This window comes from Streptomyces sp. AA1529 (assembly GCF_000280905.1).
Taxonomy (GTDB): Bacteria; Actinomycetota; Actinomycetes; order Streptomycetales; family Streptomycetaceae; genus Streptomyces.
In genome coordinates this window covers 1-49,169 of the sequence record NZ_ALAP01000067.1, presented here as the reverse complement: position 1 = coordinate 49,169, position 49,169 = coordinate 1, and the positions used below count along the sequence as shown (strand labels likewise).

The window sequence follows — 49,169 nt, the reverse complement described above, 5'->3', positions numbered from 1 at the left end:
CCAGCCACCGACCGACAACGGTGCACGCCGACCTCGGCATCTGCCGCCAGCGGCTCGCAGGGCAGAGCATCACTCCACAAAGTCACCCGCCACGGACAGCCGCAGACCTCGGAACGACATGCGCGACACACTTCCTCCAGGTCACTCACCTGATGCTGCCCTCGCCGGGAGACTCCAAGTCTTCGACGCTTCTCAGGGGCGCCGCGAGCGTGCGGTTCGAGTTCACACAGCTCAGAAGCGGTCGAGACGACCATAGCGGGTGCAACACCTGTGGTGCACGGAGACGCTCGGCGATTCACCTCGACGAGCAGAGTCACCGAATACCGCTTGCCGCTCTTCCTTCCCTCAGTTCGGCTTCGGACCTTAGGGTCGGGCAAGGCTCCATATGCCGGAACCAAGCGGTTTGCATCACCGGGGGAAGTCGTGGATGTGCCAATGCTGATTCTGCTGGGTGCGGCGGGGGGCGCACTGCGCGGGCTTCTCGACGCCTACACCCGGTTCCTGGACTGGCAATCGGCCCGCCGTGCTGGTCGGCGGTTATCCGCCGGACAGGTGAGCGAACCGCCGCGGTTCCAGGACTACTTCGACCCCGTGGCCGACCCGGTCGCCGCCGTCGTACACAGTGCGATGGGCGCCGGGGCCGCAGTGCTCCTGGGCACCACAGGCCAGGTCAGCGGCGCCTACGCAGCTGTCGTGGTCGGCATATCGGCCCCCGTGATCCTGACTCAGCTCGGACGCACTCAGTCGGTGAGCGACGCGGTCATCGGCGCGTCACGGACCGGGCTGGATCCGGTAGGGGGTGCTGCTGTTGCGGAACCTGTGCTGCCCGCTGAGTGGTCGCCACCGGCAAGCGCTGAGTCTCAGTCCCACGTTGCACCGCCCGGCACGGCCAGCCCGACGCAGCCGTCACCGATGGTGCCCTCGGTACCCGCGACCGACGACCAACCCCGCACCGACGTACTGACCACCAACCTCCATCCGGAGACCGGAACTTGCGAGCCGCAGTCGAACGGCCGGCCCGTGGACCCGGCGCGCGAGCGACGCGGCGGACTCAGCGGCTACGAGGCACCGCAACGTCCGCACGGACCCACGATCGGCGAGGAGGGGACGGCACGATGATGCAACCCTCCGCGAGTCGGCGTATCGCTGCAGCGGTCTTGGGCATCGACCGCAGAATCGACTCCTTCGGCCGGCCTTTGGCTGTCGCACGCCAGCGTCGGCTTCCTCTTGGACGTCGCCTGTTGACGTCCGTCCTGGGTGTCCGGGCAGACCCGGTGATATCCGTGCACAGCATGGCAGACGGGAGAGCGACGAAACGGCACACCGACCGCACGAGTCGCACGAGCCGCTCTGCCCCCCGGTTCACGAGCCCAGACTTCGGAGGGCCGGACTATGGAGGGCCAGAAGCCCTCGCCAACCCCGGTACGGCGGTCTTGCGGCCTACTCCACCACCGGCGCCGACCCACCTCGGCTACGAGCGCCCAGGCTTCAGTAGCCCCGAAGCAGCTCGGTCCGGCGGCCAGAAGGTCGCAACGGGCGGGACGAGAGTGCGCGACGTGGTCCGTGATGTGGTGGCCGAGGTCGCCGTGGAGGAACTGCCGCTTGTAGCAGGGCTGGCCGGATTCGACTACGCCTCGGCCGTACGCCGGTTGGGCGGCCGAAGTCGGCGACGTGAGCCGCTGGGCTTCGGCCTCGGCGAGGTCGCCGCGCTGGTGACTCCCGTGGTGTGGCTGGCGTTGGATCAGGCGGCGCAGAAGATCGCGGGTGCCGCGGTGGATGGCGCTGCCAAGGGGACGAAAGGCGCGCTGCGCAAGGTCTTCCGCAGCAGGGCGGAAGCCGTGACGGCGGTCCCGCCGCTGACTCGTGAACAGCTTGTCGAGGTGCGGCAGTTGGTGCTGGAGACGGCCGCGCAGCGTGGCCTGGGAGAGCAACGGGCGTCGGCGATCGCCGACGCGGTGGTGGCCAGGCTGGCGCTGGCCGCGCCGGGGGATGCCGTGCAGGATCCGGCCGGCTCGGACAGCGCGGCCAGCGGCGAAGCATGATGGCCGGCTTTCCAGCCCATGCCGTTCTGGCGAGTCCGCCCGGTTGAGCAGCGCGGCGTCATGGCGGGTCGGCTGGTCGGTCGGTGACGTGGCCGGGGACAGCGGAACATCACCAGTACTGCGCCGTTGGCTTCCTGACACCCGTACTCCTTGATCACCAGCAGACCCACCGGTCACCAAGAGTTATGGCATGACACCGCCACACGCAACCTACGAAGCGCAGTCAGGGACCGTCATCGCATCGAACTCCCCCAAGCGCACGCCCTGGAGGAGAGCCCCGATCTCAGCCGGGGTGAAGACCAGCGCTGGCCCGTCAGGGAACCGGGAGTTCCGCACCGCGACCTCACCGCTCGGCAGTGATGCAAATTCGACGCAATTACCCCCGACGGCATTGCTGGCACTGCTCTTCACCCACTGGGCAGTAGCGATGGAACTCGCCATGACACCATTTCGATATTCGGCCACTCTTCCCCCTCTGCGTCTCTGAACAGGCATCTTCCCCCTCGACAGGACACCAACACATGCGCCGGGACACACAGCAGCGGAAACTTCCCACCGCGCCCAGAAACGAGTGCAATTTCATGCGACCGTGAAAATGGGAAGTGTCGTCGGCACTGAGCCGCCCCCGCACGCGGCGACGTCGCAGGCATTGCAATCACCGAGGTAAAAAGAGCTTCGCAGGATTGACAGCCGCCCCCATGCTCCCAGCGCCCGCTGGAGGCATATGCCAACCTTCCGGGAGGAGTGAAAACACTGTGCCGAAGTGGATCTGCCACAAAATGCACAGCCGAGGGCCCATGCCCCGGACCACCGGGCGTTCTCCCCCGACTCCGAGGAGCACTCACACCAGGCGCGAAGTCCGCTGTGACGTGTCCGCCGTGCTCCTGAACCGCAACAGCAAGGTGCGCAACGACGACGACCTCGTCTTCTACAACCGCCCCAGCCACGACAGCGTCGTCGGCGGAGACACCATCACCGCCGACATGGGCTCCCTCGCTGAGGACGTCGCAGCGATCGCCGTCATCGTCAGCATCGGCCTCGAGGTATAGCCCATAGCAGTGTTCGACCTTCATAGGTCGTCGCGCCATGAGTGGTCCTGTTGCAGGAGTGTCGTGCCGGTGGCTTCTTGGGCTAGCCGGTTCCCGGCGGTGAGGATGTTGGACGCTTGGTGGCGCAGGGATTCGGGCAGCCATGCGGCACGTCGTTCGGCGGCCAGGAGGTCGGCTCGTGCAGGGGCCGGGCCTCGGATGCCTTGTTGGAACAGGAGCCGGTAGAGCCCCAGGGCGGGGCGGATGGGTGGGAGCCCCGCTGCTGTTCCTGATGCGTTGGCTCGCTGCGGGATGGTGAGTCCGTCGTCGTCGAGGTCGCCGTAGTAGGCGATGTCTGTGACGCCGTTGAGTTTTGCGATGCGGGTGACGGACGCTTCGAAGGCGTGGCCTCCGCCGAATACCACATAGCCGACGTGTCCCGGGTTCTCGGCGAGGAGTGTGCTGATGGTTGCGAAGGTGTCGCTGTTCTCGATCACGAGGGCGATTCCGCCGTCACCGGTGCGTTCGTAGGCCAGGGGCGGTGGGACCCTCGCGGCGAACAGGGTGGTCAGGGTGAGGCGTTCCGGGGCGAAGAGCGTGGTGGTGATCAGTGCGTCGAGGCGCTTTTCGTCGCCGAAGATTTCCAGGGAGCGTTCGCGCATGGGGATGGTGGCCCGCCGGGCGTTCGCGTCGGTGTCGCGGAGCCAGCGGTTGATCGTCTTGAGGGTGTCGATCTGGGCGGTGGTGAGTTTGGCGGTGTTTGCCCAGGCCAGTTCCCGTCGCCACATGGGGGGCGCCGCGCGGCTGGGCCGGGGTTCTGTGGTTTTGGGGGGTGCGGGCAGGCGGAGCCAGCGTGGCAGGGGTGGCTGGGCGTGGTCCCATCCGTCGCGGGTGCGTGGGAGTTCGATCAGGTGGTGGTCTGCGAGTTCGTCGAGCAGGGCGGACAGGGCGGGCCGGCCTTGGGTGGTGCCGGCTGTCTCGGGGCAGGCCTGGGTGAAGGTCTCGAGGATCGTGGCCTGCTCGATGCGGTGTTCCGTTCTCGAGGTCAGGGTTGTTGCCAGGCAGGCTGCTGACGGGGACAGCGGATGTCCGTTGGCGTCCGTGTCCGTCTGGTGGTCGCTCACTGGTCGCCGGCCATCTGGTCGTGATGGTTTTCCTGCTGCGTCGTGCGGCTGTCTGTGGGCGGGGTGTGCGGGGTGCGGGGTTTCACCAGCAGGCGGGCGGCGAGGATCTGGCCAGTGGCACTGTTGTCGTCGGGCGGTGGTGTGTCGCGGGCGATGTGGTCGGTAACGTGCAGGTGGCGTGTTCCGGTGCGTTGGTCGGTGTCGTTGCGCAGCCGGATGCACAGGGGGAAGGTGGCCAGGACGCGGTCTTCCATGTTGCCGGTGGTGTAGATCAGTTGGACGCCGAGGGCGGTGGCCATGTTCATTTGCAGGCTCAGCAGGTAGCTGGCGTTCGCCTTGCCGATCGGGTTGTCCAGGACCAGCATTCCGCCCAGGCGGCTGGTGCTGCGGGCTCCGGTCCGGGTGCTGCCACGCAGTGCGGCGAGCGTGCAGTACAGCATGATCGCGCCGGTGAGTTCCTGGCCTCCAGAGAACACTTTGCTCATGTCGCTGATGGAGGCGTAGTCGGCGCGGCCGGTGGCGTCGGGCTTGAGGATCTCTACTTTGAAGTCGCGTGGGACCGCTGCTGTCACACAGCGAAGGACCAGGTCGCGGCCGGGTAGGTGGGGCTGGGTGCGGGCATTCTCGTCGAGGCTCTCGGCGATCCGTACGGCCAGGACTTGTGGCTCGGGTGTGCTGAAGCCGATCTTCAATATCCTCTGTTTGGCCCATGCTCCCGCGCCTTCGGGTAGGCGCGAGAGCCGCTCGGCTTTTTCCAGCAGGGCCAGCGCCTGGCCGGTGTGGTGTTTGAGCTGGTCGATCAGCAGGTTGCGGTGGCGTTCGGAGTCTTCCAGGTCGGTGGTCAAGCTGGCGATCCGGCCGTCGAGTTCGGTCGTCCACCGGTCGGCGCGTTCGATCAGCGATGTGGTGTCGATATCCGTGAGCTGCTGGTAGATCGGCGCCTTGAGATTGCTGAATCGGCTCTGGTTGGCCGTTTCGCGGAATTTCACGACGGCCTCGTTGACGCCCTGATTCGCCTCCTGCAGGAGGTCGGTTGCGGTGTTGTGGGCGTGAATGGCGTCGTCGGCGGCCTGCTGTGCTGCGTCGGCGGTTCCGGTGAACGGGCTGGCGAGGGCGGGCAGTTTCAGCCTGCGGGCCGCGGTGGCAAGGCTACGGTTGATGACGCCCATCTCACGTGCGGCAGCTTCCCCGGCACGGACGTTGCGCTCGGTGGACCGCTGTGTCCCCATCGCTTTGGTGAGCAGGGCTTCTGCTTCTCTCAGCGCGGAGGCGGCCCGTTCGGTCAGACGCGTGCCTTCGGCCGGGGTTGGAGGCGTCCAGTCCTTGTTGAGGCTGGTCCACGGTTTTCCGCTGGGCTGGCTGGCAGCTGTTGCTTCCGCTTCCAGCTGGCCGCTGCGCTTGTCCAGGCGGCGGAACTGGGTCTCCAGGTCTTTTACGGTGCGGCCGAGGCGCCGCTTGGTGGCCTCGATGATTTCGGTGCTGCCCGCCGGTGCTGAGGCGGCCAGTGCTTCGGCTCGGGTCACGGTCTGGGCCGAAGCGTCGCGCAGTTCGGCGTCGCAGTCCGTGGCTTCCTTCTGTGCCCCCTCGACGCGGCGGCGCAGGTCCTCGCCGACTTCCACGGCGCGGAAGCCCTCGGCGGCTTCCTGGTAGGAGATCTCCAGCGTGGCCAGGTCGTACTCGCCGGGACTGGAGATGAGGGGTTGGTCTCCATGGACGACCTTGGCCAGCCGGGCTTCGTAAGCTGCGGCATCGCGGCGCAGCGACTCTGCCCGCACGGCGTATTCCGTGGCGTGGTCGCGGAGTCGGTCGGCTTGCTCGCGCAGCTCCGCAGCTGCCGTGCGGTGTTGTTCGGCCTCGGCATTCAGGGTGCGGATCTGTGCGCGGTGTGTGTCGGCCTCGGCGGCGTCGCCGGCGAGCTGATGGATGGATTCGGCGTCGCGGGCGGTGTCCCGGGCGGTCTGTTCGGTGTCCGCGAGGGTGGGGGCGAGATCCGCCAGGGTGTTGGCGGTCTGTCGGTAGGTTTCGCGGGCGGTGTCGAGTGCGGACGCGGCATTGGTGGCATCGGCCTGCCGGGCGTTTGCGACGGAGCGCAGTTGCCCGATGTGTCCTGTCGGGTGGTCGCGCAGCCAGTTAGTGAGGCGGCCTTCGAGTTGGAAGGCGGCGGTTTGCCGTTCGGTGTAGGTGTGCTGGGCGCGGCGGCGGTCTTGGATGCGGGCTTCGACTTGTTCGCGCAGCTCGGCGGCTGCTTGGACGTCATGGAGGGCGGGGGTCGGTTCGACGACGAAGCCGCTGCCGGACGGGGGAAGTTCTGTCTCCAGTGGCTCGGGGGTGGAGACGAGCACGGCCGCGTCCGGTAGCTGCGGCATCTGCGCGAGAAGGATCCGTGCCTTGTCGAGTGCCTCGTGGTCGGGCACCACAATGCCGTCGACAACTGCAGGGTGGGCTTGGATCGTTGCCGCGTGCCGGTGAGGATTCACCAGCTGCTGCAGTGCGTTCCAGCCCGAGGTGGCGGTGATCTGGTGCTGGTCCAGCAGTTTGAGGAGGTCCTCGACCTGTGTGCGCGGCGGCATCAGCGCCTCGCCCTCGACTCTGAGAGCCGCGAGGAGTCGCTGGTCTGCCTGTTCTTCGGCCCGCAGCAGATCCAGGTGATGTGTGGCCGCTGCTTGGGCTGCGGCGGCCAGGTTTCGCAGGGTGGGAGCGTTCTCTTCCAGCCACTGTGCGGGGTCGCCGCCGGGTACATCCTCGTCACCGTCGAGTTCGGCGAGTTCACGCAGCAGGAGGCGGGCGGCGAGTTCCGCTGCGCCCTTGTGGGTGTCATCGACGGCTTGTTGCGCGGTCTGCGCTGCTTGGCGGGCCTGGACTTCGGGCTCGATCAGCTTGTTCGCGGCCGCGTCGAGCTGGCGGGTCTCCTGCTCGAGGTGCTCGTAGTGCTCGCGTTGCCGCGTTGCCTCATTCTTGCTGTCGGTGGCCTTGGTCTGCAGGCGGGCATCGGCTTCGGCCACGGTTTCGTCCTCGGCCACAAGGCCGGCCTGACAGGCTTCTTCAAGGCGCGCGTCCAACTGCTCAATGTGTTGGCCGAGCAGTTCGGCTCGGACGGTGCACTCGGTGGCCTGCCCCTGCCGTTTGGTCCCATCATGTTGTGCCTCGGCTGCCTCGTTCTTGCTGATCGAGACCGCGTTGTCCAGGTGGTCGGCCTGTTCCACGCACTGCTGCCTGCTGCTCTGCAGGGCTCCGGCGAACCGGGCGCCGGCCTGATCGCGGTGGAGCCGGGCAGTTCCGGCCGCTTGTTCGGCATCGTCCAGGAGATCGCTGGCGACCCGGTACTTCTCGCGTGCGGCGGCTGCTTTCAGGACCTTGGGAACGACTGCCCAGGCAGCCAGCTCGTCGCGTTCGGCGGCCAGCTGATCCTGTGTCCGGGACAACTCGGAGCCGGCCGCGTCGAGGCGCAGCACCAGGGTCTGGCGGCGCACTTCCTTGTGGAGCAGGTCGGCCTCGTTGCGGGCCTGCTGCTGTTGCTCGGCGTCCGCCTTCGCCGCTGCGTGTTCCTTGCGGAGTGTGGACAGTTCCGTGTCCGCGTGCTGGACGCAGGCACCCACTTGTGCTGCGAGCTGGCCCAGTGTCGTCGCCGCGTGTTGGGCGGCCGTCACCTGTGTTTTCTGCTCGGTGCGCCGGCGGGCAAGGTGGCCGGCGGCCGTGGCCATGGCGGTGGAGAAGTCGCGGTCCAGCAGGAGTTGCTCGCGGCGGCCGATGTTTTTGGCGTAGGCGCCGAAGGCTTCGCCCAGCTCGGTGAAGTTCTCGGCGTCCGTGGCCTTGCTCAGCAGCCAGTGCACGAACTGCCGGCCGGTGGTGGTCTTGAATGCCTCGGCCGCGTCCCCCTCGTCGACGTTCATGGCCTGCTGGACCGCGAACAGGTCCGGTTCCAGGCCGAGCCGCCGCAGGTGCTTCTCCCACTCTCCCTGCCGTTTTTCAACCTCCAGGCGGAGCGTCTTGTCATCGGTGTCCAGCCGCCTGAGCGCGTCCTGGTAGGCGTTCATCCGCAGTCGGCGCCCGGCATCGGCGAACGGCAGCGTGGCCAGGGTCGTCTCGGCGTTGGGGGTCAGTGAGTAGAACGTCCGCTCCACCGTGCCGTCCGTGGCCGGGGTCAATACCTGTCCGGTCACCAGCGTTTCGCCGGTGCGGACATGGACCCATTCCAGGGCCACATGCGAGGGGGCTGCTGCGGACACCACATAGGCGCGCAGCGCCTCGCGGCCTTTGCGGGACTGCCGCTCGGGCAGCACCGTGGCCAGCAGCATCCGGATCAGCACGGACTTCCCGCCGCCGTTCTCCAGCACGAGCAGAGTTGCCGGTGCGGGACGCTGGAGCAGCTGGCCGGCGGTGGGGATCAGGGTGGTGGCGGGGATCGGCGAGCCGCCCTCGGACAGGTCCAGCAGGACGTCGCCGTATCGGGCCGCGCTCGGGCCGATATTGTACAGGCGGATGCGGTTCAGCTCGTACATGTCTGCTCACTCTCCTCGCTCGGCTGAGGGCGCCGGCGCTGCGGGGACAGCGGCGGTGGTTTCGGTGCTGTTGAAGGCGGGTGACCCGTCGGGGCCCACGGTGATGCCGAGTTCGGCGAGGTGGCCGAGCATCTGCTGTCCGGCCAGCTCCCGTACTTGGATCTGGTAGCGGGCCGTGGTGGTGTAGGTTCCGCCGTTCTCCTTGCCGGCGCGGCGCAGCATCCCGTTGTCCGCGAGGTATTCGGCAACCCGCTTGATGAGGGCGTGCCTGCTCTTGGAGTGGGCGCGGTCGTCCCCGGTGGAGGAGACGGGGTTGCGCCGCTGGTAGTAGCGCCACAGCTGCATCAGGTCCGGGTGGTCGGCCGGGACTCCGTCGTCGGTGTCGGCTTCGGCAGCTTGGCGTTCCAGTTCCTTGGTGGCCCGCTCGACCATCTCGTCGACGTGGCGGACCGTGATGCGGCCGATATGGGAGGGGTCGTCCAGGTCTTCGGGGCGGTAGTAGGCGAGTGCGGCGATGGCCAGGTGGGCCAGTGCCGCGATCGGCCGGTCGGCGGGCCTGGTGATGTGGTCGGTGACGCTGACCGCGAACTGGGTTTCGGCGGTCGCCCCGAGCACCAGTCCGGCCCGGGGGTCGACGGCGATCACCGTGAGGTCGAAGCCGCGTGCGGCGGCGTGCAGCAGCCGCGCAAAGTCCGGGTCGGTGCGGCAGCGGTCGACGAGCGTGGCGTACTCGGCGTTGCGTCGGGGTGTCAGCCCCGGTTGGAAGCCGCAGGCGAGCAGCCGGTTGACGGCGGCGGTGTCGTCGGGGTTGTTCATGCCGTGCCCTCCTCGAGGCTGTTGTCGGTAGGCGGGATGGCGGCGGCTGGGCCGTGGACCACGAGCAGGTCGTGGCCGGCGAACCGGGCGTCGTCCAGTTCGTGGTCGTCGGCGAGGGCTGCCAGGACGGTGCCGCGGGCGGGGTCGTGGCGCGGGGCGCCGAACAGGCCCAGTACGTGCAGGGCCAGCAGGTGGTCGAGGTTGCCCTGCCCGGCGGGCATGCCGTGCCGGCGGGCCGCGTCCAGGAGTGCGGACAGGCGGGTGCCGTCGATGTCGGTGTGCTTGAGCAGTGCTGTGACGGCCGTGTACTGCTCGTCGCGGAAGGCGGAGTCGTCTGTGGTGTCGCCGAATTCGGGCTCGATGATCAGGCCGTCGTCGCCGTCGGGTTCGCTCGGCGGTGTCATCAGGCCGGTGATCAGGTCCGGGAGGTAGATGATCGCCGGGCGGTGCGGCGGGGTCGCGGCGGTGGCGAACGTGTCGAGGAGCGGGTTCGCCTGCCGGACCGGCAACTGCAGGACCGGTTCGAGGAGCTGGCGTTCGAGTGCGACATGGGACCGGCTGGGGGGCGGCACGAAGCTCTGACGTTCTTGTTCGGCACGGAACCGTTCGCCGACCTCCTGCAGATTCGCCTGGAGTGAGGCGTGTCTGCGCAGGCACTCCTCGAGGATCGCGATCAGCTCGGCGGCCTGGGCCGGGGTGGTGTCCTCCGTGCTGTTCTCCATGATCCGGACCAGGTTGTCCTTGATGGTGTTTTCGGCGTTGATGCGGTCCTCGATGTGCTCGAGTGCTTCGGTCTGCATGCTCTGCACGTCACGGACCCAGTCCACCGAGCGGATGTCGCGGCGCATGCCTTCCAGCCGGGAACGGATGTGTTCGGTGTATTGCACGGTGCGGCGCAGTGCCATTTCCGCAGCGCGGTGCGCGTCGGACAGCCGCCCTCGGCGCACCAGAGCCTCCAGTTTGGCGTCGGCGGCGACCTGTTCGGAGGCGATGTCGAGGTCGACGGCCCCGACGAGGACGGCGATCGCTTCGTTGGAGGCGCGCAGCCGCGGCCGCCCGTCGGGGCCGGGCACTTCGCGCAGCAGTTTGAAGGGAAAGGTCTGCGTGGTGTAGGCGCCGTGGAGGACGATGCCGTAGTCGTGGCTGAAGTCGCGGTCGACGGTGCCGACGTTCAGCAGGCTGTCGAGGACCCAGCGGGCGACGGCGGTGTGTTCGTCGCGGTCGCGCTGTGGCATCTGGAGTCCCGCGACGCGTGCCATGGCGGCCACGATGTCCTCGTGGCGTGCACCGTCGTCGAAGTCCATCTTCAGGGTGACGGTGTCGATGGCGGTGAGTGCCAGTTCCTCCATCTGGTAGCCGGTCCACTCGCGCGAGGCGAGGAGGGGTTTGCGGCGTTCCAGGTCGAGGACCGGGTCGGCGACCGCGAGCGCCTTCACACGGGTTGCCAGTCCCAGCGTGTCGCGGCCGTGAAGTCCCGCTTCAGACATCCATTTTCCTTTCCCGCCCCATGAACTGCTGTCACGCGATCAAGATGAGGGTGGCCTCTCAGGACACCTGCGGGCCAGAGGGCCTCGCGTCGTCCCCCACGCCGCTGGCACCGCTAGGGCGCCAGGGACTGCAGGCCGCTGGCCAGGTCGGCCTGCACCAGGTCGTCGCGCTCGGTCGGGGTCAGCCAGCGAGCACTGGACCCTGTGGCGGCCCGTTCCACCCACAGCACCTCGTCGACGGCCTCGGCGACGGCGTGCAGATGGCTGATCACCATGACGAGGCGGTCGCTGCCGGCCCGCGCGCGCAGCACCTCCAAGGCCGCATCCAGCGCGGCTGCATCGAGGGCGGCGAAACCTTCGTCGAGGAACAGGGAGCCCAGGCTCGATCCGCTGCGGGAGTGCAGTTCGGCCAGGGCCAGCGCGAGCGCGAGCGAGGCCTGGAACTTCTCCCCGCCGGACAGCCGGTTCGGAGGATGGACGACCCCGGAGGTGCGGCTTATGATCTCGAAACTTTCGGCGAAGCCGAATCGTCCGTCGGACATCTGGCCGAGCAGCTCGCTGGCAACGTCGCGCAGCGCGCGGGTGCGCAGCGTCGTGAGATGGCTCAGGAACTTGGCGTCGACCAGTTCGCGGCGCAGCACGTCCAGCGCCTCGCACCGGGTGCGGCCGGCGGTGATGGCGAAGTCCAGGTCGGCGGCCGATTTGATCGACTCCTGTGCGCTGTGTTGTTGCCGGCGCTGTTGCTTGGCCTCCCACTTCGCCTGTGCGGCGGCCGCAACCAGAGGGTGCAGGGCGTCTGCTGCCGTCAGGTCGGCGGCGGGGTCGAACCCGTCGACGTCGGCGAGCTGAGTCCTGTGGTCCCGCAGACTCGCTGTTGCGGCCGCTGCGCGCTGGGCTGCGGCGTCGGCCCGCGTGGCGAGCCGGCTGTGCAGCGCCGTGGTGGCCGTGGCCAGTTCGGTGGCGAACTGGCGGGTGGCAGAGATTTCTGCTGCGGCGGGGGCCTGGGGCACGGGGTACACGTCGGCTGCGTCGAGGTGCGTGTCAGCGTCGGTGACGGCCTGGGCCCAGGCGTCCAGGTGGCCGCGCAGTTCGCTCAGTGGGCGCTCCACACGGGTGCGGGCTTCTTCGTCGAGGGCGCGCTGCCGGCCGAGCACGGCGGACTGCTTCTGCCGTGCTGATTCCCGCTGGTCGAGCAGGTCTTGGAGTGCGGCCTGCCGGGCGGTCACGGCGGCGAGTGCGGTGGACGCCGCGTCGGCGGTCACCTCGATGACAACGCCGGGCAGCGTGGCCCGGATCTGCGGGGGCAGCGCGGCCACCGCGCGGGTGGTCTTGTCCACGGCGCGGGTGTGTGCGGCAAGAGCGCTCTGCTGGTCGGCGGCGGCGCGTTGGTGGGAGTTCTTGCGTTCTGTGAACGTCGCGCGGTCCGTCTCGACCCGGGCCCTGCGGTGGCGCACGTCGTCCTGCAGCTGCTCGGCATGAGCCTCGGCGGCCTGTTCACATGCAGTGATCGCGTCAGTAACCGGTGCAGCATTCCGCTCGAGGGACTCCTCGCTGTAGTCGGCTCCGTCGGTGGCGGTGGTGATGGCGGTCAGTGTCGCCGACGCCTCCTCGTCGTCGAAGCCATGATCGGCGGGGGCCGTGGTCGCGAGATCACTGAAGGCGCACTTCGCTTTGGCGGTGGCTTCGCGCGCGGCCTGCTGTGCCTCGCGGTGGTCCGTGTCCCGGTCCTGGATGGCCGTTTCGGCCACGGTCAGGCTGGCGCGGGCCTGGGCGAGCTGGGCGGCGGCGGTCTTTTCGGCGCTGTTCGCCTGGGTGAGTTGGGTTCGTGCCTCGGCCAGCTCGGCGGCATCGGCGGCGGTGGCCGGCTCGAAGCCGTCCGGGAGTTGCCGACGGCAGACGGGGCAGTCGTCGCCAGCGTGCAGCTCGGCGGCGAGCGCGACGGCCCGGTCGCGTTGTTGCAGTGTGTCCACGTGCGCCTGGGCGACGTTCTGGGTCTCTGTTGCTGCAGCGTGTGCCTCTTGCATCCCGTCGCAGTCGTCTTGAGCGGCTTGGTGCCGGCTCGTCGCGGCGGTCTGGTCTCGGACGGCGCCGGCGACGCGGCCGACTGCTGCGAGGGCCGCGGTCAGCTCGGTGCGGGCGGTGGTGGCCTTGTGCCGCACATGCTTGGCCGCTTGGGCGGCGGCATGCGCCTGCTGCGCCAACGGGTCCACCTGCGCGGCGCGTTCGGTGAGTTCGGCTTCGGTGCGGGCGATGGTCTCGCCTTCACCGGCGAGTTGTTCGCTCTGCTGGGCGAGCCGGTCGCGTTCGTCTCGGAGCTCTTCGGCGTTTGCTGCGAGGGCTTCAAGGACCACCACGGCTTTGCTGAGGGCGTCTTGGCCTTCGCCTTCTGTGTTCGCCCGCTCGATCGCGGCCTTCAGGCTGCTTTCCTGCTCTGCGGCACGGGTGGCCTCGAGGGTCAGGGCCTCGCCTCGCGCGGTGATGTCGGCCGCGACCGGTTCGAGGGCTTCGAGGGCGGCGCCCGCGTCGGCCACAACGCGTGCGGAGAGCGTGCGCGCGGCGGCCGTAGCCCCCTCGGTCGCGGCCTGGGCCGTGGCTGCTTCCGTCTGCAGCTGGGTGATGCGGTCGATGGCCTCCTTCAGGTGTTCGGCGCGGGCTTCGGCCTGCCCGGCGGCCGCGCCGGCTTCTTCGGCAGCCTGCTCGGGGTTGTCCGGCATGGACGCGCGCTTGGCCTCCGCGCCCGCAAGCAGGCCGTTGAGGGATTCACGCTGGCGGGCCGCCGTCCGCTGGATGGACTCCAGCGACTCCGCCCCGAACAGTTCGCGCAGCAGCTTGCCGCGTTCCTTGGGTGCCGCGACGACGAGCTGGTCGAACTTGCCCTGCGGAAGCAGCCCCACGCGCAGGAACGTCTCGTAGCTCATCTGCAGCACCGCTTTGAGGCGGTCGTCGACGTGACCGGCGTTGTCTATCTCCTCGCCGGTGTCGAGGTTCTTCAGGTGGTGCCGGCCGGCGTTCGGGTTGGTGGCATGCATGGTGCGGTGGACGTGCCAGCGCTGCCCCTCGTGCAGGAACGTGAGGTCGACGCTCATGGCTTTTGCTCCGTCGGCGATGAGCTGCCCCGGACTGCTGGCTTTCCAGGAGCTCTTGCGGAACAAGGCATAGGTGATGCCGTCGAGCAGGCTGCTTTTGCCGGCCCCGGTGTCGCCGAGGGCGCCGATCAGGCCCGTGCCGGTGAAATCGATGGTGACCCGGCCGGGGTAGCTGCGGAATCCATTCAGGGTGAGCGTCAGGGGCTTCATCGCGTCCTCTCCGCTGCGGTGGTGTCGGTGCCGGCCAGCAGGCCGGAGCGGTCGAGGCCGTCGAGGGGGCGGCCCTCGACGGCCGCGGTCAGCAGGGTCTCCTCGCAACATGGCGCCGGGTCGTCCAGGTCGGGCTCGGCCTGCAGATGTGCGAGGGCGGTCATGGCGCGATCCAGGGCCAGGCCGGTGGTTCCGCGTCCGGGCAGGTAGTCGCGCAGCAGCTCTTCGATGCCGGGCAGTTCGGCGGGGGTCTCGCGCTGCTCCGGCAGGGTCTCGGTGGCCGTGGCGCGGCGCTCGTCGACGGCGACGAGGGTCGCCCGCGGCAGCAGCTTGGCGAGGGTGTCCGGCAGGAACGGGTCGGGGACCTCAACGTCCACCACCGCCTTCACCCAGGCGTCGTGGACCCGGCCCGCGCGCTGTGCGATTTCTTCCAGGGTGCCCTCCAGGCGGACCAGGCGGCGTCCGGAGGTCAGGGGCACGAGTTCGATGCGGGGCGTGCCGGTCGGGCCGACCTCGGCCAGGACCACGCTCTTGGTGTCGCTACTCTCTCCGAAGTCCATCTGCAGAGGGCTGCCGGCGTAGTGGGCCGGGTATCCGGCGCGCTGGACACGCTGCGGTTTGTGGATGTGGCCGAGGGCGCCGTAGGCGACGTCGGGCAGGTCGGTGGCGGCCGTCGCGTAGTCGTCGGCGATGGAGAGCTTGCGTTCCGAGTAGGAGGGGATGGCTCCTTCGACGAACAGATGGGCGGCGAAGACCAGGACGTCGCGGGCGCCGCGTCCTGCGGCGAGGCGGCGGTAGACGTCGGCCTGGACGGTGCGCAGTCGCTGGGCGTAGGTGGCGGTCGCCAGGGCGGGGTCGGTGAAGTCGTAGGCGAACCGGTTGGGGTGAAGGTACGGCAGCGCGCCGATGCGCAGCGTCAACTCCCCGTCGCGGGTCGGGTAGTCGGCCACCAGGAGACCGTCGGGGCGGGCGTCGGTGGCGAAGCGGACCCGGGCTTGTTCGCCTGTGTGGATGTCCGTGCCGTTCAGGATGAATTCCAGGAAGGCCAGGACGTTGCGGGTGTCGTGGTTGCCGGCGACGACGACCACGGGGGCGATCTCGCCGAGGCGGCGCAGCGCCTGCGCGGCGCGGCGCAGGTCGTCCAGGCCGGGCCGGGAGGTGTCGAACAGGTCGCCGCTGTGCACGATCAGGTCGGGGGCGAAGTCGTCGGTGATGTCGATGATTTCGTCCAGGACGGCGTCGACTTCGGTGTCGCGTCGGTGGCGGCCGAGCTGGCGGCCCAGGTGCCAGTCGGAGGTGTGGAAGATGCGTCCCGTCACGGGTGCCTCCAGGAGGGCCGGGGGTTTCGGATGGCGCCGACTGTACATGGAATAACGGGAAGAAGTCTGGAAACTCTGGAACTCTGGTACCGTCGGGGTCATGAGTGATCCTCTGGACGCCCTGGAGCACAGCATCAGCACCCTGCGCCGCGCGATCCGCGACGCCTCCGCCGCAGGCGACAGCGAGCGCGCCAGCGAGCTGCGGGCGCAACTGCGGCGCGCCGAGCGCGCCTGGGACACTCTGATCGACACCGGCGAGCCGGCCCCCGCGCCGCCACCTCGCCCCGTGCCGGACACGCCACCGGCCGCCTTCGGCTCGCAGCTCCCGGCACGCGAACACGTCCACCGCGCGCTGATGCTGCTCGGCACCCCGGCCGCCCCCAAGCTGATCGTTGGGGTGCACGAAGCGTTCTTCCCCGGCGAGTTGTCCACGTCCAAGCTGTCCAGCCTGCGCCGCGACGAGGCGCGGTCCTATCAGTCCAGCCCCGGATCCCGGCCCTACTATCTCTGCTCGGCACTGGCCCACGACACGCTGACGCCGGTGCGGGCGCTTCTCACCATCAGCACCTGGCCGCTGGAACAGCGCATTATCGGCCCGCTGTCTCTACGCGTCGACTTCCTCACCGGAGCCATCCGCATCGGCGAGGCCGTCCACGCCGCCGAGACGTCAGCCGGAGGCGATCCCGGCCCAGCGGCCCTGCAGTTGCTGTGGCGCTTCGCCGCGAACATCCCCGACGCCATGCCCGCAAGCACCCCGGGACATCAGAGCGCACTGGATGTGCAACAGGTGATCGACGCCGCCCGGGCCGAGCTGGCCGTGCACCTCGACGCCGACCGCGCGGTCCGCTCCGAAGCCTCACGACAGGCACGCACGTTGGACGAAGCCCAGCAACTGTTCGGCGCACCCCCGCAGAACGTCACGCCTCTGCGGGCCCGGGCCTGACCCCGTCCCCTCCCTCGCAAGGATCTCCACCACCGTGAAACCACCCGTCAACGGCCGCCTGGACGCACTGCGCGGATCTTCACCACGGCTGTCCTACAACGCCCGGTCGCTGGCCGCCCTGGAGAACAACCCGCGCTGCACGCTGCGGGCCCTGCTGGACGCCTCCGGGGCCGACAAGGCCGGGATCGCCGCGCACATCGGCTACCCGTCCCCCTTCGGCCAGTCTGCCTTCGCCTTCGCCCGCGGCAACGCCTTCGAGGCGATGGTGAAGGACAACGGATGCGCCGAACTCCTGCGCGTCCTGCGCGAGACCCTCAAGCTGACGCTGCCCGAGGTGGCCTACCTGGACCTGAACGAGGTCGGCGGCGCCGGCGACAAAGACGCCCGCCGCGATCGCACCGCCGAGGTCCTGCTGGGGGCGGCCCGGGGAAACGGCGAGGGCACCCTGTTCGACCACCCGCTGCTGCACCTCCAGGTCGGCGGCGAGGGCGCGTTCCTGGAACCGGACCTGGTTGCCTTCCGCATCGACGGCCGCTTCTACATCGTCGAGATCAAGAGCTTCCCGATCATCGACGGACAGGCCGACCCGGCCCAGGTGCGGGCGGCGACGACCCAGGCATGCGCCTACATCATCGCGTTGCGCGCCCTCCTCGCGCAGCACGGGATGAACACGGAGGCCGTCTCCGACACCATCGTGCTGGTCGCACCGAAGGACTTCACCAACCGGCCGACCGCGGCGTTCGTGGACGCCCGCAAGCAGGTGGCCGCCCTGACCCGCCAGCTGTCCCGCATCGAGCGCATCAGCGACCTCGTGGACCTATTGCCCGAGGACCTGACCTTCGACCTCGACCTCGACCTCACGCTCCCCAAGAAGAAGCAACAGCCCCGCCGCCCGGCCGAAGAACTGGCCGCGGCCGTGGAGCAGGTGCCCGCGACGTACCGCCCGGACTGCCTCAACCACTGCGAGATGGCCTTCCACTGCCGCGCCCACGCCCGCTCGGAGGCCTCGCTGGACGTGCTCGGCCCCGCGGTGCGCGAGCAGCTCGGCGGCATCGACACCGCCACCATGGCCCTGGGGCTGGCCCGCGGACAGCTGACACCGACGGAGGATCAGAGCGACATGGCCGCCGCGCTGCGGCACGCCGCCCGGCTGCGCGACGAGTTGACCGAAGCCTACGGGGGTGTCGCATGAGCATGCTGTCGGCGCTGGCGCACGCGGAGGCGATGGACACCATGACGGCCGTCCCCCGGACCGCGTTCCGCCACCACCGCCTGTCGGACCGCCCGCTGGTCGTCATTCCGCTGACGATGGCCGGCGAAGCCGGGGCCCCGCTGGCGGCCATGATCGGCACCGCCAAGAGGGACATGACCCTGCTGACCGTGCCGCAGCCCCGCAACCGTGACCAGCGATTCGCCTTCGCCGCCGACCTGGGCCGGCACGTGATGGACTACATCGACTCGCACCGCCAGCACCGCCGCGGTGAGGGCGAACGCTCCCGGTACACCGATGTCCCGCAGATCCTCGTCCCCAACCCGGGCGGCATCAAGGCGCTGGCCGACCTCGGCCGCATGTGCCGCTTCCGCTCGACCTCCGGCCCCTACGCCGTGCCGGACGTCGTCCCCGAGTTCGGCGTGTGGCTGACCTTCCTGGTCGAGACCGCCGAGACGGCCGGCACCTCCATGCTGCGCCCCCTGACCACGCTGCTCACCGAACACTGGGCCACCGGCCAGAGCGCGCTGGAGGACCAGAACCTGGCCTCGCTCATGGCCTGGATCGCTCCCCCGCCCGGGGTGAGCGTCCAGCAGGCGCTGGAGGAAGCGGAGAACCCGGACGTGTGCCCGCCAGCTGGCCCGGCAACGTCGCCGGAGTTCGACAACCGCGACCTGGCACCGGCCATCAAACGGTTCGACGCCGCTCACATACTCGGCGACCCGCACGCGCTGGCCGCCGCCCAAAGGGAGCTGTCCGATCTACTCGCGGAACAACTCAAGCCCACCTGGCGCTTGATGTGGACAGCCATCTCGCTGCTGCGGTCCGTCCCCGAGGCACCACAGACCGCCCGGCGTCACGACCACGACTGCCGGCTCTTCACCGACTACTCCGACTACCAGGACACCGACGGTCTCCCCCAGCGCAAGCGGGACACCGCGATCAGCGCGGCACGGCGTTTGAGTCGACTCGAGCGGTCCCTCGCCGACTTCGAGGCCGCCATGGCCTTCGACGACCCGTTCGTGCTGGCCGACCGGCGCAGCGGCGGAGAGGCGTTCGCCGGAACGGTCGTGGAGGCCGAGCCCGACCGGATCGTCACCACGGACAAGAACAGGCGGGTGCCGCGCCCGCGCGCCAGCGTCCGCGCCCAGGACCCTCTGCGCCTGGCCCCCGGCACCAAGCTGGTCAGCCCGTCCATGCCGGCCGGCCACAAGGCCGTCATCGTCTCCGTTGTCCCCGACGGCGAGGCGACACTTGTCACGGTGGAGGTCACCGCCGGAATGGGCCGAGCCCTCACTCCGAAGGCGGGCACCGTTCCAGTCCTGGACCAGGACATCGCCTATCTTCCCGACCCGGGGTGGCGCCCGACACCGAACTTCCCGGACCCCGCTCGCACCCCGTGGACGCACCGCGTCACCGCCGATGGTCCGGACGACGCAGGCGTGCCCGAGGACGCCGCCGCAGAGGAGTGGGGACATGAAAACTGACAGCACCGCCGCCGGCGCCGCCACAACGGCGATCCTGTCCGACCTGGCCGACGCACGCCACAGGGCGGTCGTCGTCGACTCCCCGCCCGGCGCCGGCAAGAGCACCCTCGTGGTCCGCGCCGCCCAGGAACTCGCCGCAGGCGGCGAGCGGCCCATCATCATCGCTCAGACCAACAATCAGGTCGACGACCTGGTCAAGAAGCTCGCCGACAACCACCCCGGCATCCCCCTCGGTCGCCTGAGCGCCAGCGACTACAGCCCGCCACCAGCACTGGACGGACTGACTAACACCACCATCGGCCGCACCCTGGCCGACCTGTCCGGCTGTCAGATCATCGTCGGCACCTCCGCCAAGTGGGCCACCGTGCACGACGGCACGTTCGGCTGGGCCATCCTGGACGAGGCCTACCAGATGCGCTCGGACATGCTCCTGCAACTCGTCGAACGCTTCGACAGGGGCCTGTTCGTCGGCGACCCCGGCCAACTGGACCCGTTCACCATCGTCGACACCGAACGCTGGATCGGGCTGCCGCACGACCCGACGCAGAACGGCGTCAGCGTGATGCTGGAGCACAACCCGCACATCCCCGTGCACCGGCTGCCGGTGTCCTGGCGCCTGCCGCTTACCGCCGCCCCCACCGTCTCCCAGGCCTTCTACCCGTTCACCGACTTCACCGCCGGAACCCACACCGGCGCCCGCTCCTTGGCGTTCCGCACTCCCGGACTGCGCAACACGAGCCTGGACGAGACCCTCGCGATGGCCTTCACCACCGGCTGGGCCCTGCACGAACTGCCCCGCCGCCACGTCCCGCGCACCGACACCGAAACCATCCGGGCAGCCGCGCACCTCGCCGCCCGGCTCCTGACCCGCGGAGCAGTCTCCCGCTGCGAACGCAACCCCGACGGCCGCGACCTGGACGCCGCCGACATCGCCATCGGCGTCGCCCACCGCGACCAGGCCGACCTGGTCCGCGCCGCCCTCTCCCGGACCGGACACCCGGACGCACCGAAGGTGTCGGTCGACACCGCGAACCGGCTGCAGGGCCGCGAGTTCGAAGTCGTCATCGTCGTGCACCCGCTGTCCGGCCGACGCGACGCCACCGCCTTCCACCTCGAAGCCGGACGGCTGTGCGTCCTGGCCTCACGCCACCGGCAGGCATGCATCGTCGTCGCCCGCGCAGGAATCGCCGACCTCCTCGACAACCACCCCTCCACCGACCCCGTCCACCTGTCCGTGGCGGCCAAATTCCCCGACGGCTGGGAAGCCAACCACGTCATGCTGGCCAAACTCGCCCAGCACCGTATCCCCGCCTGATCCGGCACATCCGCGCCGGTGCCGTGCTGCCCACGCAGGCCGCCACGCGGACACACAAGTACGCCCGGATTGTGTTAGCCATTCAAAGCCGTCCTCCCCCTCCGCGCACTCTTCAGCAACGGCGACTTCCCGCGGTGCTGGACCTTCAGGCCCGAAGGGAACGCGAACCCCTCTCCCCTGACCAGCACAACTACCCGTTCATGACCTGACCAACGATCGTGCTCCTGAGATCCGCGCCCCGCTTGATTTTCCGCGTTAAGCATTCATCAGGCCGGTACGTTCGGCATAACTCTCCAGAGTCTCGGATGACGCCCACCAGGAAGCGTAGTAGTCCCGAAATAAATCGACTGCTTCGACTTCTTTCAACATTTGCGTGCTCACGGAATTTCCGTCTGCGCTCAGCAGCAGCACGCCGGTGTCGTCGACGATCGCCATATCGACGGGGTCGGCACTCACGCTGGTGGTCACCACGCGGTGTCGACAGTTGGCAACCCCCTTGCATCCCTTGGAAGTGCTCGCGGAGCCACTGACGCATCTCAGATCGTCCCGGCCCCTCGGCCGGGACACCGATGATGCGCCGGAAGGACACGTTAGGACTGTTCCGAGCGAGGCCGCCAGGTCCGTACCTCAAGGTGGACGATGCGGGCGTCCGTGTGGATGCGTCCGGTCTCGATGAGCCACTGCTGGACGGCCGCGGTGACGTCTCCCCCGGCGGCGTCGACACGCTGGGCGAAGTCGGCGGCGTCGAAGCCACCAGTGGCGGCGGAGCCGTAGGAGCGTTCCTCGGTGTGGTCGGTGCGCTGGACGACGTCGCGGCGGATACCGGGCGAGTCCGTGCGGCTGCCCGACGGCATCACGTAGCCGGCTCTGTGCAGGCGGACGGTGAAGGCGAGTTTGAGGCCGCGGCTCGCGGCTTCGGCGATCAGGGGGCGCAGGCGGGCGGAGCCGGAGGCGATGGCCTGGGCGGCGACGCGGCCGGTGCCGGTGCCGGTGCCGGTGGGAGTGATCAGTACAGCCTTGCTGCGGACCCGGGCGCGGGTGCCCTTGGCGGTGGTGCGGCGGGTGATGTGCCGTGCGGCGAGGGCAGCCAGTTCGGGGATGTCGGTGATGCCGCCGGTCGTGACGGCCTCGAGGACCTGGCGCAGGGCGGGGACGAAAGCGGCGCCTTTGTATTTTGTGTAGAACTGGGAGACCAGGGAGGGCGGCCTCAACGGGCCGCTCCGTGAAGCGTCTTCGCGGCCGCTCATAAAAGTCATCGAGCTTCGCCACGGACAGATACTGCAGCTCCCGCATTCCTTCGCCTCCGGATCGCTCCACCGTCGTTGCCGGTCCAGGACCAACAACGAGCCAAGCATGAGCGAGACGGGATTACGCCCGCGACAGGGAAACTCGGGACTGCTGCACGTATAGGTGACAGTCGGTTTTCATGCGGCGAGGGCGGCGGGCTTCATGGTGGTCTCGTACTCGATGGGGGTCAAACGGCCCAGGCGTAGTTGTCTGCGGCGTCGGTGGTAGGTCCGCTCGATCCAGGTGACGATCGCGGTGCGGAGGTCCTGCCGGGTGGCCCAGGTGCGGCGGTCGAGGACGTTGTTCTGCAGCAGAGCGAAGAAGGATTCCATGGCAGCGTTGTCGCCGGCCGAGCCGACTCTTCCCATGGATCCGGCCAGGCCGTGGCGGTGCAGAGCGTGGACGTACTTTCTTGATCGGAATTGCGATCCGCGGTCGGAATGGACTGTGCAGCCGGCCACGTCCCCTCTTCTGGCGACCGCGCTGTCCAGCGCGTTCACCGCGAGGCGGGCCTTCATCCGGTTGTCGATGGAGTAGCCGACGATCCGGCCGGAGAAGGCGTCCTTGACCGCGCACAGGTACAGCTTGCCCTGGCTCGTGGGGTGTTCGGTGATGTCGGTCAGCCACAGCTGGTTCGGGGCATCGGCGGTGAAGTCGCGCTGGACGAAATCATCGTGCACGGCCGAACCCGGTCTCTTGCCGTTCTTCGATCGCTTCTTCCCGAAGGCCGACCACCAGGCGTTGTCCCGGCAGATCCGCCACGCGGTCCGCTCGCTCATGCGCTCCCCGGCCGTCTCGGCCTCCCCGGCGAGAAAGCGGTAGCCGAACTCGGGGTCGTCGCGGTGGGCGTCGAACAGCGCATTCGCGCGGTAGGCCACGGTGACCTCGGCATCGGTCACGGGCTGAGACAGCCAGCGGTAGTAGTGCTGGCGGGAGAGCGTGAGCATCCGGCACGCGACCGCGACGGGGACTCCGTCGGCGGCAAGCTCTCTCACGAGCGGGTAGAGCCTTTTCCCGGCAAGTTCGCCTGCGACAGATACGCGGCAGCTCGGCGCAGGACCTCGTTCTCCTGCTCCAGCAGCCGGACCCGCTTCTTCAGCTCAGTGTTCTCCGCCGACTCAGACCTGGTGACACCGGGCTTCTCGCCGTCCTCGACCGCGGCCTGGCGCATCCACTTCGACAGCGTCATCTCATAGACGCCGAAGTCCATCGCGATCTGCGCGAGGGTGACGCCCTTCTCGCGGTTGAGCGCGACGCGGACCACGTCGTCACGGAACTCTTGAGGATAGGGAACTGGCACGGCTACATCCTTCCAGGCCGCCCTACGGGCAAGCCAGAGCAGATGTCACCCGACCATGCAGCAGACCCCAACCTCTTCCACCGGCACCGTCGCCCCCTGGGCAACCAGACGGGTTGCATCCCCCAGCCCCGATCCGCCCAGGAGCGTGGACCATCGGGGCACCCAGTCGTCATCGGCCTTGCCGTACAGGTCGCGGTGTTCGGATTTCGGCGCGGCGCCCACCACCGCGTTGATCAAAGCATCGAACTCCGGCTGCGTCGACAGTGCTACATCGGTGATCGCCTGGGGTATCGAGGGCAGGTCCGGTGCCTGTTCAAGCCAGGCGAGGACGGCCTGACGCAGTGAGGCGGTGTCTTCCATACGGCACGAAAATAGCGCACCTTCACCGCCCGCGAGACTCAACCATCAGGCCACCTCTCTCTGTCTGAGCGGCCGTTCCTACGTTGGCGGGCCTGGCGCGGTACCGGCGATGAGTGCGGTACGCCGACGGCTTCATCGTGCTCGTGCACGGTACGAAGCCCGAAGCGGAAGGGTGAGGCTGTCGAGGAACGGTCTGTAGCAAGGGGTGTGCCAGACGAGGCTGTCGGGTGGCCAGTCCATTGGTACACGGGCTCTGACCGCTCCTCTGCCTCCGGGCGTCGCTCCGGCTGGCGTTCCGCGGGTGGCTCGGTCCACTACGGTTCCATGGCGGGACTGCCGAGGGGGCGGTCGTCGATCAGGAGTCGTCATGCTGCCACGCATCGGTCTGTACTACCCGTTCATCCACTTCCGCGACGAGCGATGGCTGAAGACGGCCGCGCTCTATTGGCGAGAACTGGCGCGAGTCGTGCCGGACGGCTATCGGTTGTCTGACTCGCGGACCGCCCGGGTACTGCGCGAGGAACTCGGCTTCATCAGGCCGGTGGATCCAGCGGAGCCCGCTCGACAGGTGGCACCGATGTTCCTCGAAGTCCTCACCCGTCACGCGGAGGCCTTACATACAACGGGATACAGTGTGTCGCCTGCGTGGGACGACTGGGACAGCCATGCGAGACATCCCTTCGATCCAGTGGCTCCGCCCTCGTTCGGGCACGGGTCGAGGCACACGCACGGCACGGGACCGGCACGTCCAGGCGTCGCAGCCGTCCACTGGGAGGAGTTCACCCCCGAACTACGAGCGGCACTCGTAGATTCCGGGTTGGCAACCGACGTGCGGCGCAGTTCTGGGCTTCAGGGGCGACGCTCCCTCGCGAATGGTCGCTGGATGGCGATGAATGCCGGGCTCGCCTGGGTCTACAAGTGTGCGTTCGTCGAAGTGCTCGCCCGCCAGGGCCGGTTCACGCCCACGACGGACCAGCCCGACGCGCACCTGGCGTCGGCCGGCTGGGATGCCGACCGGGTTGCCGAGACCCTGTTCGGCACCACGGGCACGGCAGTGAGTGCCCAGCCGGACGACATCGCCGACGCGGTCGGACTGTTGGCCGTCCGTTTGGCTGTGCCGGCGGGACTGGGCAACGTACCGGTCGAGAAGATCGTCAAGCTGCGGGAGAATCACCGCGACGAGTTCGCCGCGTTCAACGCCGTCGTGACCCAGACCGTGGACGAACTGCGACAGGAACTGGCCGGGGTGACGCTGGCGGTGGCGCGCGAGAGCTACGTGCAGATGGCGGTCGAGCAGCGCTTCGATGCTCCTTTGAGGGCTTTGCGTGACGCCATGAAAGCGCAAGGCCTCGGCACGGTGTACGGCCTGGCCAACGTGAAGTTCGAAATGCCCTCCCTGGTGAGCGCCTTTAGCCCTGCGGTCGTCGGCGGCTTCCTCGGTCAGCCTATGGCGGGTGTGGCGGTTGGTGCGGCGCTCGCCGTCGTAAATGCCCGCCACACGCGCAAGCAGCAGGTCAAAGACCTGGAAGCCGGGAATCCTGCCGCCTATCTACTCTCGGTGCAACGTGGCCTCCAACCCCGTTCCCTCCTGCGGAAGATCACTTCGCTCGCCTGACCCACCAGGCACACCTGACCACCTCCTCCTTTCCGCCTATCTTGCAAGCACCGCAGGACCTCGTAATGGGATGCAGTCGTAGCGGCGGGTGGCGATCCTGCTTGCCTCTTGAGTCACGCCGCGAGGAAGACCGGCGCGGGCCGTGCTCCTGGGCAATGTCAGCTTCACTCCGCGAGCATCCTCTGCATTGCGATCCACCGGATCCGCCATCCGGTCGGATCCGGATCGGCAAGATTGATCACGACATCACACAGACCCTAGTAGGGCTTGGTCATGTTGGTGCGGGGTCCGGTATGTCGCGGTGACAGGTGGGGCAGGCGCCGGTCCAGGTCGCGAGGAGTATCTGCAGTTCGCGGACGACTCGGTAGAGGCTCAGGCCGACGCCGTCTCTTTTGGGGATCTGTTGAGTCGCTGTAGGGTGCAGAAGGCGTGGGCTGCTGAGACAAGGGTGACGTGGTGGTGCCAGCCTGGCCAGGTCCGGCCTTCGAAGTGGGCTAGGCCCAGGGCCTGTTTCATCTCGCGGTAGTCGTTCTCGATGCGCCAGCGGAGTTTCGCGGTGCGTACGAGGACAGGCAGCGGGGTGGTTGCGGGCAGGTTGGAGAGCCAAGCGGGAACGGTCAGTAGCCGTCCCCTCGCCGACCGTTCTTACTCACTCATCCTTCGCTTCGATGGCGTTGCGCCAGACCGTGACGTCGAGCTTGACGTAGTCGCTCGGGTCCCCTTTGGAAGAGCGCCCTCGGTAGGTGACGAGGGCGACGTGGCCCGAGCTGGTCTGGACGCAAATCTGGGAGCCGGACGAGAGCTGGTCCAGCCCAACACTGTCGGTGAAGCGGGTCTCGTTGCTGCAGGTCTGCAGCGAACCCTTCTGGGAGTTACTGAGCAGGACGAGCTTGTCGTTGGGCCCGTTCATATTCAGTGACGGGTCCGACGTCCAGTGGTTGTAGTTCAGCGCTGAGCTCAGTCCGCCGTCATCCAGCTGTCGAGGCTTCAGAGGGTCGTCAGAGAAGACGAGATCATAGTTGGAGGGCACATTGATGCCCTTGTACGTCGCGGGCTTGGGGTTCGGCCTCGGCTTCGCCTTCCCCTCCGCCGAGCCGCCGGAGCTTTCGGGACTGGGACTGTCGGAGCTGTCGGAGCTGTCGGAGCTGTCGGAGCTGGAGCTTTCGGGGCCGTCGTCCATGTTGCCCAACGCGAAAAGCCCGCCGTAGAACAGCACACAGACGCCCCCGATCACCGCAGCGATCGTCTTCCCCCGGTCCCACCTCCGGCGGGGCGGCAGCGGCCGTGGGTACGCGGGCGGGTGCGGGCTACCGGGGTGCGGGGCGTAACCGGCCACCGGAGGGTACGGGCCGCCGGGGTGCGGCGCAGGCTGGAAGGGGCCGACCGGGCGTGCGGCCACGGTCGGGGCGGCAGCCAGAGGCGGCGGGGGCGGTGTCGGCGGGCCGGAAGGCTGGGGCGTCTCCTGCACGGTTACCGGTGCGGTCCCCGCCTGCGGGGCGGCAGCGCCCGGAGTGGCGGTCTGCGTCGGGAGCAGGTCCTTCACGGGTGCGGGGGCTGCAGCCCACCGGGTGAGGTCGGCCACCACCGCGCCGGGCAGCCAGTCGCCGGGCCGCCGCAGCTGGGTGTCCCCGGAGGCGGTCTGACACGTCCGCAAGATCTCATCGAGCTCCGGCCGGTCCTCCGGCTTCTTGGCCAGCGCGCGGCCGACCAGCTCCCGCAGCTCCTCCGGGAGACCATCCAGCGCCGGCTCGGCGTGGACGATGCGGTACAGCACACCGTGCGAAGTGCCCTCGCCGAAAGCCGGGGTACCCTGCGCCGCGTACGCCGCGATCTGACCCAGCGCGAAAATGTCGGTCGCCCCGCTCACCCGCTGCCCCTCGGCCTGCTCGGGCGCCATGAACGACGGCGTACCGATGGTCACCCCGCTGCTGGTCAGCGAGGTGAAGTCGGCCGCGCGGGCGATACCGAAGTCGATGACGCGCGGCCCGTCGTCCGCCAGCAGCACATTGGAGGGCTTCAGATCCCGGTGGACGATCCCCGCCTTGTGAATGACCTGGAGGGCCTCAGTGATCCCTGCGACCAGGAAGAGCACCGTATCCACCGGGAGCCGCCCGTGTGCGGCCACCGCCTCGGCAACCGAGGGGCCGGGCACGTAGGCGGTGGCCAGCCAGGGCTGCGGGCCCTCGGTGTCGCTGTCGATCACCGGTGCCGTGTAGATGCCTTGGACGCGCTCGGCGGCGCGCACCTCCTGCTGGAAGCGGCACCGGAAGACCGGGTTTCCGGCGAAGTCGGGGCGGATCACTTTGATGGCGATCGGACGTCCGCCCGGGGTGTAGGAGAGGTAGACCTTGCCCATACCGCCCGAGCCGAGACGGGCCGCCAACCGGTACCCGGCAACCGAGGTGGGATCATCCTCCGCGAGTGCGGTGAAGACCTCCACTGACCCTCCGTCAGTCATTAAACTCCGCTCCTGCTTTCTGTGTTCGCCGCCGTCACCTCCTGACAGTACCGGGCGCCTGCTCGGCCGGAGGGACCAGCAAGTGACCTCTCGATCACGCTGTCGCAGTCGCGCCGACGGCGCCCGGCGCCGCTGACGCGTGTGGGGGAACCGCCGACGTTCGGGAGGGCCCATCTCCGCGCCAGATCGACGGCAACGACCCCTCGGGACACCGCAGAGCCGCTCCATGCCGACACCGCCTGTGTGCGAAGAGCTGCACCTGGCTGCGCGTCAACCGGATCGGTGAACATCTGGCGCATCACCGACTTCAACACCCCCTGATCTGCGCAGATCGCCGATGTCAAGAAGACAGAGGTCACGCTGAAAACCCGCCCTGGCCAACCACCGACCAGGAGTCACTCGTCCACAGCCTCAGCTACCTGCCTGAACTGCCCGAGGGCGGGGACCATGCCGGGCCCGGGCCCGAAGCCGACTGTGGCTGACATACGGCACTTGGCCGCATGTCCCTTTGTACAGCGGTTGGCGGACGCGAGGCTGGTCGCGCCCGCCGGGGACGGGTGGGACCGGTGGCCGGGCCGCGGTCAGCCTGCGAAGCCGTCCCTGAGCATCTCGTGTGGGACTGCCCGGCGGCCCGGCGGTGAGGGCCGCCGGTCGGCGAAACGGGGCCGGGCGGGGGAATCCTGCGGATGGCCGACGACCGTGACGATCGCATACTCATCCGCAGCCGGTGGGGCACTAACCGCTACGTCTTCAACTTCCGCAATCCCGTCGCCTGTGTGGTCTTCGCCGGCTTGGCGCTGCTTGCTTGCGGTCTCCTCTACGCCAGCGCCCACCCCGACGCTCCCCAGTGGGAGGAGAAAGAACTGCGCTCGGCCGTCAAGAAAGCGACAGCAGAGCTGTCAGAAGAGTCGCAGATCGGCCCCGGACTGCCCGGGGACGGCGAGGTCCTCCAGTCACGGATTGCCGGGCACGGCCCTCACAGCGAGAACCTCCTCAGCAGCGACCAGGAGGCCAGGATCGTTGTCGCGCTCGCCTCCCCGCAGCCGGAACACGACTACTTCGGCGACAGCGTCGAGGAAGCGGACTACACCATCACCGCCGACGGGACCAACACCGCCTTGTGCCTCACCGTCACAGCGCTCACAAGCAAGTACGGCTACAGCTCCGTCAGCTTCAAGACCCGCAACGGCTCCTGCCCGGCCACATAAAAGGGACCGGGGCTCGACGCGGCCCCACAACAGGCCCGGGTGGACGCTGTGTGACGCTCCGACAGGGACCTGGCGATACCCACCGCCGGGGGCAGGAGAGCCCGGGACGGGACAGAGATGCAGCAGTGCATGCGGTGCAGCAAGATCCCCAAGGTGGAGAGCGCGCGACCGGGCGCCAAGCTGCCGTACAAGTGTCAGCACCATGACGGCAACCTGCTGATCACCGAGCGGCCGGCCGTCTCCGAAGACGGAAGGGTGCGGATCCTTTGAAGTGACGACCGGGATCAAGCGGTGAGGCTGTAGTCCTGCTGGTCAGGACTGGGTAGAGGCACTGGTGTTCGCAGGCCGTGTGGAAGATCCAGTAGTCCTCGAAGTCGCCGTTCGTGATGAGCGCGCGGAGTTGGAGGACGGCTTCGGCGTCATCGTCCGCGACGGCGTCGCCTACATCGCCGAGGACGGCCAGGCCGACTATCTGCCGCACGCCGTCGCCAAGGTCCTCACCTGGGCCTGACCGGTTGGGGTCACCCGGACGGCAGCACCGGGTTCGCCATCGTGGAAGCCTCTGCGGCCGAGGATCCGGGAAAATTGCGGGAGATCCGCGAGGGCCTTCACCGCTGGGCTGCCGAGCGGGCAGCCATCGACGCGGAACTGGACGGTATCGCCCGCGCCAGCGAGCCGGACGATGCTAAGTGAAGGGCACCGGCCCCCGGGTGAGGTGGCTTCACCAGGTGTAAGGCCACGTACGGCGGCTGGCTGACGGCTCATCTCCGGCTCGGGTCTGTGTGGCCTGGCGTGTGGGAGCTTCACAGCAGGCCCGGCCGGGCACTGCGTGGCGCTCCCGGCCAAGTGCGGCGCATGTGCGCGTTGGCGGGGGCCGGAAGCCGACTCCGCTGCTGAGGCGTGCTGCATTACGGGCAGCACACCACACCAAGGGCCCCGGCTACCGCAAGCAAAAGGTTCGAGACGACCGCACCGAATGCCACGGAGCTGCGGGCCAGTTGCCTGACTCTGCCCTGTAGGACCGCGCCGCTATGCTGCACCTGTGATCAATAAGAACGCCGTTCGCCTCATCGGCTTCAGTGTGCTGGCTGTGGCGGCAGTTGTTGGGTGTTCCGGAACCAGCGGCCTGCCCTCCGACGCGTCTGCGAAGTCTTCCGCGACTGCTTCCGGCTCCGAGAAGCCCGCGGCGGTGAAGCCGGCCACTACTGCGCGGAACGCCGCCCGGCAGTTTGCTCAAGCTCTCGCGCGCGGGGACGCAGGCATGGCGTGTGGACTGGCCGATCCCCGGCTACGCGCTCTCGCGGGCAGTCGCGGAGGGTCGTGTCCCAAGGCGCTCGATGAGCTCGCGACCGATGATCGGTACGTCTTCGGCCAGACCAAGTGCGTCAACTCCTCGAAGAACTACCAGATTGACGGCAACGACCCCCAGGACACCGCAGAGTCGCTCCGCGTCGACATCGACTGTCCAGAGGGCTACACCTGGTTGCGCGTGAACCGGATCGGTGACATCTGGCGCGTCACCGACTTCAACACTCACTGATCTGCTCAGGTCGTCGGCGTCAGGAAAGTGGGGGGAGCTGGAACTGGCCCTGGTCTTTCTTCCTCTACCCCGTGTGCGACGGCCAGGAGCAGCGGCCGCAGTCGAGCATCCGATGTATGAGAAGCGGCTACGCGCTGGCGGCGCCCTCGGCCGGGTCGGCAGACGTCCACCAGGCCATCACTCGGGCCGCCATCACGTCAGGCATCTGGCCCAAGGGATCGAGACCGAAGTGCTCTTCCAATTCCCGCTGCAGGAACTCAGCAATCTCCGACTGGCTGGCGCCACCGCGAAGCCGCACGAGCAGAGGAGCGAGCATGCAGTCGTATTCGTCGCGCACCTCGTCAGCGACGCCGATCGGATCCCACTCGTTCAGCAGGTACCGCAAGGCGCTCTGCGGTGAGGTATTCCAGGGCCTCATCGCCTCAGGCTCCCACCTGGGACCCGATCGTCATCACCTGCCCCGCCGTCATCCCCGGAACTGGGCCAGGGTGATGTGAACCGTTCCGGGTCTGATGGAGGCTCGATTCCCTGAGAGGGTCGAGTCATGACCCGTCCGTCCCCTTACCCTCCCGAGCTTCGTGAGCGTGCGGTCCGCATGGTCGCGGAGGTCCGCCCGAACTACCCGACCGAGTGGGCCGCGATGAAAGCGGTCGCCGCAAAGCTCGGAATCGGTGCGGCGGAGACCGTGCGGACCTGGGTCCGGAAAGCCCAGGTCGACGCCGGCCAGCGGCCGGGGGTCACTTCTGAAGAAGCCGCCGAGATCAAGCGCCTCAAGGCCGAGAACGCCGAGCTGAAGAGGGCGAACGAGATCCTCAAGGCCGCATCGGCTTTCTTCGCGGCCGAGCTCGACCGGCCACACAGGCGCTCGTAGCCTTCATCGACGAGTTCAAGCAGGAGTTCGGGGTCGAGCCGATCTGCCGTGTCCTGACCGGACACGGACTGCAGATCGCAACCAGCACCTACTACGCGGCCAAGAACCGCCCGCCCTGCCCCCGGTCCGTCCGGGACACAGAACTGAAGGAGCACATCGGCCGCGTCCACGCCGACAACTACGCCGTCTACGGCATCCGGAAGGTGTGGCGGCAACTGGACCGTGAGGGCATACCGGTGGCCCGCTGCACCGTGGCCCGGCTGATGCGTGAACTCGGCCTGGAGGGCGCCAGACGTGGAAGGAAGATCCGCACCACGGTGCGCGACGAGGGACACGAGCGGGCCACTGACCTGCTGAATCGCGACTTCACCGCGCGTGGCCCCAACCAGCGGTGGGTCGCGGACTTCACCCACGTGCGCACCTGGAACGGCGTGGTCTACGTCGCCTTCGTCGTCGACGTGTACTCCCGCACGATCGTCGGCTGGTCAGCGGCCACCAGCAAACGTGCCAAGCTCGTCCTGGACGCTCTCGACATGGCGCTGTGGCGACGCGACCGGGCTGGCACGCCTGCCGGGCCCGGGCTGATACATCACTCCGACGCCGGCAGCCAGTACACGTCCTTCGCCTTCACCGCGCACCTGATGGACGCCGGACTCGACGCCTCGATCGGCAGCGTCGGTGACGCCCTGGACAACGCGCTCATGGAATCTCAGATCGGCCTGTTCAAGACCGAACTGATCAAACCCCGTACTCCCTGGAAGACCCTCGCCGAGGTCGAGGTCGCCACCGCAGAATGGGTCGACTGGTTCAACCACCACCGCATCCACACCGCGATCGGCGACATCCCGCCCGCCGAATGCGAAGCCACCTACTACGCTCGGCACCAGCCGCAACCGGCGGCTGGAGTCAGTCCATAGAGCCTCCACCGACCCCGGAACGGTTCAGAACGGTCATGGACGGCACAGGTGATCACCGATCTTCTTGGGCGCGGCGGTGCACGTGTCAGATGGGAGTACCGGGGTTGTCGTCGCTGCTGGCCAGGTGGTCTGCCGGGTCGGTGGTCTGGGGCGCGCTCGCCTCGTGGGCGTAGTTCACGCCGGCGGGGACGGAGCCGGCTTCCGGGTCCCATAGGTTGACCAGCTCAACGGCGTGACCGTCCGGCAGTGGTTCGGTCTCGCCGGGGGCAAGGAGGGACTGGATGTCAGCTCCTGGCTGGCGAGCCAGTCAGAGACGATTCACCATTCCGGCTACCACAACCGCTGTAGTCGGCGACAGCGCACATGCGTTGGGGGCAGCGGGCCGCCCCAGCACTTCGTAAAGCGCTTCAGCATGCTGCTGCCGCTGCTCCGCCCACGCCCCGGAGCCGAGTTCGGGCATCCGGGCACAGGGATTACGCAGATCCCGTGGGTCGTTGTCCGCGGGATAGCGTCCGTGATGCCCGCCGAGGATCTGCGCCACCTGTACTGCCAGAAGCTTCGCCGGCCGACCCCCGGCAGCCGGGTATCCGAGCCGGGCCAGCAGTTGCGGCAGCGCCGCGTGGGTGGCGCTCTCATGCCGTATCCGGCCGACTGTGGAGTCAGCCCGCCGGTCGTGCGCGTACGCTGCCTCACCGAGGAACCCGGAACGAGCCGGCCTCGCCTTGAGGAGCATGCGCTGGAAAGACGGGATGATCTTTCCGAGATCGTGCAGTCCCGCCCAGAACATGACGATCCGCCTGGCCTCCAAGACATCCACACCCAATGCCTCCACGACCCGGCTGCGCTGCCCCTCGGCCAGCACGTGATCCCACACACTGCCGCACACCATCGCGGAGTCAACGAGATGCCCCACAACGGGATACGGCTTCGCCAACTCCTCGGACTTCCCACACAACCGCGTATCAACCACGCCGCGCCTCCCCAACGCGTTCCGTCAAGAGGCACGAACTCCATCACACGCCTCTGACACCATGAGGGCGTGACCCCGACAAACAATGGTCAAGCAACAGCAAAGCCGCTATAGAGCTGCAGGTCAGGAAGAGTGGTCCCCGCGCCAGCGGGGGTGGTCCGCACGGCGGTTTCGCCACCATGGCGGACCCGGCGTGGTCCCCGCGCGAGCGGGGGTGGTCCGGAGGGCGCCCGGATCTCCTCGGTGGCGGTGCCGTGGTCCCCGCGCGAGCGGGGGTGGTCCGGCCGCCACGCAGGCGGTGCGTCAGCTTCAAGACCCGCAACGGCTCCTGCCCGGCCACATGAAGAGGACCATGGCTCGACGCGGCCCCACAGCAGGCCCGGGTGGACGCTGTGTGACGCTCCGACAGGGACCTCACGATACCCACCGCCGGGGGCAGGAGAGCCCGGGGCGGGACAGAGAATCAGCAGAGTGAACGCACACAACTGCCGGTGTGGCCAGACACGCATCCAGTGGCCGACACCGGCCGGGGCAGGCGTAGGGCGGCGGATCACCGGCACACCGCCCCCGGACGGAGCACCGTCCAGGTCGCTGCCCACTCCCACCGGGCGAGCCGTGGAGACTCCCTGACTTGCGCTGCTATGGGGCGATGTCGGTCCTCACCCGGGCGTTCGGGCACTCGGCTGCCCGGTCACAGGGAGCCGGATGGGCTCGAGGTGCACCGCGCACGCCCGGGAGGGCGTTGCCGACATTCAGGCGGCCGACGAAGCCCCGCCGCCGACGAGATGATCGCGACGCTATAGAGCGCGCACTGCAGACGGGCGTGCCCTGGGCACCCTGGAGGGTGCCGCTCAGCGGTGCGGACAGCCACCGGGCCTTCACCCAGGAGGAAACCGGCACGGACCCACACGTCGCCGCTGGCCGGCAACCGGTGGACAGGGCGGCGGGCGTCGGCCTCAGCCCTCTTCGTGCCGTGGCGGTTCGCCCCGGCCCGGGAGGCGCCGCCCTAGATATATATGCAGGCCGATGGCTACTCCCGCGACGGCAGTCCCCGCTGTCAGCGCTGCGAGTGCCGAGTCCACCTGATCGCTCCGGGCGGCGTCGCAGACGCGTGTGTGCGAAGCGACCGACCCCGCGGCATCGGCGGGGCTACCCTGGGCATCGCGGTAGTCGTCCACGTGACTGGTAGTGGGGGAAAGCAGGGAGCCGCACTCTGCATGCACACTGGCCGTCGGGTCGGCGGGGTCTTCGTTTGCGTAGACCTCGGTCAGGGCAAAAGCGAGCGAGATGAGGAGCAGCATTGCCGAGAGGCTCCACAGCACGGCCCCTGCTGCCAGTCTCTCCCGCTGCTGGGGCGTCTTTCCTGCCCTGGTCCGCGTCATCGCTTCTCTTCTCCGTGTTTCGCGTGTTCTCTGGCCTCGTCTGCGTGGGCAGTCCCGGTGGCTGCGTCCCGGCGTCGCATGGGTGAGGGTAGCCGGGGCCGGCTGTTGGTGGCACTGGTGTTGTGCTTCCGGTTGGCGGGGCCGAATGTCTGACGCTGTGCGGGTGCGTTGGCGGCTGAAGTGTTCCCTGTGGGCGGCCCGTCGTCCGAATGGTCGGGAATACCATGCTCACGTCACAGAAAGTGAGATGGGGGTTACGTTGAACTCGTTCCATGCGGAGTGGGATGCACTTGTTTCGCAGGCGCGCCAGGGGGAGGACGCGCGGATGCAGCTCAACTCCGCGCCCCCGGCGGGTGGCGCGGGAACCGGGCCTGGCGGGCCGGACCGGCTGGCCACTGATCCCACGGCGAAGAAGGCATCGGCGAAATACATCGACGAGCAATTGCTTTCACATCTGCGCAGCACGGGCCGTATGGCGTCCGAGGAGCCTGCGCCGGGGTTGCTGGGCAGCGAGCGTTCCCAGCCCGGCGGCATGATGCAGAACTGGGGGGCCTGGCGGGGTGTTGAGTACGTGCTGCGCAAGTGGGGCAAGCAGGTCCGCAACCTCGAACAGAGACTTGAGGGCGAACGGGACGCGCTGCGGGGCACACGGGTGCTCTTCCAGACGCAGGATGGTCTGGTGCACAACTCCCTCACAGCGGTATCAGGCCCTTCCTCGCCCCTCCTGCCGGGGACCGAGCCCACCGGCCTGCGGCCGGCAGAGTGAGACGGACGGGCGATGGCACTCTCGTTCCGCGACATCATGAGCACCGATCCCGACGAGCTGGATGACGCGGCCGCGGCGTTCAAGCGCATGAGCAAGCGTTTCGGCGAGCTGCACACCGACTACGACACACACGTGCGCGGCACGCTGTCGCGCAGTTCCTGGGCAGGCATCGCGAAAGTGAGTTACGGCGAGGTGGCCAGGGTCTCCTCCGGGCAGTTCGGCGACGCCAAACGCCAGGCCATGAACATCTCCACCCTGCTGACCAAGGCGTACCAGGACCTGGCAGACAGGAAGAGGACCCTGGGAAGCCGGGTGAAGGCCGCCCAGGACGACAAGATGAACGTGGACGGCGACGGTTACGTCACGCTCGACACCACGAAACTCAACGAGGGCGAGCGCCTGGCCCGGGGACATGACCCCACCTACGCGCAGTCCCTTGATGAGGAGGTGGCTGCATGGCAGTCCAAGATCGATAAGGCCGTCGAGGCCTTCAATGACGCGGACACCGCGATCAAGAGAACTCTCATCGCCGCTGTCGAGCCGCCGGACAATCGGGCGGCCGGGGCGTACGGCTTCAACCCTGACAAGGTCGAATACGCACCACCGGGGACCAAGAAGGACGCGGCCCGGATCCTCCGCGACTACCAGGTCGACCCGGACCCGGACGGGCTCGTCCTCTACCCCCGCCACCCTGAGCTGCTTGTAGGCCCCTTGTTCGCCGAGAAGGTGAGGGAGCTCCAGCAGAGTGTCACGGTGCGAGAGGCGGACATGCTCGACGGGCTGGGCCTCAGCGGTCTGCAGGACTTCCGTGGCGTCAAGGACAAGGCATTCAACACCGCCGACGCCCGCTTCCGTCCCGACGACTGGAACGACAACCACAACGACGCGTTCCGCCACACGTACTGGAACGCACTGATGACGAAGAAATACGGCGCCGAGTGGGCCGCCGAATACGCCACGGCACATGAGGCCAGGCCCGGCAACCGACCCGAGCGCGAAGCGATGGACCTGTACAACAACGAGGTCGGCAGGCGCATCGCCCAACAGCACCCCGACGCGAGCGAGGACGAACTGGCCGACCTGGTGGAGAAGGCTGTGCGGGACGGCGACCTAGTGGTGATCGACCACGGCGGAGGCCGTCTGACGTTCACCGACCAGATCGACTCCGATGAAACAGGCGATCCGAAACTCAAAGCACCCGAGAAGGCCCAAGAGTCCAAGTCAGACCGGAACACCGGCGGCTCGGTAGCAGGTGAGCAGAGCGGAGAATGAACCGCCCGTAGCAGGTACCCAGCAGCCCCGAACCGCATACACGTTCCCCGCATTCGGGGTCATCCTCGTCTCCATACCCCTTCCCGTGGTCTGTCGCTCAGGCACAGAAGCCGTCGGAAGTGTCGTACCCGGAATGGCCCCACCCGCTGCCCGGGCCAACCAGCGGGGATCCGCCCACACCTCGCGGGCGGTGGCGAAGATGGCGTCCTGGCGGGCCCGCCAGGCCTGGTCGCCGCCCGCCCCGGCGGCGGGAAGCATGCTGATCCGGAGGGTCAGCCGCTTCCACCCGCATGCAAATGCTGCGCGCCCACCGTCACCCGCACCTCATTCGCCGCCAAGGGCCTGTACCGGGGAAATCGGCCCTCCGGGCCCGGTCGGGAGGGTCCGAGTTCGGGGGTGGTCCCGACCAGAATTCGGCACGGGTCCCCTGGCGCATGGGCTGGGTGCTGTCGCCGCAGCGAGCGCGCGGACGAGGACCGATACCGGCCTGCCGACCGAGATCGGGCATCTTCCTCGCCGTCCGCACGGGCTTCCGTGGAAGGCTTGGCGTATGAGCGATGATCTGCCTTCCAAGGGAGCACAGCAGCCGCCGTCGGCCGCGGAGGAGGAAGGAAAGGCCCGCCGCGTTGTTGCCGCGTGGCAGCGCATCGAAGCCTGGCTGGGTGAGCAGGCTCCGGGCTCGCACGCCACTCTCAGGCCGGGTGCCTCCGAAGAGCAGCTCGTGGTCCTGGAGAGCGACCTCGCCGTGCACGTCCCGGAGCAGCTGCGGGCGTTGTGGCGGCTGCGCGAGGGCGTGGCCGAGGGGGAAGGATCCGTCTTCATGCTGGGCAACTGGGCGCTGATGACCCTGCCGAGGGTGTCCTGGGTTCACCGGAACGGCATGGAGGTCCAGAAGGAGTGGGAAGAGGAGGAGGATCACGATCCGGAGGAAGATCTTCACTGGCGGCCCGAGTGGATACCTTTCTGTTCGTTCGCCGTGGACGATGAGACCTACGGGCTGTACCTCGACGGAGCCACGGGTGAGGTACGCAAGTGGTACGAGGGAAACGAGGAGCATCGCTCGATAGCTGCTTCGCTGGCCGCCTACCTGGAGCAGATGGCAGACGGGCTGGAACACCCTGCTCCGGCGCCGGCCGGTGCGGGACTGCTGCGGAACAGGGCACTGCACTGGGGATTGCCCATCCTGGACGAAGACGCCGAGGTGTGGAGACCACTGAACCTCTTTCATCCTGTGCTGTAGAGGTGAAATGGGCTGTTCAGCGAGGGCGGTGACGTGGCAGAGCCCCTCGTCGTTGGCGTGGTGATCTCACTCATCACACCGGCAACCGAGGGGCTCCGTTGGTTCCGCATCCTTCCATGCTCGACATCCCGCATGAGCTGGTCGAGCACGTCTCCTGGCTCATCTATGCCCGAAGGCGCGAACCGAAATCGCCGTGACGCAAGCTCGGTTGCTTCCACCAGGCCCTCCTCGCCCTCGCACACCTACGCAAGAACGAGACGTTCGCCCAACTCGCGGCCGGGTTCGGAATCTCGAAGGCGACTGCATGGCGGTACGTGGACGAGACCATCGACGTCCTGGCCGACTGGGCACCCGGACTGCGCGAAGCCCTGACCGGCCTGGGCGAGGGCGACTTCGTCATCGTCGACGGCACGCTCATCCCGATCGACCGCGTCGCCACCGATGAGCCGTACTACTCACAAAGGCACCGGAAGCACGGAATGAACGTACAGGCCATCGCACTGCCGGACGGGACGCCCCTGTGGTTTTCACGGGCGACTCCGGGCCGCACGCACGACCTGACCGCGGCCCGCGCCCACGGGATCCCCGAAGCCTGCCTCACCCGATCCCGTCCGGGGAGACCGAGGGAACCGGCTTCACGGGGGAACGCGGAGGCATCCCGGGCCCCGGACGAGCCGGGGCGCACGCCGTGATCGTGCCGGGGTGCTCGGCCGTGCGGCGACCGCCCCGGCCGCGGACGGGTGGCCGAAGCGCGCATGAGCGCGGCGGGAGGGCAGGTGCGCGAGGACGGGTCAGCCGCAGAGCCCCGACTCCCAGGCCCACGCGGCGATCTCCACACGGTTGCGGGCCGCCAGCTTGCGCTGGACGTTGCCCAGATGCGTCTTGACTGTCGAGAGGGTGACGTACAGCTCCGCCGCGACCTCCTCGTTCGTGCGCCCTCGCGCCACCAGCCGCACGACGTCCAACTCCCGCTCCGTCAGCGGTTCGACGGGACAGGCCGTGGACGGGGGCGAGGGAGCGGCGGGGGGCGGCGGGGCCGCGGAAGCGGGAGGCGTCATGTGGTGGAGGAGCCGCACCGTGACGGACGGGGAGATCATCGAGTCGCCCCGCGCCGCCGCGCGCACGGCCTCGGCGAGGAGCGCGGGAGAACCGTCCTTGAGCAGGAATCCGCAGGCGCCGTTCCGCAGCGCCCGGTAGACGTACTCGTCGAGGTCGAAGGTGGTGGCGATCAGCACCTTCAGCGGGTCCCGGACCTCGGGCCCGGCGAGCTGCCGGGTGGCCTCCAGACCGTCCAGCTCCGGCATCCGGATGTCGAGCAGGCACACGTCGGGACGCAGACGGCGGGCCTCGGCGACCGCTGTCGCGCCGTCCGGGGCCTCCGCGACGACCACGATGTCGGGCTGGGCGTCGAGGATCATCCGGAAGGCTGCCCTGACCATCTCCTGATCGTCCGCGAGAAGCACGCGGATCGTCGTCCCACTGTTCACCGTTCCCATGATCCCAGAGGCAGCCGGGCCGTCACCCGCCAGCCCGCCGCGCCCTCCCCTGCCGGGCCGGCCGTGAAGGTACCGCCCAGTGCTTCGACCCGCTCGGCCAGCCCCGTCAGGCCGAACCCCGAGCCGGCGGAGGTTCCGGTGCCGTCCGCCGGACCGGGCCGCGCGGTCCGCGCCGCGGCATGCGACGGGCCGCGGCCGTCGTCGGTGACGGACACGGTGAACGTGCCCTCCGGCGACGGCCGCACCTCGACGGTCACCCGCCGTGCCCCCGCACCGTGCTTGCGGACGTTGGTCAGCGACTCGCGCACCACCCGGTGCGCTGCGGTGGCCGGGCCCGGCGGGAGTTCGTGCCCGGCTCCGCGCAACTCGGGCGCCAGGAGGAGCACCACGGTGGCCGGGCCCGCGGCGGTGAACTCCTCGGTGAGGGCGCGCAACGCCCCGGCCAGGTCTCCGGACGGGCGGACGGCAGCCGGGCCCTCACCGGGCGCCCGGAGCACCGAGACCATGCCGCGCATGGACTCGATCGCCTGGGACCCCGCTCGCTCGATGCCCGCCATCATGCGGTCCAGGTCGTCGGCTGCGGGCGCGTGTCCCTGCGCGGTGGCGTACCGCACGGCTTTGGTCTGCGCGACGATCGCCGTGACGTGATGCGCCACGAAGTCGTGCAACTCCCGCGCGTACTCCAGCCGCTGGGTCTGCCGGTCGGCTTCCCGCTCGCGGGTGCGGAAGGTGTCGAGCAGCCGCAGGTAGAGGCCGAGCACGAACGCCAGCAGGAGCGCGAAGAGGATCACGGGCTCGCCGAGCTGGATCACGTTGTCGTACTCGACGCGCGGCAGCCGCAACGGCAGCAGCGCGGCGGCGAGTGAGCTCGCCGCCACCAGGCACGCCGCGAGTGCCGGGCGGGTGCGCCGGACGGCCCGCGTGACGAGCAGCAGCAGCGCCGCCGTCTCGGCCGCCCCCGGGGTGACCTCGGGCCGGTGGGAGAGCCTCATAGTGACCAGGGACAGCGCCGCGGACGCCGCCACGGCACCCGCGGCGGCCGCCGGGAAGCGGCCGGCCGGGACGGCGAGCGCCCCCACGCACAGCGCACCCGTGACGACGGTCGCGGCGGCCGTGGGCGCGTATCCGGTGGCCGCGCCCTCGGCGAGGAGCAGCGCGAGCACCGCGGCTGCCGCCACGGCGACCAGTACCCGGCGGAGCGGGGTGCGGAGCGCGGGAGCAGGGATCATGCCACCTCACGTTAGGGCCGGACCGCGAAGCCCGCCTCAGCCTTTCGGCCGACGCGGGGGCCGCTGCCGGGCCGGCGGGTCGGCTGGACGGCCGATCCGCGGCCGGGGCGAGGCGCCGCAGGATCGAGCCGTCCGCTGTCCGCCCCGTCCCGTCGAGGCCCTCATGCCTGCTGCTCCACGCCTCCCCCGCGCCGTGGCGCGTCCGCTGCGCTCCCTGTGGGCGCACGCGTCCCGATTCGCGCTGCCCGCTCTCGCCGTCGTGCTCGGTGTCGCATGCGTCACGGGCGCACTGCTGTACGGCGGCTCGGCCCGGACCGCCATCGAGCACACCCGGCGCGTCGCACCACCCGACGCCTCCGTCACCATCACCCAGGAGCAGCCGCCTGCGGGGCCGGCCGAACCGGGTGCGGGAGGTCTCGGTCCCGGTCTGCTGGAGCAGCTGCGGGCGCTGCCCGGGGCCGCCGGGGTCCGCGCGGTGGCAGAGGGCAGCACGTTCGTCGCCGGGCGGGACGGCACCCTGGTCGGCTCCCGTACCAACAGCGCGGGCGTCAACTATGTGCCGGACTCGAATGGTTCGGATCCGCGCTATCCGCTCGCCGCGGGCCGGGGCCCACGGTCCGCCGGGGAGGTCGCCCTGGACCGGCGGGCTGCCGACCGCGCGGGCTACCGGGTCGGCGACCGGGTACGCGTCGTCGTACAGGGTGAGGCGCGCGATGTGCGGCTCGTCGGTGTCTTCACGGCGCGCGACGCCCGCGTCGCCTCCGGCGGCACGCTGACGGCGTTCGACGAGGCCACCGCACGCCGTCGGTTCGGTCTGACCGCGATCTCCCTGACCGCCGCGGACGGCACCGGCGAGGCGCGGCTCGCGGCCCGCGCCCGGAAGCTGCTGCCGCCGCAGGCCGAGGCCGTCACCCGCTCCGAGGCCCAGGCGCGGTCCGCTGCGGGCGCGAGCGCCGCGGGCGACAAGACGACCGGCCTGCTGCTGAGCTTCGCCGCCGTCGTGCTCCTCGTCGCGGGCTTCCTCGTCGCCAACACCTTCGCCATGCTCACTGCCGCGCGGGCACGCGAGCACGCCCTGCTCCGGGTCGTGGGCGCCACCCGCGGCAACGTCCTGCGGCTCGTCCTGGGTGAGGCACTGCTCGTGGGCACCGCCGCGTCAGCCGTCGGCTACCCCCTCGGGGCGGCTCTCGCCATGGCGCTCAAAGCGTGCCTTCCGGTCGACGGGGGTGCCGTGGCGGCTCCGTTGCCCCTCATGTCCCTCCCGGCCGGACTGGCGGCGCTCGCCGTCGGCGTCGGCGTGACCGCGCTCGCGGCGTACGTCCCGGCGCGCAGGGCCGCCGCCGTCGCACCCATGGCCGCGCTCAGGACGGGCGAACCGCCCACGCCTGCTGCGCTGCGCCGCCGCAACACCGTCGGCTGCTGCGTGACCGGTTTCGGCGCGCTGCTCCTGTGGTACCTCAGCGACACCCCCGACCTCGACATGGTGACGGTCGCCGGGGCCGTCCTGATGACGGGGCTGATGCTCCTCACCCCGTGGCTGGCCGTCGGCCTGGGCGCGCTGCTGCGCGGCCCGCTGCGCCGCCTCGCGGGCGTACACGGCACGCTGGCGGTCGAGAACGCCCGCCGCAATCCGCGGCGTACGGCTGCCACGGCCTCGGCGCTCATGGTCGGCCTGGCACTCGTCACCGCGGCCGGTATCGGTGCCGCCTCGCTGAGCGGCATGGCGGAGCGGGACGCGGCCCGCGCCATGGCGTCCGATCTGCACGTGGTCCCCGTCGACTTCGCGGAGATCGGCGACGGCACGGCACGGCGCGTCGCGCGCGTTCCCGGTGCCGAGGCGGTCACTCCCACGGTGCCCACCGGCGTCGAACTCGGCGCCGGACGCGAACTCGGTGCGGTCGCCGTCGATCCGCGGACGGTCGGCCGCGCGGCGGGGCTGACGGTCGCAGCCGGACACCTGGACCGCCTCGGCCGCGACGGGATCGCCCTCAGCCGCACCGAGGCCGACTCGCGTGGCCTGCGGGTCGGTTCGCCTCTCGGTGACCGCCGCGTCGTCGCCGTCTACGACGGACCCGAGCGGCTCGGCCCGGCGCTGGTTCCGCTCTCCGCGGCACGCCCCGGCGAGCGGCCGGACGAGATCCTGGTCCGCGCGGCACCCGGCCGCACGGACGCGCTTCGCGACCGGATCCGGGACACACTGGACAACCCCGCACTCCTGGTGCAGAACCGCGCCGACGCGGCCCTCGAGGCGGCCCGTCCCTACGGGACGCTGCTGACCCTCACCACCGCCCTGCTCAGCGTCGCAGTCCTGATCGGCGCCCTCGGCGTGGTCGGCACCATGGCGATGTCCGTGCGCGAGCGGACCCGGGAGATCGGCGTACTGCGTGCGCTCGGCATGCACCGCCGCGGTGTCGCCTGGGTGATCCGCCTGGAGGCCCTGCTGATCTGCGCGCTGGGCGCCTTCCTCGGCCTGGCCGCCGGCACCGCGACAGCGCTGACCGCGGTGGCGACCCAGCCGGCAGCCGAGCCCCGCATCCCCTGGCTCCAGCTCCTGCTCGCCCTGGCCCTGACCGCCGCCCTGACCGCACTGGCCACCCTGCCCTCGACCCGCCGCGCCGCGAACCTCCCGGTGGTGTCCGCGGCCGGCGCCGAAGGGGCATAGAGAGCAAGCTTCCGGTGCAGGGGGTGCAGGGTGGTCCGGCGAGCTCCTCATCCCGGCACCGGACTTCCCGGCGCGGAGAATGCGGCGGATGGAGCGGCGGAGGTTCTTCAGTTCTCTTGCGTGCTGTTCGACTCCGCCGACCAGGCGCAGGTTGTCGGCGATGTCCCTGGCGGGAAACCGGTTGGGTGGGGGGCCAGCAGGGCGAGGAACTCGCGGACTTCGGATCGTAGGTGGTTGCCGATGGGCTCGTCGCTGGCGCGTGCGTAGAGGGTGATGGGGCCGGGGAGTTGCAGCCGGACGGGTGCTGTCTTCTCGGGGGTTTCAGCGGTCGTGCTGGGTGGTGAGCGGACGGGCTCGGCTTGCTCGTCGGCTGCTTGGCTGTCCGCTGTGTGCGAGGGGTGGGCCGGGGGTTCGTCATCGCTGTCGTCGTCCTCGGTCGTCTCCTCGGTCTTGCGCTCGCTCGGGTCTGCGGGAGTTGCCCGGCTCGGGCCGCCTTCACTGTGCTGGCGAGGTGGTTGTCCGTGGGCTCCGAGAAGCAGGCTGGAGATCTCTCGGCTGGCGTCTTCGGTGACGTGGAAGACGCGCAGAGGGGCGCCTCCGGTGCCGCTGCTGGGTGTAGGGGATGTTGTCGTGCCGTCGTCCCATACGCGGACGGGACGGTGACCGGTCTGGCGTCCGCAGTCCGAGGGAGAGCCGAGAGGGTCTCGCCTCGGTCCTACATGCCGGAGACGCCCCTTGCCCAGGCGTGCGCAGCGGATGCGGCAACCATGTCGATACGGGAAGAATCGACGACATGGTGCAGGTTGCCGCCGAGCGTCAGGGAAGCCACTCCGTGCGCGATGGCCCACAGTTCGGCGGCGCGGCCCACCACATCTTCCCGGGGAATGTGGGGCTGGAGTGCAGCCTCCAGGCGTTCCTGGACGCGACGTGTCTGCTCCAGCAGTTCGGGATGGGAAGCCTTGCCGATTCCTGAGGCGAACATGACCTCGAACCGGGCCGGGTCCTGGCAGGCGAAGGCCACGAAGGCGACGGCGATCTGTGCCGCGCGTTCCGGGAGCGGCGCCTTCAGGATGAGCGTAGCGAATTGTTCCAGTGCGGGAACGGATGGTGCGTATGTCGCCCACGCGTGCCGGTCGGTCGACACCTGCAGGGACATCCCACTCGACGTCGGCGTAGGCCGACCACGACGGCCAGGACTCCGCATCCAGGAGCGCCGCGTAGACGAGGGCGGCAGACGCCGATGAGCGCGAAGAAGCGGTATGAGCGAGGGAGGACACCTCAACAAGGTGTAGACCGCGCCTCACCATGATCGTGTTACGGGCTTTACGGTCCCCTTTGATTTTCACCATCAGGTAAGTCAGGTGACCCAAGAACCTCCTCCGAGTTCATCTCGGATGCTCTGGGGATACAACAAAGCCCCTCACGGCGCACGGCGTTCGTAGACGGTCTGCCTCGTACCGAAGCGTTCGGGCAGGTCGCGCCAGTGCACGCCGGTCCGCACCCAGTGCAGGATCCCGTCGATCACCTATCGGTGATCCCACCACCGGCCACAGCGACCGTTACCGAACGGCAGAAACGGCCGCAGCTGTTCCCACTCGACCTCCGCCAGTCCCCCTCGCTCCATGTCCACGTCAACCGTCCGGACAGGGGCCAGTCACACGATCGGCGGGACAAATCCCAGAGCCTGTGCAGGTCCCGCCTTGAGATGCTTATCGCGGTCCGGGGTTGGCCGCCGAATGATGTACACGAAGACACCGGGGGCATCTCTGCTGTCTCCAGAAGTGTGTGACTCACTGATGAGGGAGAACGGTATGGAGCCATCAGAACTCCACCGCGCAGTTGAGGCAGGGCGGGCGACTGCTTCGGAGCTGGGCCTCCAGGTCGACGATGCGGTCGTCATCCACAACTCGGACCGCGTCGCATTGCGCCTGATCCCTTGCGATGTTCTGGCTCGGGTCGCACCGTTGGAGCATCTGGCTGATTCCGAGTTCGAAGTAGAGGTCGCCCACCGTCTCGCCGACGTTCACGCGCCGGTGGCCGAGCTCGAGCGTCGGGTGGAGCCCCGAGTCCACGTGCGTGATGCCTTCGCCATCTCGCTATGGACCTACTACGCACCGGTGGGATCACGGATCACGCCGGCCGCCCACGCAGACGTGTTCCTGCGGCACCATGCCGCCCTGCGGCAGATCGATCTGGACGCACCGCATTTCACCAACCGAGTCGCTGTGGCCCTGAGAGAGGTGAACGACCGGGAGCAGACTCCCGAGCTCCCCGATTCGGACCGGGCACTTCTCAGCGACACTCTCAGTGGACTGAGCGCCGCGATCGGCAGCGACAACGCCGACGACCAGCTGTTGCACGGCGAGCCTCACCAAGGCAACCTCCTGAACACGAGAAGAGGGCCGCTTTTCGTAGACCTCGCCACCTGCTGCCGCGGACCGGTCGAGTTCGACCTCGCCCATGCGCCCGAAGAAGTGGGAATGCATTATGCGGGGGCCGACCACGACCTGATCCACCGGTGCCGTGCCCTGAACTGGGCGATGTTCTGCGCCTGGCGCTGGCGCCGGAACGACCAAATGCCCGACCGGGACCACTGGAGAGTGGAGGGCCTCCACCAGGTTCGTGCCGCACTCGATCGCTGCGGACCGAACTGGAGCTGAGACAGAGCGGCTACTGTGTCCCGATCCGCCGCACCCTGTGCGGGTACCCCGTCACGGTGCAGCAGTCGGCCGCCCTGTGAGGCCCTTGCCCGGCTCGGTCACCGGCCCGAGGATGTGCGGCACATCCTGTTGTCGCACCTGCATCGCGATCACACCGGTGGGCTGGCCGACTTCCCCGAAGCGGTCGTGCACGTCGGGCAGATAGCCGATCACATCCGCGCCCAGGTCGCCGGCGCCGCCGACACGTTGCACTCCGGTACAGCCGTCCCGGCGGCACAGGCCGGCGATGTAGTCCTCGAACCCACGGTCGTCCATGGTCCAGACCGCCTCCAGCGACCGGCGGGCCTCCCGCCGTGCGTCTTCGGCGAGCCGGACCGCCTCCGCACGGCTCTCGCGCCGCCCGGCGCGGACCAGGAGCGCGATGACGGCTCCGGCCGCGAGCGCGGCCAGCATGACCAGCAGGGCTACCATAGGTCGTCCCCCTTCCCTCCCCTGTGTGTCGCCTTGTTGCTCCCCAACGGGGGCACGGCCTATCCGCGACCGAGCCTGGCATGCCATCTCCGGCACGGACGGCCTTTGTTCGGCTTCGGCGACCGTCAGGGCTTTCTTGGTGTCACGGCAGTTGATTGACCGGTGGGGTGCCGGATGCTGGTGCCCTCACGTTCTGGCCGCAGCGGCAGACATTGCCGTAGGGCAGGCCGGGGGCGCTCGATGGCGAAGAACGGAATGTGGCCCGCTTCCTGGACATCCACACCCTGGAGTCTCCGCAACCGTCGAGCCTGAGAACGTCGGGGAGCCGCACTCCTCATGCACGCCCGACGCCGGATCGGCAGGGTCTTCGTCCGCAGAGACATCCGTCAGGGCGAACGCGAGCGAAGCCAGGAGCAGCACTGGCGAGAGGCTCCACAGCACAGCGCCTGCTGTCCGTCTGTGGCGCCTGTCCTGCCCTGGTCCGCTCATCGCCCTTCCCGTCCTTCACGTTCCTCGCCCGGCCGCGTTCAGGGAGCTTGCCGGTTGCCTGTCCGAAGCGCTGGAGTGCGGTGAGCTCGACGCCCGGATGAGCGGCGGCGTCGTGAGACCGAGCGCCGCCGCTTCGGGAGTTTCGGAGGTTTCGGGGGTTTCGGGGGTTTCTCAGAAGGGTTCCGCGTTGCCGTGCCGGGCCCGCCTCCTCCGAGGGCAGTCTTCGGCTATCTCCCATACCGCTGGGCGACTGCCGTGAAGGCGGCCTTGGGCTCCCATTCCATGTCGGGGTAGGTCTGCCCCCGGCGTCCTTCGAGGAGTTTGACGATGCCCAGGCCGGCCCGGTCCAGGTCGTCCCTGGGGTCGCCGTCCGGGCGGTGCGGGTAGCCGGGCAGGGCGAACAGGAACACGAACGCGCTGTCCACGCCCTCGGTGTCGAAGATTTCGAGGAGTTCGCTCAGATACGTGGCCTGGCCGGCCTCGTCGCGCTCGTATACTCCGTTCAGCCGCACAGGGGCCTTGGTCTGCGGGTCGTGCTGGACCACTTCCAGCACCCGGCCCCCGCGGTCCGATGCACCGCGGTAGGCCGCGGTGCCGAACCCGGTGACGGCCAGCGGCTTCGGGCCCTGGGCCAGGGTGCGCACCGCGTCCCGGAACCGGTCGGCGACCTCGGCGGAGCGGATCAGCTCGAACGTCACGATGTCGAAGGGGGTCCAGTCGACCTGCTCGAACTGGATGGCTGCGTAGGTGAGCTTGCCCTGGAAGCACTCGCGGACCGTGGCCGCGGCATCGTGGAGGAAGGTGTTGATGCGCACGCCGAGTTCGCGCATGGCCTCGGCGCGCCGCTCGGGTGGGTCCATCAGGTGCGCGACGCGCTCCTCGGGGCTCTCTCCGGGCAGGAACCCGCGGTTCATCACACTCAGCTCGACCCCTGCGACGAACACGACTGCGGCTCCCTGCTGCCGGAGGCGTTCCGCCCGCCCGGCACAGTCGCGGAGGAGCGTGAGGATCTGCTCCGCCTCCAGCTCCAGCGGATAGGGCGAGAACCAGACCTCCAGGCCGAGCTCGGCGGCGGCACCGGCGGCCAGCTCCAGTCGGTCTGGGTCACCGCCGGTGATCTGGACCGCGTTGCAGTGCAGGTCGTCGCGGATGATGGCGAGCTCGCGCCGGACCACCGCGGGGTCGAGGTGCTGGCGGGATATCTGGCCGTGCATGACGAATCCGGTGTCATAGGTCATTCCTCTTGCACGCATGGTGGCGTCCCCTCTGTCGGTCTCGATCGGGTAGAGACTGACAATAAAAATGCGTACACGCAAGTTTGCGTGCACGCATCTCTGCTGCGTGGGATGCTGGCCCCGTGACGAGACCACCAGGGCTGCGGGAACGGAAGAAGCAGGCCACGCGCGAGGCACTGCGCAAAGCGGCCCTGCGCCTGGCCGTCGAGCACGGACCGGACCAGGTACGAGTCGAGGACATCGCCGAGGCCGCCGGGGTCTCACCGCGCACCTACAACAACTACTTCGCCAGCCGCGAGCAGGCGATCGTCGCCGCTGTCACCGCGGACCGGGAGGCACGGGTCGCGGCGGCGGTCGCGGCCCGGCCCGCAGAGGTGCGCCTGGCCGACGCCGTCACCGACGCGGTGGTCGAGCAGTACACGGACACCGGCGAGAGCGAACAGCAGGCGCTGCTGCTGATCACCACCCGGACCGCGCTGCGCGACGCGTTCCTCGACACCACCGCCGGCATCGAGCCCCCGCTCACGGCAGCGATCGCCGCACGCCTGGGTGACACCGGAGCGCACACAGCCCGCGTTCTCGCGGCAAGCGTCGCCGCGGCTGTCCGCATCGCACTGGAAGGCTGGCTCCGGCCGGCCGGGAACGCAGAGACCGGCGGGAGTCCCGGCGCCCGGGGACTGCTCGTACCCTCCGGCTCACTGCCCGACCAACTCCGCGCGGCACTCGCACCGCTCACTCCCGCACTCGACGCCGCCGAGCAACACACCCCGCCGTGAAGACCACCCACGTCACTTCCGAACACACCCCCGCACCCAGCCATCGCCCTCCCCGTCGGCCGCCAAGCCCCCACGGGCGATGACCGTGCAACCCATGCGGGGCCTGCCCCGTCAGCTTCTTCGTGTCCCTGCAGGAGGGCCACTGGACTCCGGGGCCGGCATGCCATCGACGGCCAAGCCCGGCACGGTCCCGGTGACCCTGAACCCGCCCGTCCCCATCGGCGCGCTGCCGGAGCCGAGCTGAGGAATCCCCGAGCAGGGCCTCTTCGCGCGGTAGACGGCCGCAGGGATGCGGGCCGCGGAACAGCGTCACCGGCTCCACCACGTCAGAGTGTCCGGTGTCGCAGTGGGCGTCCCAGATGAGCCGGTCCGGGCGGGTGGGGTGGGTTGGCTGACCCC

Annotated in this window: 38 protein-coding genes and 5 pseudogenes; 22 read left to right on the top strand and 21 right to left on the bottom strand. The window is 69.1% G+C overall.

Features of this window, described 5'->3' with window-relative positions; all coding sequences use genetic code 11:
- The first annotated feature begins 435 nt into the window (after nt 1–435).
- Both A949_RS38550 and A949_RS0119025 read left to right on the top strand, forming a co-directional pair.
- Nucleotides 436–1,119 carry a hypothetical protein gene (locus tag A949_RS38550; protein WP_192817154.1) on the top strand — a complete coding sequence of 228 codons (684 nt, stop codon included), beginning with the start codon at nt 436–438 and terminating at the stop codon, nt 1,117–1,119.
- Nucleotides 1,120–1,556: 437 nt separating this feature from the next.
- Complete coding sequence (locus A949_RS0119025; RefSeq protein ID WP_237735859.1) at nt 1,557–2,042, top strand: hypothetical protein; 486 nt, start codon at nt 1,557–1,559, stop codon at nt 2,040–2,042.
- A 210-nt stretch (nt 2,043–2,252) separates the two neighbouring features.
- On the opposite strand, the gene A949_RS0119020 is transcribed toward A949_RS0119025, so the two are convergent.
- Nucleotides 2,253–2,537 (bottom strand): DUF397 domain-containing protein, encoded by a 285-nt coding sequence (locus tag A949_RS0119020; RefSeq protein WP_051019557.1) that lies wholly within the window; start codon nt 2,535–2,537, stop codon nt 2,253–2,255.
- Nucleotides 2,538–2,740: 203 nt separating this feature from the next.
- Here A949_RS0119020 and A949_RS39190 point away from each other — a divergent pair, with 203 nt between their 5' ends.
- The gene (locus A949_RS39190; protein ID WP_078565471.1) at nt 2,741–3,091 is read left to right on the top strand and encodes a TerD family protein; all 351 of its coding nucleotides are present in this window, start codon (nt 2,741–2,743) and stop codon (nt 3,089–3,091) included.
- Between the two features lie 20 nt (nt 3,092–3,111).
- On the opposite strand, the gene A949_RS0119010 is transcribed toward A949_RS39190, so the two are convergent.
- The 6 genes from A949_RS0119010 to A949_RS0118985 all read right to left on the bottom strand — a co-directional run bounded on the left by A949_RS0119010 (nt 3,112) and on the right by A949_RS0118985 (nt 15,611).
- On the bottom strand, nt 3,112–4,194 hold the full coding sequence (locus A949_RS0119010; RefSeq protein ID WP_019357611.1) for a Wadjet anti-phage system protein JetD domain-containing protein: 1,083 nt from the start codon (nt 4,192–4,194) through the stop codon (nt 3,112–3,114).
- Nucleotides 4,191–8,693: a hypothetical protein gene (locus A949_RS0119005; protein WP_019357610.1), complete on the bottom strand. Its 4,503-nt coding sequence runs from the start codon at nt 8,691–8,693 to the stop codon at nt 4,191–4,193. The genes A949_RS0119010 and A949_RS0119005 overlap by 4 nt, the downstream gene beginning before the upstream one ends.
- A gap of 6 nt (nt 8,694–8,699) precedes the next feature.
- Nucleotides 8,700–9,509: a hypothetical protein gene (locus tag A949_RS33885; RefSeq protein ID WP_019357609.1), complete on the bottom strand. Its 810-nt coding sequence runs from the start codon at nt 9,507–9,509 to the stop codon at nt 8,700–8,702.
- Nucleotides 9,506–10,996: a hypothetical protein gene (locus A949_RS38175; protein ID WP_019357608.1), complete on the bottom strand. Its 1,491-nt coding sequence runs from the start codon at nt 10,994–10,996 to the stop codon at nt 9,506–9,508. The genes A949_RS33885 and A949_RS38175 overlap by 4 nt, the downstream gene beginning before the upstream one ends.
- Nucleotides 10,997–11,109: 113 nt before the next feature.
- Nucleotides 11,110–14,292: an AAA family ATPase gene (locus A949_RS0118990; protein ID WP_019357607.1), complete on the bottom strand. Its 3,183-nt coding sequence runs from the start codon at nt 14,290–14,292 to the stop codon at nt 11,110–11,112.
- Entirely contained in the window at nt 14,289–15,611 is a 1,323-nt protein-coding gene (locus A949_RS0118985) for a metallophosphoesterase family protein (protein WP_019357606.1), read from the bottom strand. The genes A949_RS0118990 and A949_RS0118985 overlap by 4 nt, the downstream gene beginning before the upstream one ends.
- 100 nt (nt 15,612–15,711) lie before the next feature.
- Here A949_RS0118985 and A949_RS0118980 point away from each other — a divergent pair, with 100 nt between their 5' ends.
- From A949_RS0118980 to A949_RS0118965, 4 genes are read left to right on the top strand one after another with little or no spacing between them, the layout of a single operon-like run.
- The gene (locus A949_RS0118980; RefSeq protein ID WP_019357605.1) at nt 15,712–16,554 is read left to right on the top strand and encodes a hypothetical protein; all 843 of its coding nucleotides are present in this window, start codon (nt 15,712–15,714) and stop codon (nt 16,552–16,554) included.
- Nucleotides 16,555–16,588: 34 nt separating this feature from the next.
- Nucleotides 16,589–17,746 (top strand): hypothetical protein, encoded by a 1,158-nt coding sequence (locus A949_RS0118975; RefSeq protein ID WP_019357604.1) that lies wholly within the window; start codon nt 16,589–16,591, stop codon nt 17,744–17,746.
- The gene (locus tag A949_RS0118970; protein ID WP_019357603.1) at nt 17,743–19,251 is read left to right on the top strand and encodes a hypothetical protein; all 1,509 of its coding nucleotides are present in this window, start codon (nt 17,743–17,745) and stop codon (nt 19,249–19,251) included. The genes A949_RS0118975 and A949_RS0118970 overlap by 4 nt, the downstream gene beginning before the upstream one ends.
- Nucleotides 19,241–20,566: an AAA domain-containing protein gene (locus A949_RS0118965; RefSeq protein ID WP_019357602.1), complete on the top strand. Its 1,326-nt coding sequence runs from the start codon at nt 19,241–19,243 to the stop codon at nt 20,564–20,566. Before A949_RS0118970 ends, A949_RS0118965 begins: the two co-directional genes overlap by 11 nt.
- Before the next feature lie 255 nt (nt 20,567–20,821).
- Here the strand turns inward: A949_RS0118965 and A949_RS0118960 are convergent, their stop codons facing one another.
- From A949_RS0118960 to A949_RS0118940, 4 genes are all read right to left on the bottom strand, one after another.
- Nucleotides 20,822–21,034: a hypothetical protein gene (locus tag A949_RS0118960; RefSeq protein WP_158687606.1), complete on the bottom strand. Its 213-nt coding sequence runs from the start codon at nt 21,032–21,034 to the stop codon at nt 20,822–20,824.
- A gap of 122 nt (nt 21,035–21,156) precedes the next feature.
- Nucleotides 21,157–21,822 (bottom strand): hypothetical protein, encoded by a 666-nt coding sequence (locus tag A949_RS33880; protein ID WP_051019556.1) that lies wholly within the window; start codon nt 21,820–21,822, stop codon nt 21,157–21,159.
- Nucleotides 21,823–21,990: 168 nt separating this feature from the next.
- Nucleotides 21,991–23,153, bottom strand: a protein-coding gene (locus A949_RS0118950; protein WP_237735857.1) for an IS3 family transposase whose coding sequence is annotated in 2 segments (ribosomal slippage) — nt 21,991–22,866 and nt 22,869–23,153 — 1,161 coding nt in all. Because the reading frame shifts where the segments join, the coding sequence is not laid out codon by codon here.
- 45 nt (nt 23,154–23,198) lie between these two features.
- Entirely contained in the window at nt 23,199–23,513 is a 315-nt protein-coding gene (locus A949_RS0118940) for a hypothetical protein (protein ID WP_019357597.1), read from the bottom strand.
- Nucleotides 23,514–23,880: 367 nt separating this feature from the next.
- Here A949_RS0118940 and A949_RS38170 point away from each other — a divergent pair, with 367 nt between their 5' ends.
- Complete coding sequence (locus tag A949_RS38170) at nt 23,881–25,128, top strand: DUF6236 family protein (RefSeq protein ID WP_158687605.1); 1,248 nt, start codon at nt 23,881–23,883, stop codon at nt 25,126–25,128.
- A 372-nt stretch (nt 25,129–25,500) separates the two neighbouring features.
- Here A949_RS38170 and A949_RS36630 read toward each other — a convergent pair.
- Both A949_RS36630 and A949_RS0118930 read right to left on the bottom strand, forming a co-directional pair.
- A pseudogene (locus A949_RS36630) lies at nt 25,501–25,734 on the bottom strand (transposase); the annotation flags it as partial.
- Between the two features lie 43 nt (nt 25,735–25,777).
- On the bottom strand, nt 25,778–27,586 hold the full coding sequence (locus A949_RS0118930; RefSeq protein ID WP_026004811.1) for a serine/threonine-protein kinase: 1,809 nt from the start codon (nt 27,584–27,586) through the stop codon (nt 25,778–25,780).
- Nucleotides 27,587–28,272: 686 nt separating this feature from the next.
- On the opposite strand from A949_RS0118930, the gene A949_RS0118925 reads away from it, so the two are divergent.
- The 5 genes from A949_RS0118925 (at nt 28,273) to A949_RS0118905 (ending at nt 30,334) form a co-directional block, all read left to right on the top strand.
- Complete coding sequence (locus tag A949_RS0118925) at nt 28,273–28,794, top strand: hypothetical protein (protein WP_019357594.1); 522 nt, start codon at nt 28,273–28,275, stop codon at nt 28,792–28,794.
- Nucleotides 28,795–28,923: 129 nt separating this feature from the next.
- Nucleotides 28,924–29,064, top strand: coding sequence for a hypothetical protein (locus A949_RS38165; RefSeq protein ID WP_158687604.1), 141 nt, complete (start codon nt 28,924–28,926; stop codon nt 29,062–29,064).
- Nucleotides 29,065–29,143: 79 nt separating this feature from the next.
- Nucleotides 29,144–29,305: a hypothetical protein gene (locus A949_RS38545; protein ID WP_162637633.1), complete on the top strand. Its 162-nt coding sequence runs from the start codon at nt 29,144–29,146 to the stop codon at nt 29,303–29,305.
- Nucleotides 29,306–29,346: 41 nt separating this feature from the next.
- Complete coding sequence (locus A949_RS38160; RefSeq protein WP_158687603.1) at nt 29,347–29,487, top strand: hypothetical protein; 141 nt, start codon at nt 29,347–29,349, stop codon at nt 29,485–29,487.
- A 349-nt stretch (nt 29,488–29,836) separates the two neighbouring features.
- The gene (locus tag A949_RS0118905; protein WP_037706862.1) at nt 29,837–30,334 is read left to right on the top strand and encodes a hypothetical protein; all 498 of its coding nucleotides are present in this window, start codon (nt 29,837–29,839) and stop codon (nt 30,332–30,334) included.
- A gap of 127 nt (nt 30,335–30,461) precedes the next feature.
- Here the strand turns inward: A949_RS0118905 and A949_RS0118900 are convergent, their stop codons facing one another.
- On the bottom strand, nt 30,462–30,752 hold the full coding sequence (locus tag A949_RS0118900) for a hypothetical protein (protein WP_019357589.1): 291 nt from the start codon (nt 30,750–30,752) through the stop codon (nt 30,462–30,464).
- A 126-nt stretch (nt 30,753–30,878) separates the two neighbouring features.
- Between A949_RS0118900 and A949_RS0118890 the strand changes: the two genes are divergently transcribed.
- A protein-coding gene (locus A949_RS0118890; RefSeq protein ID WP_106428846.1) for an IS3 family transposase occupies nt 30,879–32,122 on the top strand; the annotation gives its coding sequence in 2 pieces (ribosomal slippage) (nt 30,879–31,161 and nt 31,161–32,122; 1,245 coding nt in all).
- A gap of 307 nt (nt 32,123–32,429) precedes the next feature.
- On the opposite strand, the gene A949_RS0118880 is transcribed toward A949_RS0118890, so the two are convergent.
- Entirely contained in the window at nt 32,430–33,092 is a 663-nt protein-coding gene (locus tag A949_RS0118880; RefSeq protein WP_019357585.1) for a CRISPR-associated endonuclease Cas3'', read from the bottom strand.
- Nucleotides 33,093–34,799: 1,707 nt separating this feature from the next.
- Here A949_RS0118880 and A949_RS0118870 point away from each other — a divergent pair.
- The 4 genes and pseudogenes from A949_RS0118870 to A949_RS33865 all read left to right on the top strand — a co-directional run.
- Complete coding sequence (locus A949_RS0118870) at nt 34,800–35,240, top strand: hypothetical protein (protein ID WP_158687602.1); 441 nt, start codon at nt 34,800–34,802, stop codon at nt 35,238–35,240.
- 12 nt (nt 35,241–35,252) lie between these two features.
- Entirely contained in the window at nt 35,253–36,512 is a 1,260-nt protein-coding gene (locus A949_RS35635) for a DUF6973 domain-containing protein (protein WP_019357582.1), read from the top strand.
- 550 nt (nt 36,513–37,062) lie between these two features.
- Nucleotides 37,063–37,752, top strand: a complete 690-nt coding sequence (locus A949_RS33870; RefSeq protein WP_019357581.1) for an SMI1/KNR4 family protein — start codon at nt 37,063–37,065, stop codon at nt 37,750–37,752.
- Nucleotides 37,753–37,809: 57 nt separating this feature from the next.
- Nucleotides 37,810–38,357: pseudogene (locus A949_RS33865) on the top strand (transposase family protein); the annotation flags it as partial.
- 186 nt (nt 38,358–38,543) lie between these two features.
- On the opposite strand, the gene A949_RS0118850 reads toward A949_RS33865, so the two are convergent.
- Both A949_RS0118850 and A949_RS0118845 read right to left on the bottom strand, forming a co-directional pair.
- Complete coding sequence (locus tag A949_RS0118850; protein ID WP_237735858.1) at nt 38,544–39,191, bottom strand: response regulator transcription factor; 648 nt, start codon at nt 39,189–39,191, stop codon at nt 38,544–38,546.
- A 44-nt stretch (nt 39,192–39,235) separates the two neighbouring features.
- A complete protein-coding gene (locus A949_RS0118845) occupies nt 39,236–40,477 on the bottom strand; it encodes a sensor histidine kinase (protein ID WP_019357579.1) in 1,242 nt (413 codons plus the stop codon).
- A gap of 163 nt (nt 40,478–40,640) precedes the next feature.
- Between A949_RS0118845 and A949_RS0118840 the strand changes: the two genes are divergently transcribed.
- On the top strand, nt 40,641–43,139 hold the full coding sequence (locus A949_RS0118840) for an FtsX-like permease family protein (RefSeq protein ID WP_051019554.1): 2,499 nt from the start codon (nt 40,641–40,643) through the stop codon (nt 43,137–43,139).
- Between the two features lie 715 nt (nt 43,140–43,854).
- On the opposite strand, the gene A949_RS0118835 is transcribed toward A949_RS0118840, so the two are convergent.
- A complete protein-coding gene (locus tag A949_RS0118835; RefSeq protein ID WP_019357577.1) occupies nt 43,855–44,295 on the bottom strand; it encodes a TetR-like C-terminal domain-containing protein in 441 nt (146 codons plus the stop codon).
- Nucleotides 44,296–44,571: 276 nt separating this feature from the next.
- Nucleotides 44,572–44,763: pseudogene (locus tag A949_RS39185) on the bottom strand (transposase); the annotation flags it as partial.
- A 187-nt stretch (nt 44,764–44,950) separates the two neighbouring features.
- Here A949_RS39185 and A949_RS0118820 point away from each other — a divergent pair.
- Together A949_RS0118820 and A949_RS39645 are read left to right on the top strand one after the other, a co-directional pair.
- A complete protein-coding gene (locus tag A949_RS0118820) occupies nt 44,951–45,799 on the top strand; it encodes an aminoglycoside phosphotransferase (RefSeq protein WP_078565470.1) in 849 nt (282 codons plus the stop codon).
- Between the two features lie 15 nt (nt 45,800–45,814).
- Nucleotides 45,815–45,949, top strand: a pseudogene (locus A949_RS39645) (hypothetical protein); the annotation flags it as partial.
- Nucleotides 45,950–46,009: 60 nt separating this feature from the next.
- Here A949_RS39645 and A949_RS39765 read toward each other — a convergent pair.
- Both A949_RS39765 and A949_RS0118810 read right to left on the bottom strand, forming a co-directional pair.
- Nucleotides 46,010–46,114, bottom strand: a pseudogene (locus tag A949_RS39765) (restriction endonuclease); the annotation flags it as partial.
- Nucleotides 46,115–46,986: 872 nt separating this feature from the next.
- Nucleotides 46,987–47,997 carry a hypothetical protein gene (locus A949_RS0118810; RefSeq protein WP_019357572.1) on the bottom strand — a complete coding sequence of 337 codons (1,011 nt, stop codon included), beginning with the start codon at nt 47,995–47,997 and terminating at the stop codon, nt 46,987–46,989.
- A gap of 119 nt (nt 47,998–48,116) precedes the next feature.
- On the opposite strand from A949_RS0118810, the gene A949_RS0118805 reads away from it, so the two are divergent.
- Nucleotides 48,117–48,770 (top strand): TetR/AcrR family transcriptional regulator, encoded by a 654-nt coding sequence (locus A949_RS0118805; protein WP_019357571.1) that lies wholly within the window; start codon nt 48,117–48,119, stop codon nt 48,768–48,770.
- Nucleotides 48,771–49,169 lie beyond the last annotated feature (399 nt).

Coding starts and splice junctions, on each gene's coding strand:
- A949_RS38550 (WP_192817154.1), top strand. CDS start 436: ATGCTGATTCTGCTGGGTGCGGCGGGGGGCGCACTGCGCGGGCTTCTC.
- A949_RS0119020 (WP_051019557.1), bottom strand. CDS start 2,537: ATGCCTGTTCAGAGACGCAGAGGGGGAAGAGTGGCCGAATATCGAAAT.
- A949_RS39190 (WP_078565471.1), top strand. CDS start 2,741: ATGCTCCCAGCGCCCGCTGGAGGCATATGCCAACCTTCCGGGAGGAGT.
- A949_RS0119005 (WP_019357610.1), bottom strand. CDS start 8,693: ATGTACGAGCTGAACCGCATCCGCCTGTACAATATCGGCCCGAGCGCG.
- A949_RS33885 (WP_019357609.1), bottom strand. CDS start 9,509: ATGAACAACCCCGACGACACCGCCGCCGTCAACCGGCTGCTCGCCTGC.
- A949_RS38175 (WP_019357608.1), bottom strand. CDS start 10,996: ATGTCTGAAGCGGGACTTCACGGCCGCGACACGCTGGGACTGGCAACC.
- A949_RS0118990 (WP_019357607.1), bottom strand. CDS start 14,292: ATGAAGCCCCTGACGCTCACCCTGAATGGATTCCGCAGCTACCCCGGC.
- A949_RS0118980 (WP_019357605.1), top strand. CDS start 15,712: ATGAGTGATCCTCTGGACGCCCTGGAGCACAGCATCAGCACCCTGCGC.
- A949_RS0118970 (WP_019357603.1), top strand. CDS start 17,743: ATGAGCATGCTGTCGGCGCTGGCGCACGCGGAGGCGATGGACACCATG.
- A949_RS0118965 (WP_019357602.1), top strand. CDS start 19,241: ATGAAAACTGACAGCACCGCCGCCGGCGCCGCCACAACGGCGATCCTG.
- A949_RS33880 (WP_051019556.1), bottom strand. CDS start 21,822: ATGACTTTTATGAGCGGCCGCGAAGACGCTTCACGGAGCGGCCCGTTG.
- A949_RS0118940 (WP_019357597.1), bottom strand. CDS start 23,513: ATGGAAGACACCGCCTCACTGCGTCAGGCCGTCCTCGCCTGGCTTGAA.
- A949_RS38170 (WP_158687605.1), top strand. CDS start 23,881: ATGCTGCCACGCATCGGTCTGTACTACCCGTTCATCCACTTCCGCGAC.
- A949_RS0118930 (WP_026004811.1), bottom strand. CDS start 27,586: ATGACTGACGGAGGGTCAGTGGAGGTCTTCACCGCACTCGCGGAGGAT.
- A949_RS0118925 (WP_019357594.1), top strand. CDS start 28,273: ATGGCCGACGACCGTGACGATCGCATACTCATCCGCAGCCGGTGGGGC.
- A949_RS38165 (WP_158687604.1), top strand. CDS start 28,924: ATGCGGTGCAGCAAGATCCCCAAGGTGGAGAGCGCGCGACCGGGCGCC.
- A949_RS0118900 (WP_019357589.1), bottom strand. CDS start 30,752: ATGAGGCCCTGGAATACCTCACCGCAGAGCGCCTTGCGGTACCTGCTG.
- A949_RS0118870 (WP_158687602.1), top strand. CDS start 34,800: ATGCAGCTCAACTCCGCGCCCCCGGCGGGTGGCGCGGGAACCGGGCCT.
- A949_RS35635 (WP_019357582.1), top strand. CDS start 35,253: ATGGCACTCTCGTTCCGCGACATCATGAGCACCGATCCCGACGAGCTG.
- A949_RS33870 (WP_019357581.1), top strand. CDS start 37,063: ATGAGCGATGATCTGCCTTCCAAGGGAGCACAGCAGCCGCCGTCGGCC.
- A949_RS0118850 (WP_237735858.1), bottom strand. CDS start 39,191: ATGGTCAGGGCAGCCTTCCGGATGATCCTCGACGCCCAGCCCGACATC.
- A949_RS0118845 (WP_019357579.1), bottom strand. CDS start 40,477: ATGATCCCTGCTCCCGCGCTCCGCACCCCGCTCCGCCGGGTACTGGTC.
- A949_RS0118840 (WP_051019554.1), top strand. CDS start 40,641: ATGCCTGCTGCTCCACGCCTCCCCCGCGCCGTGGCGCGTCCGCTGCGC.
- A949_RS0118835 (WP_019357577.1), bottom strand. CDS start 44,295: ATGTCCCTGCAGGTGTCGACCGACCGGCACGCGTGGGCGACATACGCA.
- A949_RS0118820 (WP_078565470.1), top strand. CDS start 44,951: ATGGAGCCATCAGAACTCCACCGCGCAGTTGAGGCAGGGCGGGCGACT.
- A949_RS0118810 (WP_019357572.1), bottom strand. CDS start 47,997: ATGACCTATGACACCGGATTCGTCATGCACGGCCAGATATCCCGCCAG.